The 56,947-nt window shown below is 67.9% G+C and carries 51 protein-coding genes, 5 tRNA genes and 6 pseudogenes (1 of these 62 running past the window's edge); 34 read left to right on the forward strand and 28 right to left on the reverse strand.

The genetic code is table 11. From position 1 onward, the window contains the following. Positions 1–70: 70 nt before the first annotated feature. Positions 71–2,371, forward strand: a complete 2,301-nt coding sequence (locus tag A5767_RS17105; protein ID WP_064852768.1) for a DEAD/DEAH box helicase — start codon at positions 71–73, stop codon at positions 2,369–2,371. Positions 2,372–2,400: 29 nt separating this feature from the next. On the opposite strand, the gene A5767_RS17110 is transcribed toward A5767_RS17105, so the two are convergent. After that, positions 2,401–3,288: an oxidoreductase gene (locus tag A5767_RS17110; protein WP_024103050.1), complete on the reverse strand. Its 888-nt coding sequence runs from the start codon at positions 3,286–3,288 to the stop codon at positions 2,401–2,403. Between the two features lie 165 nt (positions 3,289–3,453). On the opposite strand from A5767_RS17110, the gene A5767_RS17115 reads away from it, so the two are divergent. From A5767_RS17115 to A5767_RS17135, 5 genes and pseudogenes are all read left to right on the forward strand, one after another. Beyond that, positions 3,454–4,629, forward strand: coding sequence for an RNA polymerase sigma factor (locus tag A5767_RS17115; protein ID WP_064852769.1), 1,176 nt, complete (start codon positions 3,454–3,456; stop codon positions 4,627–4,629). 102 nt (positions 4,630–4,731) lie between these two features. Continuing rightward, positions 4,732–5,166 (forward strand): annotated as a pseudogene (locus A5767_RS17120) (GntR family transcriptional regulator); the annotation flags it as partial. A 140-nt stretch (positions 5,167–5,306) separates the two neighbouring features. After that, positions 5,307–6,655, forward strand: a pseudogene (locus A5767_RS17125) (NCS1 family nucleobase:cation symporter-1). A 6-nt stretch (positions 6,656–6,661) separates the two neighbouring features. Then, entirely contained in the window at positions 6,662–7,333 is a 672-nt protein-coding gene (locus A5767_RS17130; RefSeq protein WP_064852770.1) for an aspartate/glutamate racemase family protein, read from the forward strand. Between the two features lie 52 nt (positions 7,334–7,385). Then, entirely contained in the window at positions 7,386–7,820 is a 435-nt protein-coding gene (locus A5767_RS17135; protein WP_064852830.1) for a GNAT family N-acetyltransferase, read from the forward strand. A 51-nt stretch (positions 7,821–7,871) separates the two neighbouring features. Here the strand turns inward: A5767_RS17135 and A5767_RS17140 are convergent, their stop codons facing one another. After that, the gene (locus A5767_RS17140) at positions 7,872–8,738 is read right to left on the reverse strand and encodes an oxidoreductase (RefSeq protein ID WP_064852771.1); all 867 of its coding nucleotides are present in this window, start codon (positions 8,736–8,738) and stop codon (positions 7,872–7,874) included. Next, positions 8,728–9,717, reverse strand: a complete 990-nt coding sequence (locus A5767_RS17145; RefSeq protein WP_051121583.1) for an alpha/beta hydrolase — start codon at positions 9,715–9,717, stop codon at positions 8,728–8,730. Before A5767_RS17145 ends, A5767_RS17140 begins: the two co-directional genes overlap by 11 nt. A gap of 174 nt (positions 9,718–9,891) precedes the next feature. Here A5767_RS17145 and A5767_RS17150 point away from each other — a divergent pair, with 174 nt between their 5' ends. Together A5767_RS17150 and A5767_RS17155 are read left to right on the forward strand one after the other, a co-directional pair. After that, positions 9,892–10,812: a pseudouridine synthase gene (locus A5767_RS17150; RefSeq protein ID WP_064852772.1), complete on the forward strand. Its 921-nt coding sequence runs from the start codon at positions 9,892–9,894 to the stop codon at positions 10,810–10,812. A 28-nt stretch (positions 10,813–10,840) separates the two neighbouring features. Then, positions 10,841–11,347, forward strand: coding sequence for an SRPBCC family protein (locus tag A5767_RS17155; protein WP_006551738.1), 507 nt, complete (start codon positions 10,841–10,843; stop codon positions 11,345–11,347). Between the two features lie 46 nt (positions 11,348–11,393). Here A5767_RS17155 and A5767_RS17160 read toward each other — a convergent pair whose 3' ends face one another. After that, positions 11,394–11,939, reverse strand: a complete 546-nt coding sequence (locus tag A5767_RS17160; RefSeq protein ID WP_037217072.1) for a flavodoxin domain-containing protein — start codon at positions 11,937–11,939, stop codon at positions 11,394–11,396. A 163-nt stretch (positions 11,940–12,102) separates the two neighbouring features. Here A5767_RS17160 and A5767_RS17165 point away from each other — a divergent pair, with 163 nt between their 5' ends. Together A5767_RS17165 and A5767_RS17170 are read left to right on the forward strand one after the other, a co-directional pair. After that, positions 12,103–13,635: a CYTH and CHAD domain-containing protein gene (locus tag A5767_RS17165; RefSeq protein ID WP_024103042.1), complete on the forward strand. Its 1,533-nt coding sequence runs from the start codon at positions 12,103–12,105 to the stop codon at positions 13,633–13,635. Between the two features lie 148 nt (positions 13,636–13,783). Next, complete coding sequence (locus A5767_RS17170; protein ID WP_064062131.1) at positions 13,784–14,677, forward strand: universal stress protein; 894 nt, start codon at positions 13,784–13,786, stop codon at positions 14,675–14,677. Between the two features lie 70 nt (positions 14,678–14,747). Here the strand turns inward: A5767_RS17170 and A5767_RS17175 are convergent, their stop codons facing one another. Next, the gene (locus A5767_RS17175; RefSeq protein ID WP_064852773.1) at positions 14,748–16,229 is read right to left on the reverse strand and encodes a bifunctional aminoglycoside phosphotransferase/ATP-binding protein; all 1,482 of its coding nucleotides are present in this window, start codon (positions 16,227–16,229) and stop codon (positions 14,748–14,750) included. 214 nt (positions 16,230–16,443) lie between these two features. On the opposite strand from A5767_RS17175, the gene A5767_RS17180 reads away from it, so the two are divergent. From A5767_RS17180 to A5767_RS17200, 6 genes are all read left to right on the forward strand, one after another. Then, a complete protein-coding gene (locus tag A5767_RS17180) occupies positions 16,444–18,846 on the forward strand; it encodes a glycerol-3-phosphate 1-O-acyltransferase (protein ID WP_064852774.1) in 2,403 nt (800 codons plus the stop codon). Continuing rightward, positions 18,843–20,273, forward strand: coding sequence for an HAD-IB family hydrolase (locus A5767_RS17185; protein ID WP_033096812.1), 1,431 nt, complete (start codon positions 18,843–18,845; stop codon positions 20,271–20,273). Before A5767_RS17180 ends, A5767_RS17185 begins: the two co-directional genes overlap by 4 nt. Then, on the forward strand, positions 20,274–21,392 hold the full coding sequence (locus tag A5767_RS17190) for a TIGR00374 family protein (RefSeq protein WP_064852775.1): 1,119 nt from the start codon (positions 20,274–20,276) through the stop codon (positions 21,390–21,392). Between the two features lie 84 nt (positions 21,393–21,476). Continuing rightward, positions 21,477–23,081: a sodium-dependent transporter gene (locus tag A5767_RS17195; protein ID WP_019289992.1), complete on the forward strand. Its 1,605-nt coding sequence runs from the start codon at positions 21,477–21,479 to the stop codon at positions 23,079–23,081. Beyond that, positions 23,078–23,185, forward strand: coding sequence for a methionine/alanine import family NSS transporter small subunit (locus A5767_RS22760; RefSeq protein WP_006551747.1), 108 nt, complete (start codon positions 23,078–23,080; stop codon positions 23,183–23,185). The genes A5767_RS17195 and A5767_RS22760 overlap by 4 nt, the downstream gene beginning before the upstream one ends. Positions 23,186–23,354: 169 nt before the next feature. Next, on the forward strand, positions 23,355–24,182 hold the full coding sequence (locus tag A5767_RS17200) for a hypothetical protein (RefSeq protein WP_064852776.1): 828 nt from the start codon (positions 23,355–23,357) through the stop codon (positions 24,180–24,182). A gap of 47 nt (positions 24,183–24,229) precedes the next feature. Here A5767_RS17200 and A5767_RS17205 read toward each other — a convergent pair whose 3' ends face one another. Beyond that, positions 24,230–24,913, reverse strand: a complete 684-nt coding sequence (locus tag A5767_RS17205) for a TetR family transcriptional regulator (RefSeq protein WP_064852777.1) — start codon at positions 24,911–24,913, stop codon at positions 24,230–24,232. A gap of 163 nt (positions 24,914–25,076) precedes the next feature. On the opposite strand from A5767_RS17205, the pseudogene A5767_RS17210 reads away from it, so the two are divergent. Beyond that, positions 25,077–25,921, forward strand: a pseudogene (locus A5767_RS17210) (LLM class F420-dependent oxidoreductase). A gap of 23 nt (positions 25,922–25,944) precedes the next feature. Further along, the gene (locus A5767_RS17215; protein ID WP_064852778.1) at positions 25,945–27,408 is read left to right on the forward strand and encodes an FAD-dependent oxidoreductase; all 1,464 of its coding nucleotides are present in this window, start codon (positions 25,945–25,947) and stop codon (positions 27,406–27,408) included. A 49-nt stretch (positions 27,409–27,457) separates the two neighbouring features. Here A5767_RS17215 and A5767_RS17220 read toward each other — a convergent pair whose 3' ends face one another. The 3 genes and pseudogenes from A5767_RS17220 to A5767_RS17230 all read right to left on the reverse strand — a co-directional run. After that, the gene (locus A5767_RS17220) at positions 27,458–27,997 is read right to left on the reverse strand and encodes a GMC oxidoreductase (protein WP_064852779.1); all 540 of its coding nucleotides are present in this window, start codon (positions 27,995–27,997) and stop codon (positions 27,458–27,460) included. Positions 27,998–28,231: 234 nt separating this feature from the next. Next, positions 28,232–28,792, reverse strand: coding sequence for a TetR/AcrR family transcriptional regulator (locus A5767_RS17225; RefSeq protein WP_024103033.1), 561 nt, complete (start codon positions 28,790–28,792; stop codon positions 28,232–28,234). Between the two features lie 76 nt (positions 28,793–28,868). Then, positions 28,869–29,600, reverse strand: a pseudogene (locus A5767_RS17230) (cytochrome P450); the annotation flags it as partial. Here A5767_RS17230 and A5767_RS17235 point away from each other — a divergent pair. From A5767_RS17235 to A5767_RS17260, 6 genes and pseudogenes are all read left to right on the forward strand, one after another. Next, positions 29,544–30,341 (forward strand): oxygenase MpaB family protein, encoded by a 798-nt coding sequence (locus A5767_RS17235; protein WP_064852781.1) that lies wholly within the window; start codon positions 29,544–29,546, stop codon positions 30,339–30,341. The pseudogene A5767_RS17230 and the gene A5767_RS17235 sit on opposite strands and share 57 nt — an antisense overlap. Positions 30,342–30,501: 160 nt before the next feature. Then, positions 30,502–31,971: pseudogene (locus A5767_RS17240) on the forward strand (aldehyde dehydrogenase). 26 nt (positions 31,972–31,997) lie between these two features. After that, complete coding sequence (locus A5767_RS17245) at positions 31,998–32,747, forward strand: SDR family oxidoreductase (protein ID WP_064852782.1); 750 nt, start codon at positions 31,998–32,000, stop codon at positions 32,745–32,747. Next, on the forward strand, positions 32,744–33,643 hold the full coding sequence (locus tag A5767_RS17250) for an NAD(P)-dependent oxidoreductase (protein ID WP_064852783.1): 900 nt from the start codon (positions 32,744–32,746) through the stop codon (positions 33,641–33,643). The genes A5767_RS17245 and A5767_RS17250 overlap by 4 nt, the downstream gene beginning before the upstream one ends. Beyond that, entirely contained in the window at positions 33,640–34,008 is a 369-nt protein-coding gene (locus A5767_RS17255) for a carboxymuconolactone decarboxylase family protein (protein ID WP_006551766.1), read from the forward strand. The genes A5767_RS17250 and A5767_RS17255 overlap by 4 nt, the downstream gene beginning before the upstream one ends. Next, positions 34,005–34,577, forward strand: a pseudogene (locus A5767_RS17260) (LLM class flavin-dependent oxidoreductase); the annotation flags it as partial. The gene A5767_RS17255 and the pseudogene A5767_RS17260, both read left to right, overlap by 4 nt. Before the next feature lie 118 nt (positions 34,578–34,695). On the opposite strand, the gene A5767_RS22765 reads toward A5767_RS17260, so the two are convergent. After that, positions 34,696–35,055, reverse strand: a complete 360-nt coding sequence (locus tag A5767_RS22765; RefSeq protein ID WP_006551768.1) for an Rv2640c family ArsR-like transcriptional regulator — start codon at positions 35,053–35,055, stop codon at positions 34,696–34,698. Between the two features lie 97 nt (positions 35,056–35,152). On the opposite strand from A5767_RS22765, the gene A5767_RS17270 reads away from it, so the two are divergent. Then, positions 35,153–35,644 carry an ArsI/CadI family heavy metal resistance metalloenzyme gene (locus A5767_RS17270; RefSeq protein WP_064852831.1) on the forward strand — a complete coding sequence of 164 codons (492 nt, stop codon included), beginning with the start codon at positions 35,153–35,155 and terminating at the stop codon, positions 35,642–35,644. A 52-nt stretch (positions 35,645–35,696) separates the two neighbouring features. On the opposite strand, the gene A5767_RS17275 is transcribed toward A5767_RS17270, so the two are convergent. Genes A5767_RS17275 through A5767_RS17295 form a run of 5 tightly spaced genes read right to left on the reverse strand, consistent with a single transcriptional unit; the run spans position 35,697 to position 39,103 of the window. Continuing rightward, positions 35,697–36,104, reverse strand: a complete 408-nt coding sequence (locus tag A5767_RS17275) for an arsenate-mycothiol transferase ArsC (protein ID WP_006551770.1) — start codon at positions 36,102–36,104, stop codon at positions 35,697–35,699. A 13-nt stretch (positions 36,105–36,117) separates the two neighbouring features. Beyond that, the gene (locus A5767_RS17280) at positions 36,118–37,179 is read right to left on the reverse strand and encodes an ArsO family NAD(P)H-dependent flavin-containing monooxygenase (RefSeq protein ID WP_064852784.1); all 1,062 of its coding nucleotides are present in this window, start codon (positions 37,177–37,179) and stop codon (positions 36,118–36,120) included. Between the two features lie 14 nt (positions 37,180–37,193). Next, positions 37,194–37,607 carry an arsenate reductase ArsC gene (locus A5767_RS17285; RefSeq protein ID WP_072740566.1) on the reverse strand — a complete coding sequence of 138 codons (414 nt, stop codon included), beginning with the start codon at positions 37,605–37,607 and terminating at the stop codon, positions 37,194–37,196. Between the two features lie 3 nt (positions 37,608–37,610). After that, entirely contained in the window at positions 37,611–38,708 is a 1,098-nt protein-coding gene (gene arsB / locus A5767_RS17290; RefSeq protein WP_064852785.1) for an ACR3 family arsenite efflux transporter, read from the reverse strand. Then, positions 38,705–39,103 (reverse strand): ArsR/SmtB family transcription factor, encoded by a 399-nt coding sequence (locus tag A5767_RS17295; protein ID WP_064852786.1) that lies wholly within the window; start codon positions 39,101–39,103, stop codon positions 38,705–38,707. Before A5767_RS17295 ends, arsB begins: the two co-directional genes overlap by 4 nt. A 792-nt stretch (positions 39,104–39,895) precedes the next feature. Between A5767_RS17295 and A5767_RS17305 the strand changes: the two genes are divergently transcribed. Further along, positions 39,896–40,129 (forward strand): hypothetical protein, encoded by a 234-nt coding sequence (locus A5767_RS17305; protein ID WP_064061892.1) that lies wholly within the window; start codon positions 39,896–39,898, stop codon positions 40,127–40,129. After that, positions 40,104–40,766, forward strand: coding sequence for a class I SAM-dependent methyltransferase (locus A5767_RS17310; RefSeq protein ID WP_006551778.1), 663 nt, complete (start codon positions 40,104–40,106; stop codon positions 40,764–40,766). Before A5767_RS17305 ends, A5767_RS17310 begins: the two co-directional genes overlap by 26 nt. Position 40,767: 1 nt before the next feature. On the opposite strand, the gene A5767_RS17315 is transcribed toward A5767_RS17310, so the two are convergent. The 8 genes from A5767_RS17315 to A5767_RS17350 form a co-directional block, all read right to left on the reverse strand. Next, positions 40,768–41,859, reverse strand: coding sequence for a prenyltransferase (locus tag A5767_RS17315; RefSeq protein WP_041803549.1), 1,092 nt, complete (start codon positions 41,857–41,859; stop codon positions 40,768–40,770). Further along, positions 41,846–42,577, reverse strand: coding sequence for a class I SAM-dependent methyltransferase (locus A5767_RS17320; RefSeq protein WP_024103028.1), 732 nt, complete (start codon positions 42,575–42,577; stop codon positions 41,846–41,848). Before A5767_RS17320 ends, A5767_RS17315 begins: the two co-directional genes overlap by 14 nt. Then, on the reverse strand, positions 42,571–43,809 hold the full coding sequence (locus A5767_RS17325) for a glycosyltransferase family 4 protein (protein ID WP_064852787.1): 1,239 nt from the start codon (positions 43,807–43,809) through the stop codon (positions 42,571–42,573). The genes A5767_RS17320 and A5767_RS17325 overlap by 7 nt, the downstream gene beginning before the upstream one ends. A gap of 224 nt (positions 43,810–44,033) precedes the next feature. After that, a tRNA-Asp gene (locus tag A5767_RS17330) sits at positions 44,034–44,107 on the reverse strand. An 85-nt stretch (positions 44,108–44,192) separates the two neighbouring features. Next, positions 44,193–44,269 (reverse strand) — tRNA-Phe (locus A5767_RS17335). 39 nt (positions 44,270–44,308) lie between these two features. Beyond that, positions 44,309–44,382 (reverse strand) — tRNA-Asp (locus A5767_RS17340). 54 nt (positions 44,383–44,436) lie between these two features. Continuing rightward, positions 44,437–44,509, reverse strand: a tRNA-Glu gene (locus A5767_RS17345). A 100-nt stretch (positions 44,510–44,609) separates the two neighbouring features. Continuing rightward, positions 44,610–45,269, reverse strand: a complete 660-nt coding sequence (locus A5767_RS17350; protein ID WP_006551782.1) for a TetR/AcrR family transcriptional regulator — start codon at positions 45,267–45,269, stop codon at positions 44,610–44,612. Positions 45,270–45,602: 333 nt separating this feature from the next. Here A5767_RS17350 and A5767_RS17355 point away from each other — a divergent pair. Further along, positions 45,603–45,675 (forward strand) — tRNA-Lys (locus tag A5767_RS17355). An 84-nt stretch (positions 45,676–45,759) separates the two neighbouring features. Here A5767_RS17355 and A5767_RS17360 read toward each other — a convergent pair. Continuing rightward, a complete protein-coding gene (locus tag A5767_RS17360; RefSeq protein ID WP_024103026.1) occupies positions 45,760–46,398 on the reverse strand; it encodes a hypothetical protein in 639 nt (212 codons plus the stop codon). A gap of 187 nt (positions 46,399–46,585) precedes the next feature. On the opposite strand from A5767_RS17360, the gene A5767_RS17365 reads away from it, so the two are divergent. The 6 genes from A5767_RS17365 (at position 46,586) to phoU (ending at position 53,622) form a co-directional block, all read left to right on the forward strand. After that, on the forward strand, positions 46,586–47,047 hold the full coding sequence (locus A5767_RS17365) for a hypothetical protein (protein ID WP_006551784.1): 462 nt from the start codon (positions 46,586–46,588) through the stop codon (positions 47,045–47,047). An 86-nt stretch (positions 47,048–47,133) separates the two neighbouring features. Next, positions 47,134–47,736: a DUF937 domain-containing protein gene (locus A5767_RS17370; protein WP_064852788.1), complete on the forward strand. Its 603-nt coding sequence runs from the start codon at positions 47,134–47,136 to the stop codon at positions 47,734–47,736. Positions 47,737–47,941: 205 nt separating this feature from the next. After that, on the forward strand, positions 47,942–48,895 hold the full coding sequence (locus A5767_RS17375) for an acyl-ACP desaturase (RefSeq protein WP_024103025.1): 954 nt from the start codon (positions 47,942–47,944) through the stop codon (positions 48,893–48,895). Positions 48,896–49,038: 143 nt separating this feature from the next. Further along, a complete protein-coding gene (gene dusB, locus A5767_RS17380) occupies positions 49,039–50,181 on the forward strand; it encodes a tRNA dihydrouridine synthase DusB (protein WP_064852789.1) in 1,143 nt (380 codons plus the stop codon). A gap of 770 nt (positions 50,182–50,951) precedes the next feature. Then, positions 50,952–52,814, forward strand: a complete 1,863-nt coding sequence (locus A5767_RS17385) for an LCP family protein (protein ID WP_231913213.1) — start codon at positions 50,952–50,954, stop codon at positions 52,812–52,814. An 85-nt stretch (positions 52,815–52,899) separates the two neighbouring features. Then, on the forward strand, positions 52,900–53,622 hold the full coding sequence (gene phoU / locus A5767_RS17390) for a phosphate signaling complex protein PhoU (RefSeq protein WP_006551790.1): 723 nt from the start codon (positions 52,900–52,902) through the stop codon (positions 53,620–53,622). Between the two features lie 88 nt (positions 53,623–53,710). On the opposite strand, the gene pstB is transcribed toward phoU, so the two are convergent. The 4 genes from pstB to pstS all read right to left on the reverse strand — a co-directional run. Next, entirely contained in the window at positions 53,711–54,487 is a 777-nt protein-coding gene (gene pstB / locus A5767_RS17395; protein ID WP_006551791.1) for a phosphate ABC transporter ATP-binding protein PstB, read from the reverse strand. 45 nt (positions 54,488–54,532) lie between these two features. After that, positions 54,533–55,456, reverse strand: coding sequence for a phosphate ABC transporter permease PstA (pstA, locus tag A5767_RS17400; protein ID WP_006551792.1), 924 nt, complete (start codon positions 55,454–55,456; stop codon positions 54,533–54,535). 3 nt (positions 55,457–55,459) lie between these two features. After that, positions 55,460–56,515 carry a phosphate ABC transporter permease subunit PstC gene (gene pstC / locus A5767_RS17405; protein WP_006551793.1) on the reverse strand — a complete coding sequence of 352 codons (1,056 nt, stop codon included), beginning with the start codon at positions 56,513–56,515 and terminating at the stop codon, positions 55,460–55,462. An 88-nt stretch (positions 56,516–56,603) separates the two neighbouring features. Further along, a protein-coding gene (pstS, locus tag A5767_RS17410; RefSeq protein WP_006551794.1) for a phosphate ABC transporter substrate-binding protein PstS crosses the window boundary here: on the reverse strand, positions 56,604–56,947 show its 3' end. Its footprint extends 781 nt past the window's final position; the window shows 344 of its 1,125 coding nt (coding positions 782–1,125); its start codon lies beyond the right edge, outside the window; it ends in the stop codon at positions 56,604–56,606.

The following is a 56,947-nucleotide window of genomic DNA, read 5'->3' on the forward strand; positions in this document are numbered from 1 at the left end:
CTCGAAGGTGACGGAGGACTGAGTCGCCCTGCGCTGCGCACATGTCCGCGCCGACCCGTAGCGTGGACACGTGCGCACGCAGGACCGGTCGCAGCTCGCGCTGTTCGCGACCGAACTCGATTTCCCCCTCGACGACTTCCAGGTCGAGGCCTGCCGAGCCCTCGAGGACGACCGCGACGTCCTGGTGTGCGCCCCCACCGGGGCGGGCAAGACCGTCGTCGGTGAATTCGCCGCCCGTCTCGCGCTCGCAGCGGGCGGACGCTGCTTCTACACCACCCCCATCAAGGCGCTGAGCAACCAGAAGTACTTCGACCTGTCGCGTCGCTTCGGCGACGACCGCGTCGGTCTGCTCACCGGCGACATCTCGCTGGACCCGCACGCGCCCGTGGTCGTCATGACCACCGAAGTGCTGCGCAGCATGCTGCACGGCGGCTCCCCGCTCCTGCACGGACTCACCCACGTCGTCATGGACGAGGTGCACTATCTCGCCGACCGCGAGCGCGGTGCGGTGTGGGAGGAAGCGATCCTCTCCCTTCCCGATGACGTGCGGCTGACCAGCCTGTCGGCCACGGTGAGCAACGCCGAGGAGTTCGGCGGCTGGCTGCGCGGCGTCCGTGGCGACCTCGCGGTCGTCGTCGAGGAGACCCGGCCCGTCCCGCTCACCCAGCACATGCTCGCCGGCGGGCGGCTGTTCGACCTGTTGTCCCCGTCCGGCACCGTCGACGAGACCCTCGAGCGGTACATCGCCCACCGTCAGCTCGTCGAGGCCGCGCCCGGCCCCGCGACCGGCCGTGGACGACGACGGCGACGTGCGCGCGGAGCACCCGGACCGGCCGGTGCCGACCTGCCCGAGGTCGTCGCCCGGCTCGAGGCCGAACAACTGTTGCCGGCCATCTGGTTCCGGTTCAGCCGCAACGGGTGCGACGGCGCCGTCGCCGAATGCCTCGAATCGTCGGTTCGGCTCACCGAGGCGGCCGACGTCGCCGAGATCCGCGCGGTCGCCGACCGGCACACCGCAGCGCTGCCGCCCGCAGATCTCGACGCCGTCGGTCACGCCGAGTGGCTCGAAGGACTCGAACGCGGTTTCGCCGCGCACCACGCCGGTCTGATCCCGGCCTTCCGTCACACCGTCGAGGAGTTGTTCGCCCGCGGTCTCGTGCGGGTCGTGTTCGCCACTGAGACCCTCGCCGTGGGGGTGAACATGCCGGCGCGCACCGTCGTCCTCGAACGCCTCGTCAAACCCACCGCCGACGGACCGGTGCGCCTCTCCCCCGGCGAGTACACCCAGCTCACCGGTCGCGCCGGTCGGCGCGGCATCGATGTCGAAGGCCACGCCGTCGTGCTGTGGAGTCCCGAGGCCGCCCCCGCGACCGTCGCCGGCCTCGCCGGCGCACGCTCGTACCCGCTCCACAGTTCGCTGCGCGTCGGCTACAACACCGCGGTCAACCTGGTCGCCGGTCGCGGCATCCCCGGCTCCCGCGAGTTCCTGCGACGCTCGTTCGCCCAGTTCCAGGCCGAACGATCCGTCGCGGCGCTCACCGACGCCGTCCGCGCGAACACGACGGCGCTGCGTGATCTCGACACCGAACTCGGGGACGCCGAGGGCTTCACCGAGTACCGGCACCTGTGCGACCGGCTCGCCGAGGCACGACGCTCCGGTTCGGCCGAGCTGGTGACGTCGCTGGCACGGGCGGTGCGGTCGCATCCTGCACATCGACGCGGCGATAGGGAGCGCCTCCTCGCCCTCTCTGCGCGACGCGCCGCGGTGCACGGCGACACCGAACGGATGCGGTCGCAGATCGACACGGTCACCGGACGCCTCGTCGAGACCTTCGATCGCACACTGGATCTGCTCGAGGAGCGGGGTTATCTGCTCCGCGACCCGATGGGCGGGTCGGCCTACGTCACCGACGACGGTCGTCGTCTGGGCCGGATCTACTGCGCGAACGACCTTCTCGTCGCCGAATGCGTGCGGACGGGCGCGTGGTCGGGGCTGACACCGGCCGAACTCGCCGCCGTCGCCTCGAGCGCTCTGGGCGAGACCCGGCGCCGCACCGTCGGAGTCCCGGGACGCACCACCCCGGCGATCGACGAGGCGCTGCGCGCCACCTCACGGCTGTGGAGCGAACTCGCCGGACGCGAAGAGCGTCTCGGCCTGGAAGTGGGGCCGGATCCGGATCCCATCGCCGTCGCCGCGATCCACCGCTGGGCACGCGGGGACGGACTCGCCGCCGCCCTGCGCACCGCATCGGATGCGGGGCTCTCGGCAGGCGATCTGGTCCGGCGTTATCTGCGCACCCTCGACCTCGTGGATCAGACCGGACTGTGCCGACGCGACGATCTGCCGCCGGTCTCGTTCACCCTGACCTGAGAACTGCAGGATCTACGATATCGAAAGATCTAGGGCATCGAGTACTCGACGGAGCACACCCGCTCCGACAGTTCCCACAACCTCCGCGCCAGGATCTCGTCGCGTGACCGCGAGGTAGACTGCACCCGCTTCGGCCGGCCGCGCATCTCGAAGAAGGAATCCGGCCCGTAGTAGCCACCCGGCTCCGCATTCGGTGAGGTCGCCGCGTAGAGCGTCGGGAGCGCACCCTGCTGCGGGGACTGCCCGATGATCGGGGTGACGAGTTCGACGATCTTCCCGTGCCAGGACTCGCTGCGGTACTGCAGATTCGTCGACGAATAACCCGGATGCGCGGCAAGCGAACTCACGCTCGATCCGGCTGCGGTCAGGCGTCGCTGCAGTTCGTACGCGAACAACAGGTTCGCGAGCTTCGACTGCCCGTAGGCGAGCCACCGCTCGTAGCGGCGACGTTCCCAATCGATGTCGTCGAGATCGATGCTGCCGATGCGGTGCATCGTGCTGCTGACCGTCACCACCCGGTCGGTGATGCGGTCGAGCAGCAACCCGGTGAGCGCGAAGTGGCCGAAGTGATTGGTACCGATCTGCATCTCGAAACCGTCGGCCGTCCGCCGCAGCGGTACCGCCATGACGCCGGCGTTGTTGACCAGGACGTCGATACGCTCGTGCTCGGCACGCACCTCGTCGGCGAACGCACGGATCGACGAGAGATCCGCCAGGTCCAGACGGCGCACGGTGGCGCGGTCGCCGAGATCGGCCGCGACCGACTCACCCTTGGCGACATCGCGGCACGCGAGCACCACCTCGGCACCGGCGTGCGCCAGCGCCCGGGCGGTCTCTGCACCGAGTCCGCTGTTGGCCCCCGTCACGATCATCGTGCGTCCCGACAGATCCGGAATATCGTTCGTGGTCCACCCCATGCCCGCCACCCTACGGACGCGCGCCGCGTGGCGACACTCCCGTTTCCGGCGTCGACGGTCCCGATGGATCGCATCCTCGCCGTGGGGCGCACCTGCTCGTAGACTTCCCCGGAACTCACGACCGCAGGCGCGCGGGGGCGCATGCACGACAGGGAGGTTCCATCGATGGGGCACCACCCCGGACGTCCGGACCGCGAACTCGCCGCAGCGTTGCGGAACGGGGAGCCGGACGCCACGGCAGCGGTCTTCGACCGTTTCGCCCCCGGCCTGTACGCGTACGCGTGCGGCTTCGTCGCCGTGTCATCGGCCTCGGACGTGGTGTACGACGCGGTCTGGACGGCGACCGCGCGGATCCGGTCGCTGCGCGACGAGAGTCTCCTGCGGGCCTGGCTCTACGCCGTGGTCCGTGCCGAATGCATCCGCGTGCTCGAGCGCACCGGCTCCGCCCTCGAATATCTCCCCGCGGCCGACCCCGCCTATCAGGCCGCTTCCGACGTGCTCGACGTCCGTGAGGCGGTCCACCTGCTCGACGGCACCGCGCGCGAGGTCGTCGACCTGACGGTCCGGCATCACTTCTCGTTCCACGAGATCGAGGCGTTGCTCGGTTCCGCCGGCGAGGGACATGTCCTCGCCCATGCGCAGGACTTCGTCGACCGTGCGGTGCCCCGCGTGCCGAATGCGCTCGGAACGTTCTCGCTTCTCCCCTTCACCCCTCTGCCCGCGCACCTGCGTGGACGGCTGCTCACGGTGCAGCCCTCGGAGGCGGAACTGCTCGATCTCGGGCGCCGGCTCGAACCGCTGGACCGGGAGGGCTTCCCCCGTCGCGATAGTCGGGCGAAGCGCACCGTTCCCGTCATCGCGGCGTCGGTGGCGGTGTTCGCGGTGCTGGGCGTCGGTGCGTTGTTCGTGTTCCCGCAGGCCGAGCCCGTCGAGCGGCAGGTCCTGCGTCCTGCGGCCGAGCCGACGCTCGACATCGGGTCGCCGGTGGCGACGAGCACGACCGCAGCGACAACCGAGACCACGACCACCGAGCCCGCGGAGACGACGACGGGGGAACCCGAGTTCGAGGCACCGGTGGTGACCCCCACCTCGGCAGCGACCGCCGAGCCCGCTGCGGAATCCACCGCCGCTTCCGCCACCACGGCGACATCGACCGTCGGTGGCTTCACCAGGCGCGGCGGGCCGGGTCGCGGGACCGAGCCGGACGAGGACCGCCCGCGCCGGGACACCGAGGAGAGCGACACGCCGAACACCGGGACGCCTCGCCCCACCACGGGTACGCCCACCTCACCGCGGCCGATGCCGACGCTGCCGACCTTCCCTCCGCGCGGCGGGGTATGAGGTGGGCATCCCGGTCACACGGCGGAGACGAGGACGTAGCACGACGGGACTACCTTCGCGGAGTCGAGCACTCGCATTCCGGTGACGAAGGAGGACCCGGTCGTGGCACCACGCCGTAGATCCGCGTTGCTGGACGAGCTCCGCGTCGACGTACCGGGCCGCCCGCAGGACGTGATCCTCGAAGAGTTGCGCCGCGCCTTCCTCTCCGGAGCCGCACCCCCGGGCACACCGATCCCCGTCGGGGAGGTCGCGGAGCTGTTCGGGGTGAGTCGCATCCCGGTCCGGGAAGCACTCGAGACCCTCATCGGCGAAGGTCTCGTGACCCACCGGCAGAACCATGGATACATCGTCGCCCAGCTGACGATCGCGGAGCTGCGCGAGATGTATTCAGTCCGTGAGACTCTCGCATCGGCGTCGCTCACGGCGGCCGTGCGCAAAGCCACCGAGGAGGACGACCGGCGCGTCGAAGAGTCGCACCGTCTTCTCGAATGCGCTGTGCAGGAAGGCGACTCGCGTGGCTATCACCGCGAGAGCCGGGTAACTCTCCGGCAATATCGCTCCGTTACGGTCTGCACATCGGAATTCACCACCGCCGTTGATGTTCCGTCGATCGATTCGACTCCGCCCACCGGGCTCGCACCGGGACACGGGCGGCTCCCCCTCGCACAGGAGCAGGCATGACCGAAGTGCTGACACCGAGCGCCGGCAACGTCCCCGCCGCAGCCCCGCCGCCCGCGACCGGATACGACCCGCGGTTGACCAACGACGACCTCGCCCCGCTGAAGAACCAGCGGTGGGGTTCGTACAACATCTTCGCGTTCTGGATGTCCGACGTCCACAGCGTGGGCGGGTACGTCACCGCCGGAAGCCTGTTCGCTCTCGGTCTGGCCAGCTGGCAGGTCCTCGTGGCCCTGCTCGTGGGCATCACGATCGTCTACTTCTTCTGCAATCTCGTCGCCAAGGTGTCGGCCCCGAGACCGCCGGAACGCACTAGCCCAGCCAGGTCACGGGTGCGCCCTATCCGGTGATCTGCCGCAGCGTCTTCGGCGTCCTCGGCGCGAACATCCCCGCGATCATCCGCGGTCTGATCGCGGTGGCGTGGTACGGGATCCAGACCTTCCTCGCCTCGGCGGCACTCGACGTGGTGCTGATCAAGCTGTTCCCCTCGCTCGCACCCTATGCGGTGGTCGAGGACTACGGGTTCGCCGGCCTGTCCGCACTCGGATGGGCCAGCTTCCTGACGCTCTGGGTGCTGCAGGCCTGCGTGTTCTGGCGCGGCATGGAGTCGATCCGGCGGTTCATCGACTTCTGCGGGCCGGCCGCCTACGTCGTGATGCTCCTGCTGTGCGGTTATCTGATCTCCCAGGCCGGTTGGAGCGCAATCGATCTGACCCTCGGTGAGGTCACGCACACCGGATGGGCGTCGGTGCCGGTCATGCTCGGCGCGATCGCCTTGGTGGTCTCGTACTTCTCCGGCCCGATGCTCAACTTCGGCGACTTCTCCCGGTACGGGATGTCCTACGCCGCCGTCAAGAAGGGCAACTTCCTCGGTCTGCCGGTGAACTTCCTGGTCTTCTCGCTGCTCGTGGTGATCACCGCGTCGCTCACGCTGCCCGTCTACGGCGAACTGATCACCCCGTGGAATCTGTACGACAACCCCGAGGTCATCCACTACACCCTGGAAACCCTGGGCGCGTTCATCGGTCCGCTGTTCGGCATCCTCATCGCCGACTACTACCTCGTGCGCAAGCAGAAGGTGATCGTCGACGACCTGTTCACGATGTCGGAGAAGGGCGCGTACTTCTACCGCAAGGGCTACAACCCGGCCGCGGTGATCGCGACCGTCGTCGGCGCCGTGGTAGCGATGATCCCTGTGCTGTTCAACGATGCGCCCGGCATGGGAACCGCCGCCCAGTACAGCTGGTTCATCGGCTGCGGTCTCGGTTTCGTCGTCTACCACCTGCTCGCGACCCGCACCCGCCTCGCAGTCCGTCTCCCCGACCGGGTCGCACAGGAAGCAGTCTGATCCTCCATGTTCATCGAGGTCGTCAACCCGAACACCACGTGGTCGATGACCGCCACGATGGGCCCACCCTCGATCGAGAGCCACTACGACGAGGCGCTCGCCGTGCCGGGCATCCTCACCGAGATCGAGAAGGGCGAACGCGACAGCGTCGACGGCTATGTCATCGCGTGCTTCGGCGATCCCGGACTGGACGCGGCGCGCGAGCTCGCCGGTGGGCCCGTCGTCGGCATCGCCGAGGCCGCCATGCGCGCCGCCGCGGTCCTGGGGCGCGGCTTCTCCGTCGTCACGACGCTGGCCCGCACGACCGGACGCGCGTGGGACCTCGCGCACCGCTACGGTATGCGCGACGCGTGCCGGGGCGTGCACGGGTGCGACCTGCCGGTGCTGGCCCTCGACAGCGATCCCGACGCACGCAGGATCGTCACCGAGGCGTGCCTCGACGCCCTGAGCGAGGACGGTTCCGACACCATTGTGCTCAGCTGCGCCGGGATGGCCGACCTGTGCGCCCACATCTCCGCGGAGATCGGGGTGCCGGTGGTCGATGGTGTCGCGGCCGCGACGCTGACCGTGCCGTCGCTGGTCACGATGGGCCTGGCGACCGGCAAGCGAGGAGAGTTCGCGACGCCCCCGCCGAAGCGCTATGCGGGACTGCTCGACGGGTTCACGACGGGCGGGTGAAGCCCCGCCCCACCGTCACAGCCGGGTGAAGCCCGCCCCCTACGATCGGGACGTGCTGTCCATCCACCATGCCCCGTTGAGGAAGACCGACCCCGAGAGTCTGTATCGGATCGTCGCTCTGCGGACCGATGTGTTCGTCTTCGAGCAGGGCATCACCAGCGAACCGGAACTCGACGGCCGCGATCTCGACCCGACCACCGAACTGTTCTGGACGCGGGAGGGTGACGAGGTCCTCGCGACGCTGCGCGTGCTCCACGACGACGGGGACGTCGCCCACATCGGCCGTGTCGCCACCGCCCGGCACGCACGCGGGCGCGGTCTCGCCGCGGAGTTGATCGAGGCGGCGCTCGGGACCTGCCCGGGGGTGGTCGGCATCTCGGCGCAGGCGTACCTGGAGCACTGGTACGCGCGATTCGGGTTCGTGCGCACCGGAGCGAACTACCTCGAGGCGGGGATCGACCACGTGCCGATGCGCCGCACCCCGTGACCGCGGGGCGCCCGTCGGGCGGGCGGTCACGGGGTGCGGGCGACGACGCTATCAGCCGATCTCGAAGTGCACTCCGGTGAGCTTCTCCGACAATTCCCACAGCCGCGTCGCGGTCTCGCGGTCGCGGGCCCGACGCCCCACGGTGGCGACACCGGGCGCTCCGTAGAGCAGGAGACGCGGACCGATGTAGCCGCCCGCGATGCCGGGATCGGAAGCGGCGAGCACGACCGATTCGGCGCCCTGATCCGGGGTGCGCTGCAGGATCGTCTTGCCGAAACCGAACAACCGGTCGAACCACGTCCCCGTGTGGCTGCCCACCTCGGTGGCCGCGTAGCCCGGATGGGCCGCGACGGCGCGCAGCGGTGAGCGGGCGGCGGCGAGGCGTCGTTCGAGCTCGAGCGCGAACAACAGGTTCGCGAGCTTCGACTGTGCGTACCCCGCGGCGCGGTTGTACGGGCGGCGCTCCCAGTTGAGGTCGTCGAGATCGATCCGGCCTATCAGGTGGGCGGCGCTCGACACCGTGACGATGCGGCCGGTGATACGCGGCAACAGCAGTCCGGTCAGGGCGAAGTGTCCGAGATGGTTCGTTCCGATCTGCATCTCGAACCCGTCGGCGGTGCGACCCAGCGGCACCGCCATGACCCCGGCGTTGTTGACCAGGACATCGATCCGGCGATCGGCGAAGGCGTCCGCGAAGGCACGGATCGCCGAGAGGTCGGCGAGATCGAGCGACATCATCTCGGCCCGGGGGCCGATCTCGTCGGCGATGCGCTTGCCCCGGTCGACGTTGCGACCGGCGAGGACGACGGTGGCGCCGGCAGCCCCGAGGGCGCGGGCCGTCGCTTCGCCCACACCGCTGGTGGCCCCCGTCACGACGACGGTGCGGCCGACCAGCGATGTGGTGGCGTCAGGCGCCAATCGAGGACTTGAGCATCGGGAGCATCGCCCACAGCTCGTCCTGCCAGTAACCCCACGAATGGGTACCGACGATCGGGAACGAGAAGTGTGCGGTATCGATACCCAGGGTCAGCAGGCGCACCTGGAAGGCGCGGTTCTGCGTGCGGGCGAGCGCTTCGAGACCCATGGCGTTGGTCGTGTTGAAGCTGCCCACGAGCGAGTTCGGCCGGTCGTACTGGCCGGGCAGACCGCTCGCCGCGGAGACCCACATCGGCAGTCCGCGCATCTGCGGCGCCGCGACGAACGGGTCGTGACGCAGCCACGCCGAGTCCCAGGGCGGTCCCCACATCGCGTCGGCGTTGTATCCGCCGGCGTCGAGCATGGCGAGACGGATGGCCTCGCGCATACCGGGGGCCGAGAGGTTGAGGTAACCCGAGAGGGAGCCGGCGAACTTGAACTGGTCGCGGTGGTAGGCGGCCAGGATCAGCGCCGCGTTACCGCCCATCGACAGGCCGACCACCGCGTTGTTGTTGCGGTCGATGCCGTAGACGTTCGCGAGATGGTCGGGGAGGTTCTGGGTGAGGAAGGACTCCCACTTGTAGGTGTAGGGCTGGCCGTTGAAATTGCTCGGCGCGTACCAGTCGGCGTAGAAGCTCGACTGTCCGCCCACCGGCATGATCACGTTGACGCCGTGATCGGCGAGCCACGCCGCGTTTGTCTCGTGTTCCCAGCCGCTCACATCGTCGGTGGCGCGCAGACCGTCGAGCAGATAGACGGCCTTGTTGCTGCCGTTGTTCGCCCGCCAGATGCGTACCTTGATCGCCCCGACCCCACCCGGGGCGGCGACCATGTCCTCGTGGAAGCGATCGTACGGATCGGCCGCAGCCGTGCCGGCGCCGAGCCCACTGAACGCGAGCGCCAGCGGAAGGACCAGTGCCGCCACCAGCAGCCGCACGAGAGCGCGTCCCCCCCGCCGACGTGTTCCGGTTTTCGCCGACATCGTCACAACATGCTCCCCTTGCACTCCAGTAACATTCTTCACTTCCGTCCCAGGGTATCGACGGTGCAGAAACCTTAAGCAGGCTTGCACACAATCGTTATCGTGGAAAGTCCGGCAGCGTTATCGTCGGGCCTTCGGCGCTCGCATTCCGGGCGCACCGCTAACCTCCGACCCGTGCCCGAAGCTCCCCTCCCCGTTCGCGACGGCCTGAACCCCACCCGCCTGCGACTGCCGGAAAATCCCAGCTGGGAGACCATAGCGGAGTTCCTGCTCACACGCTTCCCGAACGATGCGGCGCGCATCGCGGAGAAGATCGAATCCAGCGAAGTGGTCGTACAGGACGGCACAGCGGTCACATTTTCGACCCCGTACGTCCCACGCGAATTCGTGTATCTCTACCGTGACCCGCCCGCCGAACCGCGCGTCCCCTTCGAGATCGACGTCCTCCACCGTGACGAGAACCTACTCGTCGTGGACAAGCCGCACTTCCTGGCGACCACCCCGCGTGGTTCCTGGGTGACGGAGACCGCCGTGGTCCGGTTGCGCAAGGATCTGGACCTGCCCGAACTGTCCCCCGTTCATCGGCTCGATCGGCTCACGGCGGGCGTCCTGGTGTTCACCGTCCGGCGCGAGGCGCGACGCGCGTACCAGATGCTGTTCGACCGGCGTCTCGTCGAGAAGGAGTACGAGGCGATCGCCCCGGCCGCGCCGCGCCTCGACTTCCCTCGCGAGGTCCGCAGCCGTATCGTCAAGGAGCGCGGCGTGCTGCAGGCCCGCGAGGTCGACGGTCCCGTCAACGCCGTGACCTCGATCGAATTGGTGGACACGGCCGACGACCGTGCGCGTTACCGTCTGCGTCCCGAGACCGGCCGGACGCATCAACTCCGGGTACACATGAACTCGCTCGGAATCCCCATTCTCGGCGACAACCTCTATCCGGAGGTGTACGAGCTCGAGCCACAGGATTATTCGAATCCGCTGCAGCTTCTGGCCAGATCCTTGTCGTTCCACGATCCGATCACAGGTCGGCCGACCCGCTTCGTAAGCCGACGAAACCTGGCAGCATGGAGTAACAGCACACCAGGACCCCGCTGACCGGCGAGTTCTCGTCTTGGAGGTTTCCATGGAAATCGGCAGCATCTCGCGTACCTATGACGGGCGGGTGGCCCTGCGGTTCGAACGCTCGTTCCCCCACCCGCCGGAGAAGGTGTGGCGGGTCCTGACCGATCCGCAACATCTCCGCGCCTGGTTCCCTGCCGACGTCGAGTTCGCGCTCACACCCGGCGCCACACTCGAATTCCGCTCGACGCAGGAACAGACCCGCCGTTTCGGCCTGCCCGAAGGGCACACCAGCATGGGCAGTGTCCTCACGGTGCGGCCCGCACGGATCCTGGAATACCTCTGGGACACCGACGTTCTGCACTGGGAACTCACTCCGGACGGCTCCGGCGGGTGCTGGCTCACCCTCACCCACACCACCGACGACGAGGAGGACGCCCTCGCACACGGCGCCGCCTGGCACGCCGGGTTCGAGGTGGTCGAGGCCCAATTGGAGGAACGCCCGGTCGACTGGTCGATCTGGGACCGCGCAGCCGAACTGAGCACGCACTACCAGGGCAGCTCGGGCTGATCGCCCGGCTCGGGACTCGGGCCGATCACCCGGGTGGAATATCCGCCTAGCGGCGCGCCCCACGTCGCGCGGGAGCCGAACCGATGCCGTCGAGGTCGCGCTCCCGCGCGGTCGTGCGCGCCACGATGCGCGCACCCCAGGCACCGATCGCGTCCCAGTCCCGGAAGTCACCGGAAGGGGCGCCGACCATCCTGACGACCATCCGTTCGCCGGTGCCGAGCACCGCCGGATCCAGCTTCCCCGGGAAGGTGCGATGTTCGACGGCCTCGATGCGTTCGGCGACGGCGCACGCGTCGTAGCACGTGTTCACCGACCTCCCGCCCGAGGCGACGGGACCTGACGAGAACAGGTAGACGTCGCGTTCGCGCAGTTCGGCCGCGTGCCGGTCGGAGAACTCCCGCGCGCTGCGCAGCCAGCGACTGCGGTAGACGGCGCTGCCGAGCACCACGACGTCGTACGCGTCGACCTCGTCGACGTGCTCGGGCGCGTTCACGTCGACCTGCGCGCCGTGGTGGCGCATCGACGCGGCCAGCGCAGTCGCGATCTCCGCGGTCGAACCGTGCCGACTGGCCACCGAAACAAGAACCTTCATCACTACCTCCGGACCCGCGTCGAACCATGATCGCCCCGAAACCGGGCCTTGACCAGGGCCGAAGTGCTCTTTGCCCGGTATCGGCAGATCACAGTCGGACGAATCCCCTCATATCGGACCGCGTGGCAAGGTGGAGGCAACGCGCACCGAGAGGAGCAGATGGATGCCCAGCACATCGTCGGCGACCGTCGCGGAGGAGGCGGAACGCAAGTACTCCGCCACCGGCGACCGGCCGCTTCCGGACCTGACGGGACTGCCGTCCGTCGATGCGATCGACGTCGACCGGTTCGAATTGTCGGCCCAGTACTACGACACCGCCGACCTGTGCCTGCTGCGCTCGAAGATCACGCTCCGCAGGCGCGAGGGCGGCGACGACGCGGGATGGCATCTCAAACTGCCCTCCGGTGTCGACACCCGCACCGAACTGCACTTCCCCCTCGGCGACGACTCGGCCGAGGACGTTCCCGCAGACCTCGGATCCCTGTTGCGCGGCATCCGCCGTGGCGCCCCGTTGAGCCTGGCCGCTCTGCTCGTGACCCGACGACATCGGCACCGGCTCCGGTCGTCCGACGGCGGCTTCGTCGCGGAGGTGGTGGTCGACGACGTCGACGCCGTGCGCAGCGCCGACGGATCCGAGATCCGCTGGAAGGAGATCGAGGTCGAGTGGAATTCCACCCTCGGCGACGAGACGATCGGCCGATTCCTCACAGCACTCGAGGAACGCTTCGCGGCCGTCGGGATCACCCGTTCGGAGAGCCCGTCGAAGCTCCACCGCGTGCTCGGCGACCTGCTCCCCGCCCGCCCGCCGATCGCGAAGGGCCTGATCCCGGTACGCGACTATCTCTCGAGCGAACTGCACACCCTGGGGTTGTCCGACATCGCCGTCCGCCGCGACGCACGCGACGCGGTGCACAGCATGCGCAAGGCCGCGCGGCGTCTGCGCAGCGCACTGCAGACCTATTCCGACGAGATCGTCGTGGATCCCGATCTCGTCGACGAACTCCGTTGGCTCGGAAGACGTCTCAGCCCGTCACGTGATCTCGAGGTCCAATGGGAACGGCTCACGGATCGCGTAGCCGACATCCCGGTCGAATCGCACCGGGAAGCGACGAGAGCCCGTATCGACGAGTACTTCTCGGCACGGTCGGAGGCCGCCCGCCTCGAAGCAGTCGACACACTGGACTCGGACCGGTACGTCGGGCTGCTCACCCGCCTCGACGCGGCGATCACCGACATAGCGCCCGCCACAGAAGCGGCGGGGGCACGGCCGAAAGTGGCACGGAAGGAACTGTTGCGCGCGGTCGCAGCGCTGTCGAAAAAGGTCTCGCGCCGCGTCGACAGGGTCGGCGACGCCGAGAACCCGGCGGAGCGCGACGCGCTGATGCACCGGGCACGCAAGGGCGCCAAACGGATGCGGTATGCCATCGAGGTGATCGCGCCGCTGCATCCGAAGCGTTCCGGGCGGATCCTCGACCGGTTCGACGACTTCCAGGATCTGCTCGGTGAATTCCAGGACTCCGTCGTGGCGCGGGAACACCTCCTGGACATGCTCTCCGAGCAGGGCCACACCGCCGAGACCAGTTTCGGGCTCGGGATCCTGTTCCGGATCGAGACCGAGATCGGCGACGCGCAGGCCGCACATCTGGACAGCGGATGGCGGAAGGCATACCGCGCCGCTCGCCGATTGTGGACCTGATCGAGGCCGGAAGGCTCTGGTCGGGGCCTCCCCGATCGGGGATCATGAAGATCGTCGACACCGGGTCACGGCCGCGTCGTGGCGGTAACGTGGCCTCGGTCCGACCTGCGCGCGGGAAGCCGCGCGTCGCAACGAGAAGGAGACATCCATGAGCACACCGAGCACCCGCAAGGCAGTCGTCGCAGGCGTCGACGGCTCCGAAACGGCTGTAGCGGCAGCGCGGTGGGCCGGTGCCGTCGCGTCGCGCATCGGAGCACCCCTCCACCTCGTGCACTCGATGCCCCCGGAGGGCATCTTCTACAGCGAGGCCGCAGTGCTCGTGCAGTCGCAGATGATCCAGCAGCTCGAGGAGGACGGCAAGAAGCTCCTCGCCGACGCCGCCGAGCGAGTCCGCGCAGATCACCCCGAGCTCGAGATCAGCAGCTTCATCGGTCCCGGTCCCGCAGCCAAGTCGCTGCTCGAGGCCGCCGAGGACGCACGCCTGGTCGTCATGGGCGCCACCGGCGCGGGTGCGCTGGAGAACTTCCTCCTCGGCTCCACCGTTCTGCGCGTCGCGAACCATGCGCCCTGCCCGGTGGTCGTGTGGCGCGGCAACACCGATTCTCCGCTGCCCGATTCCCGGCCGATCGTCGTCGGTGTGGACGGTAGCGAATTGTCCTCTGCCGCAGTCACTCACGCGTTCTATCTCGCGTCGGCCCTCGGGGTTCCGCTGCGGGCAGTGCACTCCTGGCTCGGTGACGCCGCACTCGGTGTCGGCGCCACGGCCGCGCTGGTCGATTGGGATGCCGTGGAGACCTCGGAGACCGCGGTTCTCGCCGAGACGCTGGCCGGCTGGAGTGATCGCCACCCCGAGGTCACCGTCGAGCGTGTGATCGATCGGGGCCCGGCCTCGAAGGTCCTGCTCGCGCACCTCGACGACGCCCAACTCGTCGCAGTCGGAAGCCACGGACGTGGCCAGTTCCGCGCCGCCCTGCTCGGATCCACGAGCCAGAACCTGCTGCACAAGGCTCCGTGCTCGGTGCTCATCGCCCGCAAGGTCTAGAACCGATCGTTCCGGTTCGACGGGGATCGCTTCGACGAAGCGATCCCCGTTCACTGTTCTCGGGGCGCGATCACCAGGGCGCTGGACCGAGCATGCTCTCCAGTCGCGCCGCGTCGACGGTCTCGACACCCGTATCGATCGCCGCTGCCTCCGGCCACGGATCCCGCCGGCGGAGTTGCTGTTCGAGCACGGCAGGGGTCGCATCGGAGGCATCGTCGCCGCGCTCGGCTCGGGATGCCATCCGTTGCAACAGGATTCCCTTGTCTGCACGGCACTCGATCTCGATCACATCCACGGAAGCACCGTCCGCGACCTTGCGGGCCGCGTCGCGCTGCCCGGACGACAACCAGGTCGCGTCCAGCACGACGGATCGTCCCCGGGCCAGAGCGGTCTCGGCACGGCGCAGCAGTTCGCGGTAGGTCGCCTCCGAATGCGTCGGTGCGTACAGACCGGCATCCGTACCGTCGCCGGTGCGGTCGGTGGGTTGCAGACCCGCCAACTCCTTGCGGACGATGTCGCTGCGCACTACGTCCGCTCCGAGATACGCACCGACCGTGCGCGACAGTGTCGTCTTGCCGGTCGCGGAGACACCACCGACGAGCACCATGCGCACGCGTCCCCGGTCGAGATGTCCCTCGAGCAACTCGACGAAACCGGTCGCCGTTTCCCGCGCCGCTGCATCACCCTGCTCGTAGCGTAGGGCGGTCACCTTCGCGCGCACCAACGCTCGATAGGCGATGTAGTGGTGCACGAGAGAGGAGGGCGGGTGATCGCCCGAGACCTCACCATATTGCTCGAGCAACCGCCGTGCTGCGGGTTCGGCACCGAGACGTTCGAGATCCATTGCGAGGAAGGCGAGATCGAGTACTGCGTCGCCGTAGCGCAACTCGTCGTCGAACTCGAGGCAGTCGATGATGCGCGGACCGTCGTCGAGACAGAAGATGTCGTCGGCGAGCAGGTCGCCGTGTCCGTCCACGGCCCGGCCCGCCGCGATGCGTTCGTCGAACAGCACCGCCCGGCCGGCGAGGTAACGGTGCACGGACTCCCGGATCCGCGTCAACGCCCCGGCACGATCCGCCCCTACCTCCAGCCGGCCGAGATGGTCGAGACTGAGATCCCACAGCTCGGCGACGAAATCCGCGGAGGCACACCGGTCGATCTCGGGACCGTGCGGCGAGGAGGCGTGCAGTGCGGCGACCTGCTGTGCCACCTCGTCGATCACCACCGACACGTCCTCACCTCGGCGGACCGCGGCGGCCAGGCGCCGGTCGTCGGGCAGCCGCACCATTTCGACGAGGTGCTCGCACAACTGTCCGTCCGGGCCGTGGACGTCCGCGACGCCCAGATAGACGTCCGGTGCGAGACGCCGGTTGAGCTCCACCTCCCGGTGGCAGATCCGTTCACGGGCCTCACGCGTGCGGTTGTCGAGGAAGCCCAGGTCGAGCGGCTTCTTCAGCTTGTGCACGCGCTCGCCGACGAAGAAGACCACCGACGAATGCGTCTCCCTCACCCCCGCGTAGCCGACACCCTCCGGTCCGGCACCTGTGGTCACTGCGCCCTCCCTGTCGTCGGCGGCTCCACCGCGTCCTCTCGTCCACCATATTGTCGTTCAGACACTCCCCCGGTGCATCTGCACAGCGCCCACCGGTGCATCCGCACAGCCCACCGGTGCATCCGCACAGTGTGTGTGTTCTCCTCCGGATCGCCCGAACGAACCGGCCGCGACAGGTAGCTTTCACACCGAGGTGACTTCTGGACGGGGTGAGATGAGAAACGATCAACCGAGCCGGGTACGAGGACACGACACCGTGCGGGCGGACGACGGACCCACGGTGGCGGTCCTCGCGTACACGACGGCTCTCGAACGAACGATGATCGAGGATTGGCTGCGCTCGGACGAGCTTCCCGCCGAGTACCGCACGCCGACCCGCCCCGAGTCGCTCGACCTCGACTCACGGGTGCTCACCGAGGAGCTCGTGACCCGCACCGACGATCCGCTGATCCTGCCCTTGCGGGTCGTGTGGCTCCCGGCAGAGCGCGACGGTGCGCGGCGTATCCGGTTCGCCGACGTCCTCGCCCTCACGAACCCACGCAATCCGAATCTGCTGCTGCAGAAATGGCTCGTGCGCAAGGGTGCCGACCGCTACCGGATCGTCGTCGCGAAACCGGCCCGCCTGTCCGAACTGCGGGACGCGCTCAGGGCGGAGGGCGGTGACGGTGACGACGGGGCACTCGCGCGGTACGTGACCCGTCGCGCCGTCGTCGCGCTCGAACGCGCGGAGCGAGCGGTGATCGGCGACCGCTACAAGGTCCCGCGGCTCGTCGCCGCCCAGATCATGGACTCGCCGATCTTCCGGCGCCGTCTCGACGAGATCGCCGCCGAGCACGGCCTCTCGCGCGCCGAGGTCGAGTCGCGGGCGCGCAGTTCCCTCGACGAACTCGTGGCCGTGCAGTCACGATTGGTCACCGACCTGTTCACGCAGGCGATGCGGCCGTTGCACGCGTCGGCATGGACCGTGCACGCCGACGAGGCCGGTCTGCGCGCACTGCGCGAGTCCAACCGCCGGTACGCCCTGGTCTTCCTCCCCTCGCACCGGTCCTACGCCGATGCCTTCGTGCTGGGCGACATCCTGGCGGCGAACGATTTTCCCGGCAACCACATCATGGGCGGGGCCAACCTCACCTTCTGGCCGATCGGTCCCGTCGCCCGCCGCACCGGCACGGTGTTCATCCGGCGCAGTTTCGCAGACGACGACGTCTACAAGGCCGCGCTCGAGGAGTACTTCGCGTTCCTGCTGAGCAAGCGGTTCAACCTCGAGTGGTACTTCGAGGGCGGCCGGACCCGCACCGGCAAGCTCCGGGCCCCGCGCTACGGATTGCTCAGCTACGTCGCCAACGCGATCCGCGGCGGACGCGTCGAGGACGCGATGCTGGTGCCGGTCTCGATCACCTACGAGGGACTCGCCGAGGTCGCGGCGGTCGCCGCCGAACAGACCGGCGCGACGAAGAAAACCGAAGGCCTGGGATGGCTGGTGCGCTACGCCCGCAATCAGCGCAAGCGGGCCGGGAACGTGTACGTGCGGTTCGGCGATCCCGTGTCGATGCGCGAACTGCTGGTCGCCGGTGGGGATCCGGACCTGACCGCACCGGCGCCGGCAGCCGACCCGTCCGCGGCGCCGACGGATTCCGAGGAGATACGGGTGCTGCGCCGCAAGGCGCTGCAGAAGGTCGCCTTCGAAGTCGCGGTCGGCATCAACTGCAACACTCCGGTGACGGTGAACTGCCTGGTCACCCTGGCCCTGCTCGGTGTGCGCGACCGCTCGCTGACGCTCGAGGAGGTGCGGGCCGTGATCGCACCTGTCCGCCGTTATCTCGATCGCCGCGGTGTCCCGCAGGGCGGGCTCCACATCCTCGACGTCGAAGGTGGGCTCGAGGACGTGCTCTCGTCGCTCACCCACGCGGGGGTGGTCACCACCTACGCCGGCGGGGAGGAACCGGTCTACTCGATCCAGCCGGGTCAGCATCTCGTCGCGGCGTTCTACCGCAACAGCGGCGTGCACTGGTTCGTCAACCGGTCGATCATGGAGCTGGCCATCCTCTACGCGCACGCCAATCTCGGTGACGATCCTGTCCGGGTGGCGTGGGAGGAGGCGAAGAACCTGCGCGACCTGCTGAAGTTCGAGTTCTTCTTCCCCGACCGAGACACCTACGAGACCCAGATGCGCGACGAGCTCGCCTGGCTCGTCCCGTCCTGGGGCGACACGCTGCCGACGAAGGACGAAGCGCTGACCGGTCTCGTCGAGACCGGCTTCTTCATGTCGCACCGCACGCTGCGGTCGTTCTTCGACGCGCAGCTCGTCGTCGCCGAGCGCCTCGCCGTCCGGGATCCGGAGCTCGAGGTCGACCGCGCCGCCTTCCTGTCGGAGTGTGTGGCGGTGGGCCGGCAGATGCTGCTGCAGCGCCGCCTGTACGGGCCGGAATCGGTGTCGTCGGAGTTGTTCGCGTCCGCGCTCGACCTGGCGCGCAATCGAGGATTGCTCGACCACGACGAGGACCCCGAGACCGTCCGCGAGCGCAGGAAGGCATTCGCAGCGGAGCTGTCCGAGTTGGCCCAGCGGGTCGCGCTGGCCGAGTCGCTCGACGTGTCGAACAGAAAGGTGGAACGGTGAACCTCGAGCAGGCCCTCGAACGGGTGCGTACGGGTCCGCAGGGACCCGAGGTGGCGGCCTTCTTCGATTTCGACGGCACCATCGTGCACGGCTTCTCCGGTGTCCACTTCTTCCGCGACCGGGTGCTCGCCGGGAAGGTCTCCGCATCCGAACTGGCCGCGACGATGATCAACGGGATCCGCGGGACGGAGACCGAGGAGGACTTCGAACGCTTCGTCGCGATCGCCTTCAAGGCGTGGCGCGGTCACACCGAGGACGAGCTCTACGAGATCGGCCGCCGGCTGTTCATGACGACGATCGCCGGACACCTCTATCCGGAGGCGTGGCAACTCATCGGCGCGCACCAGAACGCGGGCCACACGGTGGTGATCGCCTCGTCGGCGTCCCGCTACCAGATCCAGGCCGCCGGGGACGCGCTGGGCGTCGAGCACATCCTGTTCACCCCACTCGAGGTCGAGAACGGTGTGCTCACCGGACGGGTCGACGGGAAATCGTTGTGGCGCAGCGGCAAAGCGGAGGCGGCACGCAATTTCGTCGAGACACACGGCATCGACGCCGAGGCCAGCTACACCTATTCCAACGGTGGTGAGGACGTGGAGTTCCTGGCCGTCGCCGGCAACCCCACGGCCACGAACCCCGATCGCACTCTCACCCGATTCGCCATCGAACGCGACTGGCCGATCATGCGGTTCCGGCCGCGCGGTACGCCGGGCGCCCGCGAACTCGTCCGCACCGCCGCCGCCTACGGCGGGATGTTCGGCTCGGTGTGGACGGGTCTCGGTCTCGGTCTGATCAACCGCAGCCGCAAGACCGCGCTGGACTCGATCATCAGCATCGGCACTGAGGTCTCCCTGGCCCTCGCCGGAGTGAACGTACGCATCGTCGGGGAAGCGAATGCGTGGGCCGCCCGGCCGGCGGTGTTCATCTTCAACCACCAGAGTCAGCTCGACCCGGTGGTGCTGGCCAAGGTCCTGAGGCAGGACTTCACGGGCGTGACGAAGAAGGAGATGGCCAACGACCCGTTGTTCGGGCCGCTTCTGCGGTTCGTCGGCGCCACCTTTGTCGACCGCACGAACACCGAGCGGGCGGTTGCGGCGCTCGGACCCGTCGTCGACACCCTCCGCGAGGGGACGTCGATCGTCATCGCCCCCGAGGGCACACGCTCGCTGACCCCGGCGATCGGCAGGTTCAAGAAGGGCGCCTTCCACATCGCGATGCAGGCCGGTGTCCCGATCGTGCCGGTCGTGATCCGCAACGCCGGCGAGATCCTGTGGAAGCACTCGACCCTGCTGCGGTCGGGCACCGTCGATGTGGCGGTGCTCGAACCGATCGACGTGAGCGGCTGGTCGCGGGAGGACCTCGGTGAGCACATCGCCGAAGTCGAGGACCTCTACCGCCGCACGCTGTCGAGCTGGCCCACCGACTAGATGACGAACGAGACCGTGACACCCGAGGAGCCGGACGACGGAGCCGACGAGAGCCCGCACGATGAGAGCGGGCCGCTCACCCCGAAGCGACGCCGGTATCTCAAGTGGATCGTCGGTGCTCTGCTCGTCGTGGTGCTCACCGTCGAGATCGTGCTCGTGTGGCCGGAACTGTCCGACAGCGTCCGCGGCCTCGGGCATCTTCACTGGGGCTGGGTCGCGGCAGCGGTGTTCGCCTCGATGGCGGAGATGTCGACCTTCGCACGGGTGCAGCGGGCGCTACTGTCCGCGGCGGGTGTGAAGGTCTCGCAATGGCAATCGCTTTCGGTGGCCCTCGCGGCGAACTCCATGAGCGTGACCCTGCCGGGCGGACCGGTGGTCGGGACGACCTTCACCTACCGACAGATGCGGCGCTGGGGCGCACCCCCGGTGGTGGCGACCTGGCAGCTGGTCATGGCCGGGCTCCTCCAGGCCGCCGGACTCGCACTGCTCGGCATCGTCGGCGCTCTGCTCGTCGGCGCCAGCAACAACCCGTTCTCGCTGATCTTCTCGCTCGGCGGTCTGCTGCTGCTGGTCGTGCTCATCCAGTACGCGGCCGGCAATCCTGGTTCGTTCGAATCGATCGGCCTGATCGCCCTGCGGAGCCTGAACCGGTTGCGGAAGAAGCCGGAGCAGGCGGGTGCGCGAGCGTGGCGGAAGATCGTCGGCCAGCTGAGCGCGGTGCAACTCGATCGTCCTCATGCGGCCCGCGCGTTCGGCTGGTCGCTGAGCAACTGGGTATGCGACGGTGCGTGCCTGGCGTTCGCCGCATACGCGGTCGGTGGCGCGCCGAGCCTGGCCGGTATCGCGGTCGCCTACGCGGCCGGAACCGCCACCAGCCGTGCCATCCCGCTGCTCCCCGCCGGTCTGGGTGTCATGGACGCCGTGCTCGTGCCGGCACTCACTGCCTCCGGCATGACCGGCGCGCAGGCCCTGTCGGCGGTGGTCGTCTACCGGTTGATCAGTTTCGTGCTCGTCGCCGCGGTCGGCTGGATCGTCTTCGCATTCCGCTACCGGAACGTCGGCGAGGAGGGGGACGAGGACGAAACTCCCCCGGACCTGCGGCTCTGGGACGACGGCTGAAGGCGCCGACCCGAAAAGATCGCCCGCGCGCCGGTCGGGGCGCTAGCGTTGTCCTCCATCCGGATGAATGGAGGGACGAGGTTCGTGGCACAGCACGAGGTCACACGTAAACGGGAAGTCTGGTCGGGCCGGTCGGTGTTCATCATGGCCGCAATCGGCTCGGCGGTCGGACTCGGCAACATCTGGCGTTTCCCGTACATCGCTTACGAGAACGGTGGTGGCGCATTCCTGATCCCGTATCTGGTCGCGCTGCTGACCGCGGGTATCCCCCTTCTCCTGGTCGACTACGCGATCGGGCACAAGTTCCGCGGATCGCCGCCGCTGGCCTTCCGCAGACTGCGCCGCGGCGCCGAGTTCATCGGCTGGTGGCAGGTGCTGGTGTGCTTCGTCATCGGCGTGTACTACGCGGTGATCGTGGCCTGGGCCGCGCGGTACACCTTCTTCTCGATCACCGAGGCCTGGGGCGACGACCCCGAAGGCTTCTTCATGAGTTCGTTCCTGAACCAGGACACCGATGCGACCTTCGGCCTGAGCTTCGTGCCGGGCGTCGCGTGGACCCTGCTGCTGGTCTGGATCGCGACGCTCGCGGTACTCGCTCTCGGCGTCCAGCGCGGTATCGGCAACGCCAATCGGTTCTTCGTGCCGTTGCTGGTCCTGCTGTTCGGTGCGCTCGTCGTCCGGTCGCTGACCCTCGACGGCGCGACCGCCGGTCTCGATGCGTTCTTCACCCCGAACTGGTCGGCGCTGACCGACACCGGGGTGTGGATCGCGGCGTACGCGCAGATCTTCTTCTCGCTGTCCGTCGCCTTCGGCATCATGGTGACCTACGCGTCGTACCTGAAGCGCAAGACGAACCTCACCGGTTCGGGTCTCGTGGTCGGGTTCTCGAACTCGAGCTTCGAGGTGCTCGCCGGCATCGGCGTCTTCTCCGCTCTCGGCTTCATGGCCCAGGCGCAGGGTGTCGAGGTCGGTGAGGTGGTCGCGGGCGGTATCGGCCTCGCCTTCATCGCTTTCCCCACGATCGTCTCGGAGATGCCCGGCGGCCCGCTCTTCGGTGTGCTGTTCTTCGGTTCGCTGGTCTTCGCCGGGTTCACGTCGATGATCAGCATCATCCAGGTGACCGTCTCGGCCTTCCAGGACAAGACGGGCCTCGGCCGGGTGCCGGCGGTACTCGCCATCGGTGGTGTGTCGGCAATCGTGTCGCTGCTGCTCTTCCCCACCACCACCGGCCTGAACACTCTCGACGTGGTGGACCGCTTCGCGAACCAGTTCGGCATCGTGGGTGTCGCCTTCGTGGCGCTCGTGGTGGTCGCGTGGATCTATCGTCGTCTGCCCGAACTCCGCGACCACCTCAACTCGGTGTCGTCGTTCAAGGTCGGCACGGGCTGGATGGTGTTCACGGGCATCATCACCCCGCTCGTCCTCGGCTACATGCTGTTCAGCGAGATCCGCGACCGTGTCCGCGACGGCTACGGCGGTCTTCCCGACAGCCTGGTCACGGCCTTCGGCTGGAGCGTGCAGGCCGGCGTGATCATCCTCGCCGTCCTCCTGACGTTCATCCCCTGGCGCAGGGGAATCGACGAGGAATACGAGCTGGACGAGAACCGTCCGCCCGCATCCGCCCAGGCGCCTGCTTCGTCCGGTGCTCCCTTACCCGGACCCGACTCGTCCACAGGAGGTACCCGATGAGCACAGCGGCCGTCGCCATGATGATTCTCGCCCTCGTCACGCTGTGGGGCGGTCTCCTGCTGAGCATCCTGCATCTGCGTAAGCATCCGGACGATCCGGACTGATCATCCGCACCACCGACTCACATGGGTGTCGGTTCGGTAACACCACGGGGCGGCGCTCTGGCCGGAGCGCCGCCCTTGTGGTCTCCTGGAGCGGTCATACTCTAAACCTCTAGTTTAGGGTTAGGTAAAGCCCGTCCGGGTGTCACGACCCACAGGAGGAGAACCCCATATGAGCCGCAGACACCGCAATCGGATGCGTCGCATCTCGGCCGCCGCAGCCCTGACCGTCGCCGCAGGTCTGGCGCTTCCCACCATCGCCGGCGCCGAACCCGCACCCACGGACCCGGCAGCACCGGCGGAAGCGCCCGCCACGAGCCCGCTCGTGAGCTCGCTCGAGGCTCTCCGCGCGCTGCCCGGCGTCGATCCCACGACTCTCGCTGCCGCCGAAGCGATCGCGAACGCACGCGGAAGCGCTGTCGACGCGGCCGAAGCGACACCGCTCGGCGCCTACGAGGACGGCATGGAGTTCCTGCGTCGCCTCGGCGTCGAACCGTTCCTCTACCCCACCGGCGCACCGTTCTGCACGGCCGACGGCGACCTGCCGCTGGGCACCGTGCCCGCCGTTGCGGGTGCTCTGCCCGGGCCATGGCCGAACCGCAGCCTGTCGCCGCTGCCGGGCACCCTGAACGTCGTCTCGCCCGGTGAGACGCTCTTCGCGTTCGTCCCCGTCGGCCTCGAGGAGGACGCCGACACCTCGGGCATCCAGCTCGCGTGGTTCAACGTCAACACCTTCCAGGGTGGCTTCGTCCCGATGGGCACGCCGGAGGAGACCGCGGCGGGAGCCATTCCGGCCGGCCTTCCCGTCCAGGCCCGCGGCATCGTCGAGCAGGCCATCACGACCTTCATCATTGACACCCTGCCGCTGGGTGGCGTGCGGGTCGCGCCGGTCGAGACGGGGTCGGGCACCGTGCTCTCGGCCGTCTTCGGCAACGTGCGCAACGGCGACACGCAGTGCTTCTTCCTGCCCACGATCGGCATCGTGGACGTGCCGGCCTGATCGAACCAGAGCTCCCGAGCGGAGCCCAGAACTGCAGCGGGTGGGCGTCAGCTCGCCCGCTGCAGTCGGTTCAGCCGGTCGAACACGAGCGTGACGGCGGTGTCCATGTGCGCGAGCACATCGTCGACCGACTGCCGGCCCGCCACCCAGGCGACCAGCGCCGACATCCACACGTCGGCGATGATCCGCACGGCGTTGAGCACCTCTTCGGTGACGATGTCGATGCCTGCCGCCTGCGCGAACAGTCGGGTGAGCACCTCACCGAGACGGTCGAGTTCGGGCGCCGAGGACGCGTCGGCGAACATCGCCGCCCGGATGAGCGCGTCGTAGCGCAGCGGGTTCTCGGACAGACGCGGCATCACTCCGCGCAGGACGCCCATCAGGCGCTCGGCGGCACTGTCGCCAGGGATCTCCACGGTGGTCACGGCTTCGGCGGCGGTCCCGAATTCGAGTACGAGCGCCACGACGAGCAGGTGGTTCTTCGAGGGGAAGTAGCGGTAGACCGTGCCGAGAGCGACACCGGATCGGTCTGCGACCGCCCGCATCTGCACGGCGTCGTATCCACCCTCGGAGGCGAGCTCCTCGGCGGAGGCGATGATCCGCATGTACCGCGCCCGCTGTGCCGGTCGCAGGCCCGCACCGGGCGACCGGGTGGACCCGAGGGCCGGCCGCGAGGTCTGCGTCGACGCCGACTCCTCGCCCGCGGTCTCCGTCGTCGACTGCTCCGTCATCACGCCACCTTCCGTTCATGCCCGTTTCGAGGATAGTTCAGCGTGGGACGACTGCCTTTTCGTACGGCCGACCGGCCGCAACCGGACAGGTGTCCGGAAATCTCTTCCCTCCGGATGTAGAACGCGTTACATTTTCTCCGTCACCGTCTGGAGAGGGGCTGTTGTGCGCCACGGAATCACCCTGTTCACGAGCGACCGGGGAATCCGGCCGAAGTCGCTGCCTCGACCGCGGAGAGTCGCGGTTTCGACAGTTTCTACGTGCCCGAACACACCCACATCCCGATCCGCCGCGAATCCGCGCATCCGGGAACGGGCAACGAGACCCTTCCCGACGACCGTTACATGCGCACCCTCGATCCGTGGGTGGCGCTGGGGCTCGCAGCCGCGGTGACGTCGACGATCAAACTGGGCACCTCCGTCGCACTGCCCCTCGAGCACGACCCCATCACGCTCGCCAAGACCATCGCGAGCCTCGATCACCTCTCCGGCGGCCAGGTGAACTTCGGTGTCGGATTCGGTTGGAACGCAGAAGAACTCGCCGACCACGGCGTACCGCCGAAGAAGAAGCGCACCGCCATGCGCCAGTATCTCGAAGCGATGCAGGCGCTGTGGACCGAGGAAGAGGCCTCCTACGAGGGAGACTTCGTCGCATTCGGGCCGAGCTGGGCGTGGCCGAAACCCGTGCAGCAACCACGGCCCCCGATCTTCCTCGGCGCCGGTTCCACCGACCGCAACTTCGACTGGATCGTCCGCCACGCCGACGGCTGGATCACCACCCCCACGGAGAACAACGTCGTCGACAACGTCGCCCGTCTCCACAAGGCCTGGGCCGACGCCGGTCGTGCCGGAACTCCCGAGATCCTCGCTCTGGCAGGCCGTCACGACGCCGAACAACTGAAGATCTGGGAGGACGCCGGGGTCACCGAGGTGATCTTCGGTCTGCCCGACCGCGCCCAGGACGACGTCGTCGCATACATCGGCCGACTCGCCTCGAAACTCGACCACTGATCACCGACCCCGAACGGACCCCGATGAGCACCGATCTCCACCCCCTTCCCGCCGGCAGCGTCTCCACCTGGGACCACGAAGCCGACGTCGTCGTCGCCGGTTACGGCATCGCCGGTGTCTCGGCGTCCATCGAGGCCGCCCGCGCGGGTGCCGACGTGCTCGTGCTCGAGCGGACCAGCGGTTGGGGCGGTGCGGCCTCACTGTCGGGCGGCATCGTCTACCTCGGCGGCGGCACCCCGCTGCAGAAGGCCCTCGGATTCGACGACACGCCCGAGAACATGAAGGCGTTCATGCTCGCCGCGCTCGGGCCGGGCGCCGACGAAGCGAAGATCATCGAGTACTGCGAGGGCAGCGTCGAACACTACGAGTGGCTCGTGGACAACGGCGTGGTGTTCAAGGAGAGCTTCTGGGGCGAACCCGGGTGGGAGATCCCCGGTGACGACGGCCTGATGTACTCCGGCGGCGAGAACTCCGCGCCCTTCAACGAGATCGCGACGCCCGCCCCGCGCGGCCACGTCCCGCAGATGACCGACAAGCGGACCGGCGAGAAGGGTGGCGGGTACATGCTCATGCAGCCGCTCTCCCAGGTCGCCGAAAGCCTCGGTGTGCGTGCCGAATACGACGTGCGGGTGCAGCGGTTGATCGTCGACGGCGACGGACGCGTCGTGGGCCTGACGGCCAAGCAGTACGGCAAGGACGTCCACATCCGGGCCCGCCGCGGCGTCGTCCTCGCGACCGGCAGTTTCGCGTACAACCAGGAGATGGTCGAGTCGTACGCGCCGCAACTCAGCGGTCGCCCGGGTGCGGCGATCGAGGAGCACGACGGCCGTGCGATCCGCATGGCGCAGGCGCTCGGCGCCGATCTCGCGCACATGGACGCCACCGAGGTCGCCTTCTTCGGCGACCCGCAGTTGATGGCCCGCGGCATCCTCGTCAACGGCCGCGGTCAGCGGTACGTCCCCGAGGACACCTATCCGGGCCGTATCGGTCAGCTCACGCTGCTGAAGAACGACAACCAGGCCTATCTGATCATCGACGAACAGGCGTACGAGGAGGGTTGTGCGGCAACGAGTTCGACGCCCTTCTTCCGGTTCCGTCCGAAGTGGGTCGCGGAGACCGTCGCCGAACTCGAATCCGACATGGAACTGCCTGCCGGGACGTTGCAGGCGACCGTCGAGGTCTACAACAGGCACGCGGAGAACGGCAGCGATCCGGTGCTGGGCAAGAAGAGCGAGTGGGTCAAGCCCATCGGCAGCCCGATCGCCGCGCTCGATCTCCGAAACTGCACAGCAGGTTTCACGCTCGGCGGTCTGCGCACCTCGGTGAACTCGGAAGTGCGGCACGTGTCCGGCGATCCGATCCCAGGCCTGTTCGCCGCCGGTCGCTGCACGTCGGGCGTGTGCGCGTGGGGTTATGCGAGCGGCACGTCGCTGGGGGACGGAAGCTTCTTCGGTCGCCGCGCCGGTCTGTCGGCCGCGAAGGGCTGAGACCGAACGGGTGGTTCCCGCGGCCGAGCCACCGGAACCACCCGTCAGGTCAGAACACGCGATCCAGGTCGCGTGAGACGATCCGATCGGCGCCGTACCCGGCGAGTGCCGCGATCGTCATCGACGGATTGCACGCCCCGGTCGATCCCGGGATCTTCGCGCCGTCCACCACATACAGGCCGGGCTGGCCGTGCACGCGACCGGCGTCGTAGTGCCGGACTCCTCGGCTGTCGACGATCCCCAGACCGATCATCGTGGTCGTTCCCACATCGACAGGGAACGGCACCGGGCCGGTGACGATCATCAACGGTCCGGCGGGATCGGTGTAGTCGGGCATACCCACACAGGCGGAACCGCCCTGATGGTCGCGGGGGCTGACGAGCGGACTCGTCATGGCGAACACTCGGTCGCCGTTGTTGCCCCATCCCGTTCCGACGCCGTCGGGAAGATCGGGGACGAACCCCTTCGCCTTCGCCTTCACGAGGAGGCGTGTCGTGCCGGCCGATCCGGCACCGAGGAACCGCGACTGTGCAAGGAGCCACTTGCGTTCGAGAACCTCTCCGTCCGTGTGGATCCGGTCGACGTACACGATCCAGGTGCCGTCCGGAGCGCGCTCACCGTCGGCGTGGCGGGACAGTGCCCAGAATCCGAGGTCGGGGTTGTGGTTGGCCGGGTCCTCCTCACGGAGCCGGCGGTAGGTGGGATACGGATCTTCGTGGAAGGCGTAGCCCTACGGGTTGAAGATCACGGCGCCGAGCGTCGGTGGATCGGGCGAAGCGGGCCCTGAGTACGACGCGGAGCCCGGGGATGCCTGGATCGTGGATCACTCCAATAGAAGTCGGGCGGATGTCTCCAGCCTGTCGGCGAGTTTCTCGTAGGTGCCGTAGCCCATGCCGGCCCGGACGAGCGCGCCGGCGTAGAGCAGTTCGAGTGCTTCGAGTTCGTCGGGATCGGAGTCGGCGCCGAGGGCTGCCGAGACCCGGTGACGGATGTCGAGTCCGATGCGCGCACGCAGGTGTTCGACGTCGGGGTCGTGACCGAGCAATGCACTGGTGACCGCGGCCGCGAGTTCGGGTTCGTCGGCCAGCAACAGCGCGATTCCCCGCAGCACCGCGACCACCCGATCGGCACGGCTCGCGCTCTCGGCGTCGGCCGTGGGAGCGTTGGCCAAGCGACGCCAGAACACCTCGGCGACGAGGTGTTCCTTGGACGAGAAGTAGGTGTAGGCGGTGGCCGGGGCGACACCGGCGCGGGCGGCGACCATACGCACCGTCAACCCCGTGAATCCCTCCTCGCGGAGCACCTCGACCGCGGCCTGCGTGAGCCTCGCCACCGTATCGGCCTGTTTCTCGGTCAAGCGACGACGGGTCGATTCGAGATTCACGTTTCTGGACACGTGTCTGGACATTACTACGATTGGAGGGGGTCGGCAACGCCCGCAGCGCGTTCATTCGGCGAATTCAGCGCTCTCGTCGGTGGATACGGACGGGCATGGACTTGATGCCGTTGATGAAGTTCGATCGCAACCGCCGCGGTTCGCCGGCCGGTTCGACCCGGTCGATACGGGCAATGAGGGTCTCGAACATGATCCGCAGTTCGAACCGCGCCAGATGTCCCCCGAGACAGAAGTGCACGCCCGTCCCGCCGAAGGCGACGTGCGGATCGTGCTCGCGCCCGAGATCGCGTTGCGCGTCGTCTCGTTGCCCGCGATGACGAGCAGGACGAAGAACATGTCGAACTCCATCTCGGAGAGCGTGTCGCCGTTCTCGTCTGGACACACCAGCTTCGAGACGATGTCGTCGCGCGGCGATCTCGTTGGCGTACAGGAAGATCTCGGCGGCGGCGAGTTCGTCGTCCTCCTGAGTGGTGCCGTATTCGGGGTCGTCCCAGCCGATCATGCGGTTCGACCAGTCGTAGAGCTTGCCGACGTCCTCGGCCGGTGCGCCCAGCAGCGCTGCGATCACCTCCAGCGGCAGGGGTGCCGAGATCGCCGGGACGAAGTCGATCACCGTGCCGTCGCGTGCGGCCTCGATCGCGGCGTCGACGGTGCGTTCGCACGTCCGCCGGATGCGCTCCTCGAGCGTCTTCACCATGCGCGGGGTGAAGCCACGGCTCACGCGTTGCCCGAGGCGGGTGTGCTCCGGCGGGTCGAGGTCGAGCAGCATGGACGCCTGTTTCAGGCGTGTCTCCTCGGCGTCGGCCAGGGGGTCGTCGACAGCACGGTCGACACCGGCCGTGCCGATCTCCATCCAGTCAAGCGGGCCCTCACGACCGGCACCTATCTGGCGGTCGCGGTGTTCGGCACCGAGGCCGACCGCGATTTCGTCCGCAAGTCGGTGCGGAAGATCCACGCGCGGATCACGTCGTCACCCGGCGCGGAGGTCCGCTACAGCGCCAACTCCCCCGCCCTGCAGTTGTGGGTCGCCGTCTGCCTGCTCGAGTACTTCATCGACCAGCACGAGTTCCTGTACGGCCCACTCACCGAGGAGCAGTACGTCCGGATCCTCCGCGACGGCGCGACCCTCGCGACGACACTGAACGTCCGGCCGGAGTCGTGGCCCACGACCCGCGAGGAGTACGAGGAACTGTGGAAGGCCGGCGTCGCCGACATCTCCATGAACGAGCAGGTGCGCGAGTACCTCACCGAACTCTGCAATCTCGCGTTCCTCGAGGTGCGTCTCGGACGACTGGGCCGCGGGATCCACCGGGTGCTCGGCAGGTCGTTCGAACTGATCACGCGCGGTGCGCTGCCGCCGGAGTTCCGCGACCTCATGCACTACCCGTGGACCGCCGACGACCAGCGGCGTTTCGACCGCTATCTCGTGGCGGTCCGGCGCCTGCACCGCGTCACGCCGTGGATATGGCCGTTGCTGTGGAAGTCCTATCTGCTCGATCTGCGCACGCGGCGACACCTCGGACTGCGCGTGTTCTGACCGGAGACCACCGGACCCTCGTCGAGACCGGTGTTGTGTGCGAGATTCGTCGAATTCCTCGCACACGAAACCGGTTTCGTCCGTTTCGGACGAACCGTTGCATTCGATCGCGTCGCCGAACTATAGTCCAGACACCTGTCCAGAACCGAGGGAACGTCTGATGACACTTCGCCCTACCGACAGCTCCACCCTTCTGATCGACGGCAAGCTCGTACCCGGCAGCGGAGGCACCTTCGCGATCACCGATCCGAGCACCGAAGAACTGCTCGGCCACGCGGCCGAGGGCACCGCCACCGACATGGACGCCGCGATCGCGGCCGCGCGTCGCGCCTTCGACGACACCGACTGGTCACGCGACCACGCCTTCCGGGCCCGCTGCCTCCGTCAGTTGCGCGACGCTCTGCGCGAGCACATCGAGGAACTGCGGGAGATCACCATCGCCGAGGTCGGCGCTCCCCGATTCCTCACGAGCGCCGCGCATCTCGAAGGCCCCATCGACGATCTGCTCTACTTCGCCGACCTCGCCGAAAGTTACGCGTGGACGCAGGATCTCGGCAACGCCTCCCCCATGGGTATCCCCACCCACCGCTATCTGCTCAAGGAAGCGGTCGGGGTCGTCGGCGCGATCACGCCGTGAAACTCCCCGCACCAGATCAACTTCGCCAAGCTCGGGCCCGCTCTCGCCGCCGGGAACACCGTGGTGCTCAAGCCCGCCCCGGACACCCCGTGGTGTGCGGCCCTGGTCGGGCGGATCGCGGCCGAGGAGACCGACATCCCGCCGGGAGTGCTGAACATCGTCACCTCGAGCGACCACAGGCTCGGCGCACAGCTGAGCGAGGATCCGCGCGTCGACCTGATCTCGTTCACCGGTTCCACCGCGACCTGCCGGGCCGTGATGCGCGCGGCCTCAGAGAACCTCAAGAAGGTCTTCCTCGAACTCGGCGGCAAGTCGGCGTTCATCGTCCTCGACGACGCCGACCTGCGCGGCGCCTGCTCGATGGCGGCCTTCACCGTGTGCACGCATGCCGGCCAGGGCTGCGCGATCACCACGCGTCTGCTCGTTCCCCGCGAACGGTACGACGAAGCGGTGGCCCTGACCGCGAAGTCCATGAGCGGCATCCGGCCCGGCGACCCGCGCGATCCCGGCACGGTGTGCGGGCCGCTCATCTCCGAGAAGCAGCGACAGCGGGTGGAGGGCTTCATCCGCCTCGCCGTCGAGGAAGGCGGCACGATCGTCACCGGCGGCGGACGTCCCGCCGAACACGAGCGGGGATTCTTCGTCGAACCCACCCTCATCGCCGGCCTCGACAACTCCGCGCGTACAGCGCGGGAGGAGATCTTCGGCCCGGTGCTCGTGATCATCCCTCACGACGGCGACGACGACGCGATCCGCATCGCCAACGACTCCCCCTACGGCCTCTCGGGTTCGGTGTACGGCACCGATCCGGACCGCATCGCGCGGATCGTCGCAGGTGTACGGACCGGCACGCTCGGCGTCAACGGCGGCATCTGGTACGCCGCCGACGCCCCGTTCGGGGGCTACAAGCAGTCCGGGATCGGCCGCGAGATGGGTGTGGCCGGTTTCGAGGAATACCTGGAGACCAAGCTCGTCGCCGAACCCGCGAGCTGACCCGAACTTCCGAAAGGACTTTTCCGATGGCACGTTTCACCGGTCGCACCGCGATCGTCACCGGCGCCGCCCAGGGGATCGGCGAGGCGTACGCGCGTGCGCTCGCCGCCGAGGGCGCGAACGTGGTGGTCGCCGATATCGATGCCGAACTCGGCGAGCAGGTTGCCAAACAGATCGTCGCCGACGGCGGCATCGCGAGCTTCACGTCGGTCGATGTCTCCGACCCCGCCTCCGCCGAGGCACTCGCCGTGTCGACCGTCGAGACCTACGGCGGCATCGACCACGTGGTCAACAATGCCGCCATCTACGGCGGCATGAAACTCGATCTGCTGCTGACGGTTCCGTGGGACTACTACAAGAAGTTCATGAGCGTGAACCTCGACGGCGCCCTCAACGTCACCCGCGCAGTGTGGCCGCACATGACCAAGAACGGCGGGTCGATCGTCAACCAGTCGTCGACGGCGGCCTGGCTGTACTCGGGTTTCTACGGGCTCGCGAAGGTCGGGATCAACGGTCTCACACAGCAACTCGCCGTCGAGCTCGGCGGGTCGAACATCCGCATCAACGCGATCGCCCCCGGCCCCATCGACACCGAGGCGACCCGCACCACCACCCCCGCGAACATGGTCGCCGACATGGTGAAGCAGTTGCCGCTCAAGCGCATGGGCACTCCCGACGATCTCGTCGGCATGTGCCTGTTCCTGCTCTCCGACGAGGCCGCCTGGGTCACAGGGCAGATCTTCAAGGTCGACGGCGGGCAGGTGATCCGCTCGTGACCGGCTCCACGATCGGCCGGGTCGGTTACATCGGGCTGGGCAACATGGGGGCACCGATGGCCGAGCGGCTGTTCACCCGACCCGGAGGCCTCACCGTGCTCGACGTGGTGCCCGAGGCGATGAGCCCGTTCACCGACAAGGGTGCCGCCGCGGCGTCGAACCCGGCGGAGCTGGCCGCCGACTGCGACCTCGTGTGCGTGACCGTCCTCGACGACGCCCAGGTCCGCGACGTCGTCACCGGTCCGGACGGACTTCTCGCGACGGCCCGGCCCGGCACGGTCGTCGCGGTGCACTCGACGATCTCCGACACCACCGCCGTCGAACTCGCCGCGAAGTGCGCCGAGAAGGGAGTCGACTTCGTCGATGCACCGGTCAGCGGCGGCGCCGGCGGTGCGAAGAACGGCACTCTCGCAGTGATGGTCGGCGCGACCGACGACGGCTTCGCCAAGATCGAAGAACCGTTCGGCACCTTCGCGTCGCTGGTCGTGCACGTCGGTCCCGTCGGCGCGGGAACCCGGATGAAGCTCGCCCGCAACCTGCTCCACTTCATCGCGTTCACCGCGGCGACGGAGGCACAGCGACTCGCCGAGGCCGCGGGCATCGACCTCACCGAGCTCGGCAGGGTCGTCCGGCACACCGACGCGATCACCGGCGGCGCCGGTTCGATCATGTGGCGCGACACCACATCTCCCCTCGCAGAGGACGACTCCTGGTTCCCGATCTTCTCGCGCGTGCGCGCCCTGGGTGAGAAGGATCTCGCGCTCGCACTCGATCTCGGCGATCGCCTCGGAATCGCCCTGCCGCTCGGAACCCGGGCGCTGTCCGACCTCGGCCCCGGCCTCGGAGTCGGCACGGGCGAGATCGCACGGACCCGTTCCCGGAAGGAGCACGCATGACCGACGAGACCCGCCGCCGCGGCCTGGAGATGATGTCCAAGGTCTACGGCTGGGAAATGCAGGACGGTCCCGGTGAGCACTTCGCCGTCACCGCCGACCACCTGTTCGCGAACATCTGGACCCGGCCCGGGCTGACCATTCGTGATCGGCGACTGCTGCTGCTCGGGGCACTCACCGCACAGGGGGCCCCCGACATCGCCGAAATCCAGATCGAAGCGGCGCTGAAGAACGAGGAGCTCGACGAGCAGCAGCTCCGCGAGATCGCCCTGTTCCTGTGCCACTACGTGGGCTGGCCGCTGGGCTCGAAGCTCGACAACGCAGTGGGCAGCGTGCTGCAGCGACGGAAGGCGGCGGCCCGCTCGTGAGCATCCGCGGCGGATCCGTACCGGAGCCGGACTGTCCGGAACTCGGATTCTACGGCCTCGCCGGGCACGCCGACGACCCGAGGGCGCTGCTCGACGAGATCGTCGTCGCCGAACGCATCGGTCTCGGCTCGGCCTTCCTGTCGGAACGGTTCGACACCAAGGACGCAGCAGCGCTGGCCGGTGCGGCCGCCGCGACGAGCCGCACGCTCGGGATCGGCACCGCGGCGACCAATCCGCACACCCGCCATCCCCTCATCACAGCGACGATGGCGACCACACTGCACCGGTTGAGCCGCGGCCGCTACGCCCTCGGGCTCGGCCGCGGCTTCGACGTGCTGTTCGCTCTCATGGGTCTGCCTCGCGTGACGTCGGCGCGGCTCGAGGACACCGTCGATCTGCTCCGGACGCTGTGGCGCGGTGACGCGGTCGTCGACCGGCACGGCCCAGCCGGCGACTTCCCGTATCTGCGACGCACCGCCGAGGACGTCGACCGCATCCCGATCCTCATGGTCGCGCTCGGCGAGCGCACGCTCGACCTGGCGGGACGCGTGGCCGACGCCGTCGTCCTGCACACAGTCTTCACCGGACCAGCGACCCAACCAAGGCCGCTGCGCGCCCAACCCCCGATTTTCTGCTCGATGTACGTCCTTCCGGGCCATATGGCAGGTAATCGACACCACGTCGGGATCAGCGACAACAGTTCGGGTCCAGCACCATCCGCAGGGCTTCGAGAGACTCGGCGCGAGGGCGGTAGAAGACGTTCATCCCGCGGCGTTCGGATACGACCATGCCGGCCTTGCGCAGTTGCCCGAGGTGGTGACTGACGGTGGATTCGGTCAGGTCGACGCCGGTGGCGAGATCGCAGGTGCACACTTCGCCGTCGTCGGCGGTGAGCAGGATCGACATGAGCTTGATGCGGACCGGGTCCGCCAGCGCCTTCAGCCGCAGGGCGAGTTCGAGAGCTGCGTTGTCGCTCATCGGCGCGGCCGAAACCGGTTCGCAGCAGATCGGGGCGCTGACGTCGATCACAGGCAGAGCTTTCGGCATGGTTCGAGCTTATCCACTTACTTGACATATGTCGAAAAGGTGGCGCATCCTGTACCCGTCCAGAGTTTCGACATATGTCACACAAGTGGAGGATGTCATGTCCCGCGCACAACTCGCCCTCAACGTCGACGACCTGACCGAGGCGGTCACGTTCTACTCGAAGCTGTTCGGCACCGAACCGGCCAAGGTCAAGCCGGGCTACGCGAACTTCGCGATCGCCGAGCCGCCGCTCAAGCTCGTGCTGCTGGAGAACCCCGGCAAGGGCGGCACCATCAATCACCTGGGCGTGGAGGTGGAATCGAGCGAGAAGGTCCATGCCGAGATTGCCCGCCTGACCGGCGAAGGGCTGTTCACCGATGAGGAGATCGGCACCACCTGCTGCTTCGCTACCCAGGACAAGGTGTGGGTCACCGGCCCGGCTGGGGAGAAGTGGGAGGTGTACACCGTCCTCGCCGATTCGGAGACCTTCGGTTCGAGCCCGCAGCATCTCGACGATCCGGCCACCGCCGGGGGTGGGGTGTGCTGCGGCACCGCTGCGGCCCCGGCCGAGGACACACAGCAGGCCCCGGCCGCACCGTCCTGCTGCTGAACAACCCACCTCGATGTCGGCCACCGGATTCGGGTGGCCGACATCGGTGTCTTCAGCGACGGAGCCGGTGGGCGAGGTCGGTGACGCGAGCGGCGATGTCGTCGCGGACCAGCCGCATCCGTTCGATGCCGTCGATGCCGCGCTCGGACGGCTCGTCGGTGTCCCAGTTCTCGAACTGTGTCCCGGGCACCGGATCGAGACGGGCTTCGCGGCCGAGGGTGACCACGAGATCGACGTTCCGAACCAGCTGGGGGTCGACCGGTACCGGGGTCTGGCCGGTGATATCGACGCCGACTTCGAGGAGTACTTCGGCGGCCAAGGCATTGATGCTGGTGCCGGGTTTCGTGCCGGCGGAGTGCACCGTAAGGGTGTCGCCGGCGGCGGCTTTCATCAGTCCGGCGGCCATCTGGGATTTTCCGCCGTTCTTCACACAGACGAACAGCACCGAGGGTGTGCTCACGGTCGAGGTCCTTTCACGCAGGTCGGGTGTCGAGGTCGAGGTCGAGGTCGGCGACAGCGGCCTTGGCGGTGCGGCCGACGCCGAGGAGGGTGGCCGAACCGGGTCCGGTCCAGTCGCCGTAGCCGAGCAGGTGCAGGCGCGGTTCCTTGAGTGCGCGGGTGCCGGCGACCGGCACCGTGCCGGTGTGATCGCGCAGCCGCAACGGGCGCAGGTGTGCGAGGGCGGGCCGAAATCCCGTCGCCCACACCACGACATCAGCCCGCTGGTGACGCTCACCCCAGGCGATGCCGTCGACGGTGAGCCGATCGAACATCGGCAGCGCGGTCAAGACGCCGCGCTCACGGGCGGCAAGCACCTCCGGGACCATCACGATGTCCCCCAGGGCGGCGATGCCGCCGGGATCGGTCCGTCCGGCAGCCAGGGCCACTGCACGGCGGGAGGCGAGCTCGAACAAGGCTCGGCCGTCGACGCCGTCGGGCAGGAATCGTGGCGGCCGGTTGGTGGCCCAGATGGTCGTCGCGGTGGTGGAGATCTCGGCGACGAGTTGAGCGGCGGAGTTGCCACCCCCGACCACCACGACGTCCGAGCCGGTGAACTCGGCCGGGGTGCGGTAGTCGACGGTGTGCAACTGCCGCCCGGTGAACACCTTCATGCCCGGATAGCTCGGACGAAACGGTCGCTGCCAGGTGCCGGTGGCGCTGATCACCCGCCGCGTCCGCCACTGCCCGCGGTCGGTGTCGACGAGCAGGGCGGGGCCGTCGCGGCGTACCGCCTGCACCCGCACCGGCCGCTCGATCGGCAGGTCGTAGCGGGTTTCGTAGGCGGTGAGATAGTCGACGACATGCCGTGCCGGCGGGAAACCGTCCGGCCAGCGGGGCATCGGCCACCCCGGCAGGGACGCGAATTCCGCCGGGGAGAACAGCCGCAGCGACGGCCACATGTGCGGCCACGCCCCGCCCGGCTGTTCCTGGTCGTCGAGGATCACGAAGCGGTGCCCCGCCCGGCGCAGATAGTAGCCGGCAGCCAGACCCGCCTGCCCACCGCCGATCACCACGACATCGACGTTCGTCGTCATCGGAGAGCCTCGCGTCAGCGCGGGGTGGGCGGGGCGGTCAGCTCGGCGATGAGAGCTTCGACCTTGGCGCGGATCTCATCGCGGATCGGACGCACCGCCTCGAGGCCCTGCCCAGCCGGGTCGTCGAGCACCCAGTCGCGGTAGGACTTGCCGGGAAAGACCGGGCAGGTGTCCCCGCAGCCCATCGTGATCACCACATCCGATGCCTGCACCGCCTCGGTGGTGAGGATCTTCGGGTTCTCGGTCGAGATGTCGATGCCGACCTCGGCCATCGCCGCGACCGCGGCCGGGTTCACCTGCTCGGCCGGGGCGCTGCCGGCCGAACGCACCTCGATCCGGTCCCCGGCCAGAGCGGTGAGGAACCCGGCGGCCATCTGCGAGCGGCCGGCGTTGTGGACACAGACGAACAACACACTCGGTGTGCTCACGGATCAGACCTTTCGTGGCGCCGGCACCTGCGCCGACTCGTGACGGGTGAAGCGCTTCCGTAGGGCGAGGGAGACGTAGACCAGGGCGACCAGGACGGGAACCTCGATGAGCGGTCCGACCACCCCGGCCAGGGCCTGCCCGGAGGTCACGCCGAAGGTGCCGATCGCCACGGCGATGGCGAGCTCGAAGTTGTTGCCCGCCGCGGTGAACGCGAGGGTGGTGGTGCGTTCGTAGCCGAGGCCGATCGCGGCGCCGAACAGGTATCCGCCGACCCACATGATCGCGAAGTACGCCAGCAGCGGCAGCGCGATCCGCACCACATCCAACGGGCGGGAGGTGATCTGCTCGCCCTGCAACGCGAACAGGATCACGATGGTGAACAGCAACCCGTAGAGCGCCCACGGCCCGATCTTCGGCAGGAAGGTGTCCTCGTACCAGGTGCGGCCCTTGGCTTTCTCACCGAAGTGCCGGGTGAGGAACCCTGCGACCAGGGGAATGCCGAGGAAGATCAACACCGATTTCGCGATCTGCCACGGCGAGACGTCCAGGGCGGCCTGTTCGAGACCCAGCCAGCCGGGGAGCACCGACAGGTAGAACCAGCCGAGCACGGCGAACATGATCACCTGGAAGACTGAGTTGATCGCCACCAGCACCGCCGCGGCTTCCCGGTCGCCGCAGGCGAGGTCGTTCCAGATGATGACCATGGCGATGCACCGGGCGAGACCAACGATGATCAGGCCGGTGCGGTATTCGGGTAGGTCCGGCAGCATCAGCCAGGCGAGCGCGAACATCAGTGCCGGGCCGAGGATCCAGTTGAGGATCAGCGACGAGACCAACAGCTTGCGGTCGCCGGTGACGGTGTCGAGGCGGTCGTAGCGCACCTTCGCCAGCACCGGGTACATCATGATCAGCAGACCGAGGGCGATCGGCAGGGAGATGCCGTCGATCTCGATGAAACTCAACGCTTCACCCAGTCCGGGAATCATCCGGCCGAGCAACAGACCCACCACGATGGCGGCGCCGATCCACACGGCCAGATACCGGTCGAGGGCCGACATCTTCCCGACGACAGCCGGGTGTTCGGTGTTCGTCGCGGTCATCGGGCCGACTCCACGGCATCGCTGGCCGGGGCACAGTCCGAACCCGGCAACACCCCTACCTCGGCGGAGAGCACGGCCGACAACTGCGCCAGGGCTGACGGGATCACCCGGTAGTACACCCAGGTCCCGCGTCGTTCGCACTCGAGCAGACCGGCCTCGCGCAGCACTTTGAGGTGATGCGAGATGGTCGGCTGGGACAGATCGAAGGCAGGGCTGACGTCGCACACGCAGCTTTCGCCGCCCTCATGGCTGGCGATCAGGCTCAGCATTCGGAGGCGCACCGGATCACCGAGAGCCTTGAACATCCGGGCCAGGTCTGCGGCCCAGTCCTCCGTCAGAGGTTCCCGTACCAGTGGTGCGCAGCAGAGGTCACCACTATCAGTTTGAATCGACACACATCAATATTGACACTGATCGAATCAGCCTGGCAAATCGTCTTGGCACGCCTGGTCAGGGCAGACCTCCTCCCACAGAACCTGACGGTTCACCTCCCTAGGATCACCGCCCATGACAATCAGCACCCAGTCCACGCCCTCTCGTGAACGACTCCTCGAGCTCATCGACGAACTGTGGGACGGATGGAATCGGTTCTTGCATCGGGACCCCAATCGTTGTGCCGACCGCGGGATACCGAACATCCACTGACCACAGCCGTGGTCATGGCCTATGAAACAGCGATCACCGCGCATTGGCTCGCCGAGGTGGGAGATTCGCGGTGATCTCCGTCAGTCCCCCGTACAACGAGTCCGGTGGCGGCGGCACGGCGTGTCCCGTCGTAGCCCGGTCGACAGATCGCATCTGGTCGGTCCTCGCGACCGTCGACGAGTCGACGCCCGAGGATCTTTCGTTCGCGGAAGCTGACCGGACGGCTCGCGACCTACCTGCAGGGCTGTGGTGACGTGCTCGTGCGTGCGAACAGCTGGGATCCTCAGGTACTGCACCGTTTCAGGGACGACGCGCAGGTCCGTGCTCATTCCGGACCGATCGACGCGGCGCCCACCGAAACGGCGCCAAGCCCACCGAGCTCGCCCCGGTCGCCGCCGCGTGGCGGACGACCCGCGACCCCGAGCGTTTCGCACCTCTACCCGCAAACCCCGGCCGGAGCGCACGATGACCGATCTGTAGTTGTCGGTGGACGACCTGACTCCCGAACGACTCTCGGCCGTGCTCGGTGGCACGGTACGCACGTGCAGGTCGAGCGGATCGGAACGGGCCGGATCGCCACGAGGACCGAGCGCGGCGACCGCATGTTCGCGGTGATGGTCGAGCGGTCGTGCGCCGCGATCCGCGATCTCGACAGTCTCACCGTCGTGTCCGAGAGCATCGGACGCCGCGATCGGTCGGTAGGGTGCTCGGGATACACCGCATCACGCGAGAAGAACGGAGATCCATCCGATGTCCCGCACCACCCTGCCCCGTGAGGCGATCGAACTCGCTGAGGCGACACCGGGTTTCATGCCCCAGGACGAGGGAACCGCACTGCACGAGGCTGCGGTGCAGTATCTCGGTGACGGCGTCGGCGTCGAGATCGGCACCTACTGCGGCCGCTCGACCGTGTATCTCGGCGCTGCGGCCAAGGCGACCGGCGGCACCATCGTCACCGTCGACCACCACCACGGTTCGGAGGAGCATCAGCCCGGCTGGGATTACCACGATCCGTCGCTGGTCGACCCGCACACCGGCCGCCTCGACACGGTCGGCGCACTGCGGCACACTCTCGCCGACGGCGACCTCGAATCGCACGTCGTCGCGGTGGTCGGCAATTCTCCTGTGGTGGCGTCGTTCTGGCGCACCCCCGCCTCGTTCGTGTTCATCGACGGCGGACACAGCAGCGAGGCGGCCCGGGCGGACTACGACGGCTGGGCGAGATGGGTGCGCATCGGCGGCGCCCTGATCATCCACGACGTCTTCCCCGACCCGAAGGACGGCGGCCGGCCTCCGTACGAGATCTACTGTCTCGCACTGGAGAGCGGGGAGTTCGTCGAGAAGTCGGTGACGTCCTCGCTGCGGGTTCTCCAACGCACCGCCGGCACGGTCGGATCACGGCCCGGCAGCTGAACTACCGGACGAGCACCGGGCAACGCTCGGTGCAGCGGTCGGCGCCCACCTGGTCGGCGGGTGCCGCCGCATCCCGGAAGATCGCGTTTCCTCCCGTCGTGCGCGAGAGCGCGTCGGCGGCGAGGATCACCGCTGCGCTGGTCCAGGAACTGACCTCCACCGGCCAGCGCTTGCCGTCGGCGTAGACCAGACCGGTCCAGTACGAACCGTCCGGGTCGCGCAGATGCTGCATGGCCGCGAACAATTCGCGGGCACGCCCGGCGTGTCCGAGTGCGTCGAGCGCCAGGACCAGTTCGCACGTCTCGGCTCCGGTGACCCACGGACGATGGTCGACGCACCGGATCCCGAGACCGTCGACGACGAAATCCGACCAGCGTTCGCGGATCCGTTCGTGCGCATCGGTGCCGCGCACCGCTCCCCCGAGGATCGGGTAGTACCAGTCCATCGAGTACTCGGGCTTGGGCGTGAACGCCTCGGGATGCCGACGCAGAGCGTGGCCGAGACGGATCAGCGCGACCTCCCATTCGGGTTGCGCCTCACCGATCAGATCGGCGATCCGCAGACCGCACCACAGGCTCTGGTGGATACTCGAACAGCCTGTGAGCAGCGCTTCGTCGAACATCCCGCCGTCGCCTCGCGCCCAGGAGATCTGGCCGCCCGGCAACTGCATGTCGACCACGAGGTCGAGCGCTGCCCGCACCGTCGGCCACATGTGCTCGACGAACCCGCGATCACCCGTCACGAGATGGTGGTGCCATACGCCAACGGCGATGTAGGCCGTGAAATTGCTGTCGGTGTCGTGGTTCTCGACGATGTCGCCCCGGAACTGGATGGGCCACGACCCGTCGGCGCGCTGCGTCCGCCGCGACCACTCGAAGGCGGCGTCTGCCTCTTCGCGTAAACCGATGACGGTCAACGCCATCGCGGATTCGATGTGATCCCACGGGTCGATGTGCCCACCGGGGAACCACGGGACGGCGCCCGAGGGCTCCTGCATCCGCGCGATGGCCCGGCCCGTCGCCAGGCTCTGTTCCGGCGACAGCACACCCGGCACCGACGGCACCGTCACGCGCGCGGATTCACCGCGCCGCACCGGCGTTTCCCGGCTTCTCGAGGTAGAACACGACACTCTTCCCGATGACGGGATCGAGGATCTTCTCGGCCGTGCGAGTGATCCACGGGGCCTTCATAAGATCCCAGACCAGCAGCCGGTGGTACGCCTTCGTCAGCGGATTGTCGTCGTTGTCGACGCCGACGGCGCACTTGAGCCACCAGTACGGTGCGTGCAGTGCGTGGGCGTGGTCGGTGCCCGAGACCGTCAGACCGGCTGAGGCGAGTTTCGCGGCGAGTTCGTCGGCCTTGTAGATGCGGATGTGCCCGCCCTCCACCTCGTGGTAGGCGTCCGACAGGGCCCAGCAGATCTTTTCCGGCAGCCAGCGCGGCACGGTCACGGCCGCGACACCACCGGGTTTGAGGACCCGGACGAGTTCGGCGATGGCCCGCTCGTCCTCCGGCACGTGCTCGAGCACCTCGGAGATGAGCACGAGATCGAAGGTCGCGTCGTCGTACGGCAGCGCGAGCGCGTCGCCGACCTCGGCCCGGGCCAGCGCACCCTCGGGGACCTCACCTTCGAGTTCCATCGCGACGAACATGTCGGCGACGGCCTTCATGTCGTCGGCGTTCTGGTCGAAGGCGACGACATCCGCGCCGCGGCGGTACAGCTCGAAGGAGTGGCGCCCCGCGCCGGCCCCGATGTCGAGAGCGCGTATCCCCGGTACGACGCCCAGGCGGTCGAAGTCGACGGTCAGCATCCGTTCTTCCCCTCTCGATGCGCGGCGATCGCCTTGTCGTAGATCGCGGCGGTCTTCGCGGCCACGGCCGCCCAGCTGTAGCGTTCGAGCACACGCTCGCGGCCCTTCGTGCCGAGACGCCGACGCTCGGCCGGGTCGTCGAACAGGCCCGCGAGCCCTGCTGCAAGCTGTTCGGCGTCGCCCGGAGGCACCAGCCGACCGGCGCCCCCGACGACCTCGGGGATGGCCCCGGCGCGGCTCGCGACGAGCGGTGTTCCGCACGACATCGCCTCGATGGCCGGCAGCGAGAATCCCTCGTACAGCGACGGCACCGCCGCGATCTCGGCGGAGGCGAGCAGGTCGGCGAGTTCGGTGTCGTCGATCCCGGAGACGGTGCGCACGACGTCGCCGATCGCGAGTTCGTCGATGAGCTTCTCGGTGGCGCCGCCCGGGGCGAGTTTCGAGACGAGGACCAGTTCGATCTCGCGTTCGGTGCGCAGCTTCGCGACCGCCTCGAGCAGGGTGGGAACACCCTTGAGCGGGGCGTCGGCGCTCGCGACGCAGACGATCCGACCGGGAACTCGCTCGTCCTTCCGCGGCGCGAACACCTCCGTGTTCACGCCGAGTGGGATCGTGTGGATGCGTTCGGATTCGATCCCGAAGGCGGTGCGGATGTCGTCGGCCGAGTTCTCCGACACCGTGAGCAGCGTGGGAATCTGCTGGGCCACCTTCTCCTGCATGCGCAGGAATCCGTACCAGCGCCGGAGCGTGACCTTACGGCTGAGGGTGGTCGCGGAGGCGAGATCGAGTTCGCGGTCGCGGGTGATCGGATGGTGGATCGTCGCGACGAGAGGAAGGTCCTCGGCGATGCGCAGCAAGCCGGACGCGAGCGACTGGTTGTCGTGCACGACGTCGAAGTCGCCGAGGCGGTCGCGCAGCAGTCGTGCGGCGCGCAGACCGAAGGTGCGTGGTTCGGGGAAACCGGCGGTCCACATGGTGGCGACCTCGAGGACGTCGATCCAGTCGCGGTACTCACCCAGCTTCGGGGTGCGGAACGGATCGTCGTCGCGGTAGAGATCGAGACTGGGCACCTTCGTGAGCGTCACGTCGGGGTCGAGCTCGGGGTACGGCTGCCCGGAGAACACCTCGACGGTGTGCCCCTGGGCGACGAGTTCGCGACTGAGATGGCGGACGTAGACCCCCTGACCCCCACAATGCGGCTTGCTCCGGTACGACAACAGAGCTACGCGCACATTCCACCTCGGGGTTCGCTCGGAGGGCCAGGTCACTCGGACAGATGTCCACTAGTTGTGTAGGGCACACACTAGAACATGTTTTGTGTCCTCACGATAGCGAGCCGGACCGCACCCGGTGCGGATCGGCGATACGAGTGGGACCACGACGCAGACACCGGACCGCGAACAGGTGACGACGACGAAGCCCCGGTATCGATGTGATGCCGGGGCTTCGCCTGGAGCGACCCTGACGGGACTCGAACCCGCGACCTCCGCCGTGACAGGGCGGCGCGCTAACCAACTGCGCCACAGGGCCATGAGGAACCGGAGTTCCCACAGCTCGACCCACCGCAACCGGTGGGTCGAAGATATGAAATTGATGGTTGTTCGCCGGACAACCGTGGTGGCCAGGGCCGGGATCGAACCGGCGACCTTCCGCTTTTCAGGCGGACGCTCGTACCAACTGAGCTACCTGGCCGGACGGCACCCGAACCGAATGCCGATCGAAACTCTGGAGCGACCCTGACGGGACTCGAACCCGCGACCTCCGCCGTGACAGGGCGGCGCGCTAACCAACTGCGCCACAGGGCCATATATATTCACTTCTCACACCAAGATACTGCACACTTCGACGAGGTCGAAGCGTACCCCCTACGGGATTCGAACCCGCGCTACCGCCTTGAAAGGGCGGCGTCCTAGGCCGCTAGACGAAGGGGGCCCGATCGGATTTCTCCGAACCGCACCCTCAACGGGTTTGGCGTTCCGTTGGGAGCTTGGACAGCTTATGCCACGGCATTCGCGAATCACAAATCAGCAGGTCAAGTGGCTGATTCGTCGTTGTTGGGCCTGCTCGGCCAGCCCTTCTCCCGCCACTGCGCGAGCCACTGCTCCGATGCCATCGCCTCGAGCGGCACCTCCACGCAGGCCTCGAAACGGGCGCGGACGTCGGTCTCCGGCGACGTGAGGTCGGCGAGATAGCGTTGACCGGCGAGTGACGACGCGATGGCCTCGACGAAACGCTGGAGGTCGACATCGGGCCGGAACAGGCCCTTCTCCTGCGCTTCGCGCGCCAGCTGGTAGCCGGCCCGCCCCCACAGGACGCTGCCGCGCAGCCTGACCTCCTCCGCGAACTCGGGTTCGGTGACCAGACGGAACTCCGCGGCGATGACCACGTCGTCGTGCAGAGCCGCACCGAGATCACCGACGAGACCGTGCAGCCGCTCGAAGGGGTCGAGATCGGGGACGTCCATCCACCTGCCGACGATGGCACGGTAGTGCTCGAGTCCTTCGTCGAGCACCGCCCGGGCCAGATCCTCCTTGGACGCGAAGTGAAAGTACATCGCACCCTTGGTGGCGTTCGACTGCTCGAGGATGGCGTTGATCGATGCTGCGGCGAAACCTCGCCGCGCGAATTCGGTGGCTGCCGATCGGACGATCGCAGCCCGCGTACGACGCGCACGCTCCTGTTGACGAGGCATGGGGAAATTCGGCCTTCCACGTTCCTGTGTTCCCCCACGAGACAACTCTAGTCTGCCCCCTCACAACCCCGCTTCCAGGCCGTGTTCCACCGGGTGAAATGTGAAACTCCACCCCCGACACCCGGGTTTCCACAGAACACACCGAGTGGTACGCTTTGTCCGGCTCGGGTGCGGAGCAGGGGGTGGGCACCCGAGCCTCTTTCCATTCGTCACGGGTGGCGTCCGCACCGCCGGATGTCCGATATCATCGATCGCGCAGCGTGGCTCACCCTGTGATGTGGTCACCGGACCATGCGGTCTGATCACTGCGGTGTGGTTACACTGTGCGCCCATGCCCCTATAGCTCAGTTGGTAGAGCTACGGACTTTTAATCCGCAGGTCGTAGGTTCGAGCCCTACTGGGGGCACCGGCAACGCCGGCGTCGTACACGACGCCGGCGTTCGTCGTTCCGGAACGTCCCACGGTCCTTCGTCGGAGTCCGGGTCCTTCGTCAGAGACGGTGGGAGCCGGGCGGGACGTCGTCGGTGTTCCGGCCGAGTTCCTTCTCCGCCTCACGGCGCGCCTCGAGGCGCTCCTGCTCGATCCGGCGCTGCTCGAGATCCGTGCGGGCCTGCTTCAGATCACGTCCGCGCTTGCGGTAGCGGGTGAGCGCGACGACGAAGATCACCGCGAACAGAGCTCCGACGATCGCGCCGATCAGCGTGGCGCCGCGGAAGCCGGGCGCGTCCACGTCGAGGATCCGCTCCCCCGCGTGCGCACCGTTCCCCGTACCCAGCACGACCGCCAGGGTCATGAGGTTCGGCAGGGCGACCACCAGCGCGAGCACGCCGAAGGTGATCTGCAGCCCGCGGCTGTACCGCCAGTTGCGGACCTGCCAGATCCACGCGAGCAGCGCGATGGGGATCGCCGTGCACAGGATGCCGAAGAGCAGACCCCACAGCACTCCGCGCGCGAAGCCGCCCTCGGCGAGGTTTGCGATCCGCTGCGCCCACCAGCGAGGAACGAACGCCGCCAGGGTGTAGTAGGCGATGACGAGCACGATCAGCGCCACGACCACGGCGATGGTCTTCTTCGCCCACGGCGGCAAGCCTTTCCGCGAACCGGTCTCGTCGACATTCATGTCCGTCATTTCGAACCTTCCTGGCCGATCGGTCCATGTGCACCTGCCGTGCGCATCTCACCCTACGGACCACCGCATTCGGAGCAGTGCATTCGGGCAGGTCTCTTCGCACTGCGAATTTCACCCGGTGCGGTTGCCCGTCTTTGTATACGGTGAGCCGCAGGGGTAATCGAATGTTCATCGTCCGGGGAGGAACATGCGCAGTTTCGTGGACCTGGGCCTGTTCCTGGCCGCCGTCGCTCTGGGAATCGGGTCGGTGTTGCCGGTGGTCGGCGGAATACGACCCACCGAGATTCCCCTGTCGGCGCTGCGCGACGGTTTCCCCGAGGGCGATCTCGCCGGTGTCGCGGTCCCGGGTCTACCGCTGTACGAGTCCCTCGCGGTACCGCTGGTCGTGGCCGCGATCCTGCTCCTCGCTGCCGCACTGTTCGACTCGGTGGCCGTCGGCTGGGCCGGGACGCTGATCGGTGTCGCGACGGCCGCGGTGTTCTGGACGCGTCTGTTCCAGACCCACGGCGAGTACGTCGAACTCAACCGCAGTACGACCCTGACCAATCAGAACGGGACGGTGCTCCTGCTCAGCGGCACGCTCGTCGCACTGCTGTGTTGCCTGATCGCGTTGCGCCGTTCGCCGACGAGCGCCGCCTCGCTCGACTGACGCCTCCCGCTGCAACGGGCTTCGTCCCGATACCCTCTCGGCACCGGGTGGCCACTTCGGGGCACCCACGAGCCAAGGCAGGAACGATGGCAAGTCTCGACGATCTGATGTCCCGCATTCCCGTCGACCAGGTGGCGCAGCGACTCGGTGTCGACAACGCGACGGCGGAGACGGCCGTCCGCGCCGCACTCCCCACCCTCGTCGGTGGTCTCGACGCCAACGCCCAGAATCCGACCGGGGCGGCCTCGCTGCTCTCCGCGCTGGGCAAGCACTCCGAGTCGAACCTGGCCGAAGGTCAGGTCGACGTCGACGGGATCGACACCGAGGACGGCGACAGGATCGTCTCCAATGTCTTCGGCGACAAGAAGGATCAGGTGATCTCGACCCTCGGTTCCGTGAACGGCGCCGGTGGGAACGATCTGATCGCCAAGGTCCTGCCGATCATCGTCCCCATCGTGCTGTCCTATCTCGCCAAGCAGATCGGTGGCGGTGCGGGAACGAACACCGCGAGCGCTCCGCAGGGCGGAGGTCTCGCCGATCTCCTCGGGGGTCTGCTGAAGAACGCCGGTGGTGGATCGGTCGGCTCCGGCGGTGGGATCGGCGACGTCCTCGGCAGCGTGCTCGGCGGCAGTTCGGGTGGTGGACTCGGCGGTCTCCTCGGGGGACTTCTCGGTGGAGGCAAGCGCTGAAACCCTCCGGAACCGCACGTTCCGCTCGTCCGTGTGATACGGCACGAGCGGGACAGTACTGTCCTCGAGCCGCTCGGACCTGTACCGTGATCCGGGCGAATGTGGGGGGCCACCGGTGCACCGCGTGCCGCGGCGACGAACGGCCGGGCTCCCCTCCTCCGTAGGCCGGCGGAATACACGGACACGATGTGAGGGGTAGAAGAGTATGACGCGAGTCCTGACTCAACTGGAGCTGCTGCGAGAGCTGGAGCCTGTGGCCGAGGCGAACCTCAACCGGCATCTCTCGATGGCGAAGGACTGGCACCCCCACGACTACGTGCCGTGGGACGAGGGCCGGAACTTCGCCGCGATGGGCGGTGTCGACTGGGAACCCGAGCAGTCGAAGCTCGACGAGGTCGCCAAGGCTGCCATGATCACCAACCTCCTCACCGAGGACAACCTGCCCTCCTACCACCGGGAGATCGCCGAGAGCTTCTCGCGCGACGGAGCCTGGGGCACCTGGGTCGGCCGGTGGACCGCGGAGGAGAACCGCCACGGCATCGTCATGCGCGACTACCTGGTCGTCACGCGCGGTGTCGATCCCGTCGCACTCGAGAACGCCCGCATGGAGCACATGACGAACGGCTTCGCGTCCCCCAACTCGACTGGCATGCTCCACTCCGTCGCCTACGTGACCTTCCAGGAGCTCGCGACCCGCGTGTCGCACCGCAACACCGGTCGTGCCTGCGACGACTCGATCGCCGACAAGATGCTCCAACGCATCGCCGCCGACGAGAACCTGCACATGATCTTCTACCGGAACATCTGCGACGCGGCGATCGACATCGCTCCGGCCCAGACGCTCGCCGCGATCGTCGAGGTGCTCGAGAACTTCCAGATGCCGGGTGCCGGCATGCCGAACTTCCGTCGCAACGGTGTGTTGATGGCCAAGCACGGCATCTACGACCTGCGTCAGCACCTCGACGACGTCGTGATGCCGGTGCTGCGCAAGTGGAGGATCTTCGAGCGAGATCTCGGCAGCGAGGCGCAGCAGGATCTCGACAAGCTCGGCAACTTCCTCGACGAACTGGAACGTCAGGCGGGGCGGTTCGAGGAGATGCGCGATCGCTCCCTCGCCCGCGAGGCTGCCAAGCGCGAGAAGGTGGGCGCGCACGCCTGAGTCCGGATGCACACAGCCGCCCGAGTCCGGCGGAGGTTATCCTGTGCCCGGTGCCGTTTTCGGTGCCGGGCACAGTCGTTTCCGCGGCCCATCACTGACGGGCACGCTATTTCTTTGTCACACAACGTTTTCCAGAGGTACCCATGTCTTCCCTCCGTATCGGCCCGCTCGAACTGAACAGCCCGGTCGTGCTGGCGCCGATGGCGGGAGTGACAAATGTCGCATTCCGCACGCTGTGCCGCGAACTCGAACTCGAACGGGCCGGCAGCACGTCGGGCCTGTACGTCTGCGAGATGGTCACCGCCCGCGCCCTCGTCGAGCGGCACCCGGTCACCATGCACATGACGGCCTTCGGCCCCACCGAGACGCCGCGGTCGCTGCAGCTCTACACCGTCGATCCCGGCACGACCTACGCGGCGGCGAAGATGATCGTCGACGAGAACCTCGCCGACCACATCGACATGAACTTCGGATGCCCGGTCCCGAAGGTGACCCGCAAGGGCGGAGGGTCGGCCCTCCCTTACAAGCGCCGGTTGTTCGGGCAGATCGTCGCGGCCGCCGTCCGCGCGACCGAGGGCACCGACATCCCGGTCACGGTCAAGTTCCGCATCGGGATCGACGACGAGCACCACACACATCTCGACGCCGGTCGCATCGCGGCCGCCGAGGGTGCCGCGGCCGTTGCCCTCCACGCCCGGACCGCTGCGCAGCGGTACTCCGGAGCGGCCGACTGGGACGAAATCGCGCGGCTGAAGGAGCACGTCACCGACGTGCCCGTGCTCGGCAACGGCGACATCTTCGACGCATCCGACGCCGAGAAGATGATGGCGCAGACCGGTTGCGACGGCGTCGTCGTCGGTCGCGGTTGCCTCGGACGTCCGTGGTTGTTCGCCGAACTGAGCGCCGCGCTCGGCGGTCGCCCGCTCCCCACCCCGCCGAATCTCGGTGAGGTGACGCAGATCATGCGGCGGCACGCCGAACTGCTCGCCGATCACCACGGCGAGGATCGCGGTCTGCGCGACATGCGCAAGCACATCGCCTGGTATCTGCGTGGTTTCCCTGCGGGTTCGGAGATCCGCAACGGCCTCGCCCGCGTGTCGACGCTCGCCGAACTCGACGACCTGCTGGGCAAACTCGACCACGACGTACCCTTCCCCGCCGATGCCGAAGGCCCGCGGGGACGTCAGGGCTCCCCGAGCAGCGTCGCTCTGCCCGACGGCTGGCTCGACGATCCCGAGGACACCTGCGTGCCCGAGGGCGCCGACATGATGCACTCGGGCGGGTAACCCGTCCCGGCATGTAGTCCCGGACGATAGACGGATCGACCGGTGGATGTCGTGCGACACAGCCGCGTCACCGTCACATGAAACAGACGATCAGTATCATTGCGGAGTCCTCGCGACGGTCGCCGGTGAGCGATCACGTGGACGACGACGGATCCGAGGCGGTGCGACCGCGGAAAGAGCAGGTATCGGTGGACGAGGAGCACGAGACAGGATCCCCGGATCCTCGCGCTCCCTGGGAACGGCCGATCGCCGACAGCAGCTACCGCGAATCCCGCTCGTCCCGCCGCAGCCGCTCGGGTGGGGTGCACCGCTCCGACGACACCGATCCCGATTCGCGTCGCCACGAGAGTGCACGCAACCGCCGGGCCGCGGACTCGGACGATCCGGAGCAGCTCACGGTCGCCGAACTGCTCGACAAGATGGGACGACGATCCGATCCGTCCCCCCGGTCGGATCCGCCCCCGGCCGATCCGCCGCACACGTCCACCTCGTCGTTGCCCCCGGCCCGTCCCCGCGACCCGGAATCCGCCCGGCACGTCGCGACCGAGGACGATGCCGGTCGAGCGGAACTCCCGCGCAGGACGCCGCCTCCGGCTGCGCCGCCGACTCCGTCGGGACCTCCCAGCCCTCCGGTGCCGCCGGCTTCTTCGGGACCGCCGACCACGGTCGCCCCCCCGGTGCAGCCCGGTGCTCCCCGGGTGCCCCCGGGACCGTCCCGGCCCCGGCCGCCGGAGAAGCCCGTCCCGCCGCACATCCAGGCTCCCGATCGGATGGCGGGCCTCCCGTCCGTTCCGCCCCCGGTACCGACTCCCCCGACCTCGGCGCAGCCCCCTCGAGTAGTGCCTCCCGCGGACTCGCGCCCGGTGCCTCCCGCGGACTCGCGCCCGGTGCCTCCCGCCGGGTCGCCGCAGACCGTCAGACCGCCGCAGACGCCTCCTCGACAGCAACCGCCGATCGCGGACGAACAGCCGACCGTCAAGATCGATGCGGTGTCCCCCGAGGGCGCTGCGACGCCCGCCGAGGACGAGAACGACGACCGGACGACGGACGAGAAGGCGCACGGCTCCGCTCGGCCCCGCACGGTGGGCAACGCGACTCTCGGCCGGCTCGCGCAGAGCAAACAGCGCAAGCGGAAGCGTCTGAGGTTCGCGGCGAAAGCGGCGGTGGCGTTCGTCTCGGTCCTCGCGCTCCTCTGTAACGGTGCGGTGTGGGGATACGTCCGGTCCACGGAGGCCGGCTTCTCCCAGATCGCCGCGCTGGACACCGAGTCGGAGGACATCGTCGACCCGGTCGGTCAGACCGGCGACGAGACCTATCTGATCATCGGCACCGACACCCGCGCCGGTGCGAGCGGTGAGATCGGCGCCGGGACGGCCGACGACGCCGAGGGCGCTCGTGCCGACACCGTCATCCTCGTCAACATCCCCGCCGATCGCAGCCGCGTGGTCGCGGTGTCGTTCCCCCGCGATCTGGACGTCGATCGACCGGTCTGTCGCGGATGGGACAGTACGACCGGCGAATACGATTCCGAGCTCTATCCGGCCGCCGAAGGCGACAAGCTCAACGCGACCTACGCCCTCGGCGGACCGAAGTGCCTGGTCAAGGTGATCCAGAAGATGTCCGGATTGAGGATCGGCCATTTCGTGGGCATCGACTTCGCCGGCTTCGAATCGATGGTCGACGAGATCGGCGGCGTCGAGGTGTGCACCTCCATACCGTTGTACGACAACGAACTCGGTCCCCTGATCGAGACTCCCGGCACCCACACACTCGACGGCAAGCGGGCACTCGACTACGTCCGCGCCCGCAAGATCGACCAGGAGGGCAACAGCGACTACGGCCGGATCAGCCGGCAGCAGAAGTTCCTGTCGTCGCTGCTGCGCTCGACGTTGTCGAACAAGGTGCTGTTCGATCCCGTGAAGCTCAACGGCTTCATCAGCGCCTTCACCCGCGCGACCTTCGTCGAGAACGTCAACGCCGAGTCGCTCGTCAAACTCGGGCGTTCGATGCAGAACGTCGAGGCGGGTGCGGTGTCCTTCCTGACCATCCCCACGGCCGGTACCAACGACTGGGGCAACGAGATCCCGCGCACGGACGACATCAAGGCGATCTTCACCGCGATCATCGACGATCTCCCTCTGCCGGGTGAGAAGCGGGGGGAGGACCCGACGGAGGTCGCGGCCGCTCCCCCGGCCGAACCGCTGCCCGCCCAGCTCGCTGTCGATCCGTCGACGGTGTCGGTGCAGGTCTCGAACGCGTCGGGTCTGTCCGGGCTGGCGGCCGGCACCGCCGAGGAGGTCGCCGCCTACGGCTTTCCGGTCTACTCGATCGGCAACTATGCCTCCGGGACGAGCAAGCAGACCGTGATCCGCTTCAGCGAAGGACAGGAGACCGACGCTGCGACGGTGGCCTCGGCCTTCCCCGGTGCGGTGCTGCAGGAGGCTCCGCCCTCGGCCCAGCTGGGCAGCATCGTGGAGATCGTCCTGGGTACCAGCTTCGACGGCACCGTCGTCGCTCCCACCCCCGCGGGCACGCCGCTCGCCCCGATGCAGATCCGGACCCGGTCGGAGTCGTCGGTCGAGCTCCCCGCCGATCTCGCGATCACCAACGCCGCCGACGATCTGTGCACGTAGACACCACTGTTCGGCCGTCGACGTTCACCTCTGGTTCATCCGATGCTCGCCGTTCGGACCGCTCGAGGTCGTAGGCTGTGCCACTATGCGCGTCGTCTACAACGAACAGATGGGCGAACTCGGCGATCTCCTCGGGGAGATGGCCGGGCTCGCCGGGACCGCGATGGAGCGGTCCACCAGAGCTCTTCTCGAAGCCGATCTCGCTCTCGCCGAGCAGGTGATCGACGAGCACGAGAAGATCACCGAACTCGTCACGATCTGCGAGGAGAAGGCGTTCCAGCTGCTCGCCCTGCAGGGTCCGGTCGCCGGCGATCTGCGTGCCGTCGTCAGCGGCATCCAGATCGTGGCCGACATCGACCGCATGGGTGCGCTCGCACTGCACATCGCGAAGGCGACCCGCCGACGTCATCCCAAGCACGTGCTCCCCGACGAGGTGAAGGGCTACTTCGCCGAGATGGGACGGATCGCGGTCGCCCTCGGTGCCGCCACACGGGAGATTCTCGAGACCCGTGATCCCGCCCGGGCCGCCCGCCTCCACCACGAGGACGAGGCGATGGACGATCTGCACCGACACCTGTTCACCGTGCTCATGGACCGCGAATGGGCGCACGGCGTCGCAGCCGCCGTCGACGTCGCCCTGCTCGGCCGCTTCTACGAGCGGTTCGCCGATCACGCCGTCGAGGTGGGCCGCCGCGTCATCTTCCTCGTGACCGGCAAGCTCCCCACCGAGGAGGAGATCCGTCAGCTCGTGGAGAAGGTGGACAGTCTGACCGTCTACCCGGAGCACCACCGAGCGCAGAACCCCTGAGCCCACGACTGTCGAGTGCAGTAAGCACACGAACGACGAGACCCCGACCGGACGGATCCGGTCGGGGTCTCGTGTAGGTAGTGGCGGCTCAGCCGAAGCGGCCGGAGATGTAGTCCTCGGTGGCCTTCTTGCTCGGGTTCGAGAAGATCTTCTCGGTGTCGTCGATCTCCACCAGACCACCCGGGCGGCCGGTCGCCTCGAGGTTGAAGAAGGCCGTCTGGTCGCTCACGCGCGCGGCCTGCTGCATGTTGTGCGTGACGATGACGATGGTGAAGTCCTTCTTCAGCTCACCGATCAGGTCCTCGATGGCCAGCGTCGAGATGGGGTCGAGGGCCGAGCACGGCTCGTCCATGAGCAGCACGTCGGGCTGGACCGCGATGGCGCGGGCGATGCACAGACGCTGCTGCTGACCACCGGACAGGCCACCGCCCGGCTTGTCGAGACGGTCCTTGACCTCGTTCCACAGGTTGGCGCCGCGCAGCGACTTCTCGGCGATCTCGTCGAGGGTCTTCCGGTCGCGCACACCCTGCAGCTTGAGGCCGGCGACGACGTTGTCGCGGATCGACATCGTGGGGAACGGGTTGGGACGCTGGAAGACCATGCCGATCGTCTTGCGCACACCGACCGGGTCGACGTTCTGATCGTAGATGTCCTCGCCGTCGAGGAGGATGGATCCCTCGACACGGGCGCCGGGCGTCACCTCGTGCATGCGGTTGATCGACCGGAGCACGGTGGACTTGCCGCAACCGGACGGGCCGATGAAGGCGGTGACGTTCCGCGGCGGCACGGACAGCGTCACGTCGGCCACGGCGTGGAACTTGCCGTAGTAGATGTTGACGTCCTTGAGATCCAGACGCTTAGCCATTACCGGCTCCCTACTGGTGTATCGATGTGAGAAGAGGTCTGTGGGTTACTTCTTGCCGACCTGCGAGTACCGGCTGATCAACTTGGCCGCGATGTTGAGGACCGCGATGACCAGGATCAGGGTGAGCGCGGCGCCCCAGATGCGCTGCGAACCGGCGTCGGTCGGGTTGTTCATCTCGGCGACCATGACGCCCGGGAGGGTGCCTTGCTCACCGCCGAACAGGTCGAGATTGATGAAGGGCGCGTAGCCGACGAGGATCAGCAGCGGCGCCGTCTCGCCCATGACGCGGGCCAGGGCGAGCATGATGCCGGTGATGATGCCGGCGAGCGAGGTGGGCAGCACGATGCGCGCGATGGTCTTCCACTTGGGGACACCGAGGGCGTAGGACGCTTCGCGCAGGTCCTGCGGGACGATGCGCAGCATCTCCTCGGTGCTGCGCACGACCACCGGCACCATGAGCAGAACGAGCGCGAGCGACACCGCGAAGCCCGACTTGGGCATCCCGAAGGTCGACACCCACAGTGCGTAGATGAACAGTGCCGCGACGATCGATGGGACACCGCTGAGGATGTCGACCATGAACGTCGTGATCCGGCCGAGCCGCGACCGGCCGGCGTACTCGACGAGGTAGATCGCAACGAAGACGCCGAGCGGGATGGAGATGATCGCGCAGACGAGTCCCTGCAGGAGGGTGCCGACGAGGGCGTGGTAGATGCCGCCGCCCATCGACGAGGACGTCAGTCCGCTCAGCGAGTGCGTGAACCAGGTCGGCGAGGTCAGGGCCGGCAGGCCCTTGGCGACTACGGTGAACAGCACCCAGGCCAGGGGAATCAGCGCGACGACGACCGACAGCGTGACGAGCACGGTGGCTGCGGTGTCCTTGATGCGGCGACGCCCGCTGACCCGCTGGAAGGCCGGGGGCTTGACCGGCGAGGAGAGCGCGGTGGTCGACGTGGTGGTGGTCGACATGGATCAGTCCTTCTTTCCTGCGACGATCATGCGCGCGGCGGCGTTGACCACGAAGGTGAGCACGAAGAGCACGAGACCGGCGGCGATGTAGGCGCCCGCCTGGATGTCGTTGTTGAATTCGGCGTATCCCAGCGCAATCTTGGACGCGATGGTCGCGCCGCCGTCGAACAGCGACCAGGAGAACGCCTGCGAGGTGGTGCGCAGGATGAGGTACAGCGCCATCGTCTCGCCGAGCGCGCGGCCGAGACCGAGCATCGAACCGCTGATGTAGCCGGACTTGCCGAACGGGATGACGGTGGTCCGCACGACCTCCCAGCGGGTCGCGCCGAGTGCGAGCGCGCCCTCGATGTGGGCCGTCGGGGTCTGCACGAACACCTCGCGGCTCACCGCGGCGATGGTCGGCAGGATCATCACGGCGAGGACGATGCCGGCGGTGAAGATCGTTCCGCCGCCCACGATGGACCCGCTGCCGGTGGCGAAGAGCGGGAACCAGGCGAGGGTGGTGTTGAGCCATTCCGCGACGGGGCGCAGGAACGGGGCGAGGACGAGCATGCCCCACAGGCCGTAGACGATCGACGGGACCGCGGCGAGCAGGTCGATGACATACGCCAGCGGTTTCCGGAGCCGGTCGGGGCAGTACGAGGTGAGGAAGATCGCGATGCCCAGCGCGACCGGCATGGCGAGGAACAGCGCGAAGAAGGAGACGAGCACCGTCACCTGGAACAGGTCGAGGACACCGAACGCCATGTCGGTGATGTCCTGCGTGATCCAGTCACGGCTGGTGAGGAAGTTGACCTGGTTGCGCTGCAGCGCCGGGACGGCACGCCAGACGAGGAAGACTGCGATCGCGCCGATGATCACGGAGATCAGGACGGCGGAGCCGGAGGCGAGCGAGCCGAAGATTCTGTCTCCCGGCCGCACGACTGTCTTGCGTGCCCTGTCCGGGGATGGGGGTGGGGTGCTGATCGTGTCCTCCGTGATGCCGGTTGCACCGCCCGTTCCTGAGCGGGTCGGTTCGTCGGTCGCGATAGAGACCGACGTGTTGTGCGCGTCACTCATGTGCGCTCGCAATCCTTCTCAGCGTATTCCTCAGGAACGGGCGGGTCGATGATCCCTCGGTTACTCACCGGACCGAGGGATCGGCGGGTCATCCGGCGGCGATGGCGTCGATCGACTCGGTGAGGCGGGTCTTGAAGGCGTCGGGCAGCGGGACGTAGCCCTGCTCGGACAGGCCTTCCTGGCCCTCGTTGGCGGCGGAGATCAGGAACGACTTGACGGCCGCGGCGGTGTCGGCGTCGTAGCCGGCCGAGCACACGATCTCGTAGGTGGCCAGCACCAGCGGGTAGGCACCCTCTTCGGAGCTGCCGAAGATCGACGACAGGTCGAGCGTGAGGTCGCCCTCGGAGGCCGGGACGAACTCGGCGCCCTCGATGGCCTTGCCGGCGGTCTCCTCGGTCAGTTCGACGGGTCCGGAGCCGTTGTCGATCTGCG

This window comes from Rhodococcus sp. 852002-51564_SCH6189132-a (assembly GCF_001665495.1).
GTDB lineage: Bacteria > Actinomycetota > Actinomycetes > Mycobacteriales > Mycobacteriaceae > Rhodococcus > Rhodococcus pyridinivorans.

What these genes read in the sequence shown, in the direction of transcription:
- A5767_RS17110 (WP_024103050.1), bottom strand. Translation starts at nt 3,288, where the DNA reads ATGGGGTGGACCACGAACGATATTCCGGATCTGTCGGGACGCACGATG.
- A5767_RS17115 (WP_064852769.1), top strand. Translation starts at nt 3,454, where the DNA reads ATGGGGCACCACCCCGGACGTCCGGACCGCGAACTCGCCGCAGCGTTG.
- A5767_RS17130 (WP_064852770.1), top strand. Translation starts at nt 6,662, where the DNA reads ATGTTCATCGAGGTCGTCAACCCGAACACCACGTGGTCGATGACCGCC.
- A5767_RS17145 (WP_051121583.1), bottom strand. Translation starts at nt 9,717, where the DNA reads ATGTCGGCGAAAACCGGAACACGTCGGCGGGGGGGACGCGCTCTCGTG.
- A5767_RS17155 (WP_006551738.1), top strand. Translation starts at nt 10,841, where the DNA reads ATGGAAATCGGCAGCATCTCGCGTACCTATGACGGGCGGGTGGCCCTG.
- A5767_RS17160 (WP_037217072.1), bottom strand. Translation starts at nt 11,939, where the DNA reads ATGAAGGTTCTTGTTTCGGTGGCCAGTCGGCACGGTTCGACCGCGGAG.
- A5767_RS17165 (WP_024103042.1), top strand. Translation starts at nt 12,103, where the DNA reads ATGCCCAGCACATCGTCGGCGACCGTCGCGGAGGAGGCGGAACGCAAG.
- A5767_RS17170 (WP_064062131.1), top strand. Translation starts at nt 13,784, where the DNA reads ATGAGCACACCGAGCACCCGCAAGGCAGTCGTCGCAGGCGTCGACGGC.
- A5767_RS17180 (WP_064852774.1), top strand. Translation starts at nt 16,444, where the DNA reads ATGAGAAACGATCAACCGAGCCGGGTACGAGGACACGACACCGTGCGG.
- A5767_RS17190 (WP_064852775.1), top strand. Translation starts at nt 20,274, where the DNA reads ATGACGAACGAGACCGTGACACCCGAGGAGCCGGACGACGGAGCCGAC.
- A5767_RS22760 (WP_006551747.1), top strand. Translation starts at nt 23,078, where the DNA reads ATGAGCACAGCGGCCGTCGCCATGATGATTCTCGCCCTCGTCACGCTG.
- A5767_RS17200 (WP_064852776.1), top strand. Translation starts at nt 23,355, where the DNA reads ATGAGCCGCAGACACCGCAATCGGATGCGTCGCATCTCGGCCGCCGCA.
- A5767_RS17205 (WP_064852777.1), bottom strand. Translation starts at nt 24,913, where the DNA reads ATGACGGAGCAGTCGACGACGGAGACCGCGGGCGAGGAGTCGGCGTCG.
- A5767_RS17215 (WP_064852778.1), top strand. Translation starts at nt 25,945, where the DNA reads ATGAGCACCGATCTCCACCCCCTTCCCGCCGGCAGCGTCTCCACCTGG.
- A5767_RS17245 (WP_064852782.1), top strand. Translation starts at nt 31,998, where the DNA reads ATGGCACGTTTCACCGGTCGCACCGCGATCGTCACCGGCGCCGCCCAG.
- A5767_RS17255 (WP_006551766.1), top strand. Translation starts at nt 33,640, where the DNA reads ATGACCGACGAGACCCGCCGCCGCGGCCTGGAGATGATGTCCAAGGTC.
- A5767_RS22765 (WP_006551768.1), bottom strand. Translation starts at nt 35,055, where the DNA reads ATGCCGAAAGCTCTGCCTGTGATCGACGTCAGCGCCCCGATCTGCTGC.
- A5767_RS17270 (WP_064852831.1), top strand. Translation starts at nt 35,153, where the DNA reads ATGTCCCGCGCACAACTCGCCCTCAACGTCGACGACCTGACCGAGGCG.
- A5767_RS17280 (WP_064852784.1), bottom strand. Translation starts at nt 37,179, where the DNA reads ATGACGACGAACGTCGATGTCGTGGTGATCGGCGGTGGGCAGGCGGGT.
- arsB (WP_064852785.1), bottom strand. Translation starts at nt 38,708, where the DNA reads ATGACCGCGACGAACACCGAACACCCGGCTGTCGTCGGGAAGATGTCG.
- A5767_RS17310 (WP_006551778.1), top strand. Translation starts at nt 40,104, where the DNA reads ATGTCCCGCACCACCCTGCCCCGTGAGGCGATCGAACTCGCTGAGGCG.
- A5767_RS17320 (WP_024103028.1), bottom strand. Translation starts at nt 42,577, where the DNA reads ATGCTGACCGTCGACTTCGACCGCCTGGGCGTCGTACCGGGGATACGC.
- A5767_RS17350 (WP_006551782.1), bottom strand. Translation starts at nt 45,269, where the DNA reads ATGCCTCGTCAACAGGAGCGTGCGCGTCGTACGCGGGCTGCGATCGTC.
- A5767_RS17360 (WP_024103026.1), bottom strand. Translation starts at nt 46,398, where the DNA reads ATGACGGACATGAATGTCGACGAGACCGGTTCGCGGAAAGGCTTGCCG.
- A5767_RS17365 (WP_006551784.1), top strand. Translation starts at nt 46,586, where the DNA reads ATGCGCAGTTTCGTGGACCTGGGCCTGTTCCTGGCCGCCGTCGCTCTG.
- A5767_RS17370 (WP_064852788.1), top strand. Translation starts at nt 47,134, where the DNA reads ATGGCAAGTCTCGACGATCTGATGTCCCGCATTCCCGTCGACCAGGTG.
- A5767_RS17375 (WP_024103025.1), top strand. Translation starts at nt 47,942, where the DNA reads ATGACGCGAGTCCTGACTCAACTGGAGCTGCTGCGAGAGCTGGAGCCT.
- dusB (WP_064852789.1), top strand. Translation starts at nt 49,039, where the DNA reads ATGTCTTCCCTCCGTATCGGCCCGCTCGAACTGAACAGCCCGGTCGTG.
- A5767_RS17385 (WP_231913213.1), top strand. Translation starts at nt 50,952, where the DNA reads ATGGCGGGCCTCCCGTCCGTTCCGCCCCCGGTACCGACTCCCCCGACC.
- phoU (WP_006551790.1), top strand. Translation starts at nt 52,900, where the DNA reads ATGCGCGTCGTCTACAACGAACAGATGGGCGAACTCGGCGATCTCCTC.
- pstB (WP_006551791.1), bottom strand. Translation starts at nt 54,487, where the DNA reads ATGGCTAAGCGTCTGGATCTCAAGGACGTCAACATCTACTACGGCAAG.
- pstA (WP_006551792.1), bottom strand. Translation starts at nt 55,456, where the DNA reads ATGTCGACCACCACCACGTCGACCACCGCGCTCTCCTCGCCGGTCAAG.
- pstC (WP_006551793.1), bottom strand. Translation starts at nt 56,515, where the DNA reads ATGAGTGACGCGCACAACACGTCGGTCTCTATCGCGACCGACGAACCG.